General features: G+C 66.3%; 46 protein-coding genes (1 of these 46 running past the window's edge). 32 read left to right on the top strand and 14 right to left on the bottom strand.

From position 1 onward, the window contains the following. A protein-coding gene (gene kbl, locus RUU78_RS06525; protein ID WP_313914885.1) for a glycine C-acetyltransferase crosses the window boundary here: on the top strand, positions 1-171 show its 3' end. It extends 1,023 nt beyond the left edge of the window; 171 of the gene's 1,194 nt are visible here — the last part of the coding sequence; its start codon lies beyond the left edge, outside the window; it ends in the stop codon at positions 169-171. Between the two features lie 9 nt (positions 172-180). Next, positions 181-459: a hypothetical protein gene (locus RUU78_RS06530; protein ID WP_313914887.1), complete on the top strand. Its 279-nt coding sequence runs from the start codon at positions 181-183 to the stop codon at positions 457-459. Positions 460-465: 6 nt separating this feature from the next. Here the strand turns inward: RUU78_RS06530 and RUU78_RS06535 are convergent, their stop codons facing one another. Beyond that, positions 466-1,242 carry a pseudouridine synthase gene (locus tag RUU78_RS06535; protein ID WP_313914889.1) on the bottom strand — a complete coding sequence of 259 codons (777 nt, stop codon included), beginning with the start codon at positions 1,240-1,242 and terminating at the stop codon, positions 466-468. A 102-nt stretch (positions 1,243-1,344) separates the two neighbouring features. Between RUU78_RS06535 and RUU78_RS06540 the strand changes: the two genes are divergently transcribed. After that, positions 1,345-1,794: an OsmC family protein gene (locus RUU78_RS06540; RefSeq protein WP_313914890.1), complete on the top strand. Its 450-nt coding sequence runs from the start codon at positions 1,345-1,347 to the stop codon at positions 1,792-1,794. A 100-nt stretch (positions 1,795-1,894) separates the two neighbouring features. Here the strand turns inward: RUU78_RS06540 and RUU78_RS06545 are convergent, their stop codons facing one another. After that, entirely contained in the window at positions 1,895-3,175 is a 1,281-nt protein-coding gene (locus RUU78_RS06545) for a hypothetical protein (RefSeq protein ID WP_313914892.1), read from the bottom strand. 150 nt (positions 3,176-3,325) lie between these two features. After that, entirely contained in the window at positions 3,326-3,814 is a 489-nt protein-coding gene (locus RUU78_RS06550) for an SET domain-containing protein-lysine N-methyltransferase (RefSeq protein WP_313914894.1), read from the bottom strand. Positions 3,815-4,086: 272 nt separating this feature from the next. Between RUU78_RS06550 and RUU78_RS06555 the strand changes: the two genes are divergently transcribed. From RUU78_RS06555 to RUU78_RS06565, 3 genes are all read left to right on the top strand, one after another. Next, positions 4,087-4,917 carry a hypothetical protein gene (locus RUU78_RS06555; RefSeq protein WP_313914895.1) on the top strand — a complete coding sequence of 277 codons (831 nt, stop codon included), beginning with the start codon at positions 4,087-4,089 and terminating at the stop codon, positions 4,915-4,917. 158 nt (positions 4,918-5,075) lie between these two features. Beyond that, the gene (locus RUU78_RS06560) at positions 5,076-6,521 is read left to right on the top strand and encodes a sensor histidine kinase (protein WP_313914896.1); all 1,446 of its coding nucleotides are present in this window, start codon (positions 5,076-5,078) and stop codon (positions 6,519-6,521) included. Further along, a complete protein-coding gene (locus RUU78_RS06565; protein WP_313914897.1) occupies positions 6,518-7,165 on the top strand; it encodes a response regulator transcription factor in 648 nt (215 codons plus the stop codon). The genes RUU78_RS06560 and RUU78_RS06565 overlap by 4 nt, the downstream gene beginning before the upstream one ends. 63 nt (positions 7,166-7,228) lie before the next feature. Here the strand turns inward: RUU78_RS06565 and RUU78_RS06570 are convergent, their stop codons facing one another. Together RUU78_RS06570 and RUU78_RS06575 are read right to left on the bottom strand one after the other, a co-directional pair. Then, positions 7,229-7,948 carry a phosphatase PAP2 family protein gene (locus RUU78_RS06570; RefSeq protein ID WP_313914898.1) on the bottom strand — a complete coding sequence of 240 codons (720 nt, stop codon included), beginning with the start codon at positions 7,946-7,948 and terminating at the stop codon, positions 7,229-7,231. Between the two features lie 27 nt (positions 7,949-7,975). Continuing rightward, positions 7,976-9,454, bottom strand: coding sequence for a M20 family metallopeptidase (locus RUU78_RS06575; protein ID WP_313914899.1), 1,479 nt, complete (start codon positions 9,452-9,454; stop codon positions 7,976-7,978). A gap of 249 nt (positions 9,455-9,703) precedes the next feature. Here RUU78_RS06575 and RUU78_RS06580 point away from each other — a divergent pair, with 249 nt between their 5' ends. Further along, positions 9,704-10,012 (top strand): ComEA family DNA-binding protein, encoded by a 309-nt coding sequence (locus RUU78_RS06580; protein ID WP_313914901.1) that lies wholly within the window; start codon positions 9,704-9,706, stop codon positions 10,010-10,012. Between the two features lie 137 nt (positions 10,013-10,149). Here the strand turns inward: RUU78_RS06580 and hda are convergent, their stop codons facing one another. From hda to RUU78_RS06600, 4 genes are all read right to left on the bottom strand, one after another. Continuing rightward, entirely contained in the window at positions 10,150-10,866 is a 717-nt protein-coding gene (hda, locus tag RUU78_RS06585; RefSeq protein WP_313914902.1) for a DnaA regulatory inactivator Hda, read from the bottom strand. Position 10,867: 1 nt separating this feature from the next. Then, entirely contained in the window at positions 10,868-12,061 is a 1,194-nt protein-coding gene (locus tag RUU78_RS06590; protein WP_313914904.1) for an AI-2E family transporter, read from the bottom strand. Then, complete coding sequence (locus tag RUU78_RS06595; RefSeq protein WP_313914905.1) at positions 12,058-12,624, bottom strand: CDP-alcohol phosphatidyltransferase family protein; 567 nt, start codon at positions 12,622-12,624, stop codon at positions 12,058-12,060. Before RUU78_RS06595 ends, RUU78_RS06590 begins: the two co-directional genes overlap by 4 nt. Positions 12,625-12,767: 143 nt before the next feature. After that, positions 12,768-13,844 carry a DUF2066 domain-containing protein gene (locus RUU78_RS06600; RefSeq protein WP_313914907.1) on the bottom strand — a complete coding sequence of 359 codons (1,077 nt, stop codon included), beginning with the start codon at positions 13,842-13,844 and terminating at the stop codon, positions 12,768-12,770. 131 nt (positions 13,845-13,975) lie between these two features. Here RUU78_RS06600 and purM point away from each other — a divergent pair, with 131 nt between their 5' ends. The 3 genes from purM to RUU78_RS06615 all read left to right on the top strand — a co-directional run bounded on the left by purM (position 13,976) and on the right by RUU78_RS06615 (position 16,441). Continuing rightward, complete coding sequence (gene purM, locus RUU78_RS06605; RefSeq protein ID WP_313914909.1) at positions 13,976-15,013, top strand: phosphoribosylformylglycinamidine cyclo-ligase; 1,038 nt, start codon at positions 13,976-13,978, stop codon at positions 15,011-15,013. Then, positions 15,013-15,657, top strand: a complete 645-nt coding sequence (gene purN / locus RUU78_RS06610) for a phosphoribosylglycinamide formyltransferase (RefSeq protein ID WP_313914911.1) — start codon at positions 15,013-15,015, stop codon at positions 15,655-15,657. Before purM ends, purN begins: the two co-directional genes overlap by 1 nt. Positions 15,658-15,718: 61 nt before the next feature. Further along, entirely contained in the window at positions 15,719-16,441 is a 723-nt protein-coding gene (locus RUU78_RS06615) for a DUF3108 domain-containing protein (RefSeq protein WP_313914913.1), read from the top strand. A gap of 126 nt (positions 16,442-16,567) precedes the next feature. Here the strand turns inward: RUU78_RS06615 and murA are convergent, their stop codons facing one another. Beyond that, positions 16,568-17,827, bottom strand: coding sequence for a UDP-N-acetylglucosamine 1-carboxyvinyltransferase (gene murA / locus RUU78_RS06620; RefSeq protein WP_313914915.1), 1,260 nt, complete (start codon positions 17,825-17,827; stop codon positions 16,568-16,570). 113 nt (positions 17,828-17,940) lie between these two features. Further along, positions 17,941-18,177, bottom strand: coding sequence for a BolA/IbaG family iron-sulfur metabolism protein (locus RUU78_RS06625; RefSeq protein ID WP_313914917.1), 237 nt, complete (start codon positions 18,175-18,177; stop codon positions 17,941-17,943). Between the two features lie 188 nt (positions 18,178-18,365). On the opposite strand from RUU78_RS06625, the gene RUU78_RS06630 reads away from it, so the two are divergent. From RUU78_RS06630 to mgtE, 21 genes are all read left to right on the top strand, one after another. After that, positions 18,366-19,391 carry a KpsF/GutQ family sugar-phosphate isomerase gene (locus RUU78_RS06630; RefSeq protein ID WP_313914918.1) on the top strand — a complete coding sequence of 342 codons (1,026 nt, stop codon included), beginning with the start codon at positions 18,366-18,368 and terminating at the stop codon, positions 19,389-19,391. A 134-nt stretch (positions 19,392-19,525) separates the two neighbouring features. After that, positions 19,526-20,062: an HAD family hydrolase gene (locus RUU78_RS06635; RefSeq protein ID WP_313914921.1), complete on the top strand. Its 537-nt coding sequence runs from the start codon at positions 19,526-19,528 to the stop codon at positions 20,060-20,062. Next, positions 20,062-20,634 (top strand): LPS export ABC transporter periplasmic protein LptC, encoded by a 573-nt coding sequence (gene lptC / locus RUU78_RS06640; RefSeq protein ID WP_313914923.1) that lies wholly within the window; start codon positions 20,062-20,064, stop codon positions 20,632-20,634. The genes RUU78_RS06635 and lptC overlap by 1 nt, the downstream gene beginning before the upstream one ends. Further along, positions 20,597-21,142, top strand: a complete 546-nt coding sequence (gene lptA, locus RUU78_RS06645) for a lipopolysaccharide transport periplasmic protein LptA (RefSeq protein WP_313914924.1) — start codon at positions 20,597-20,599, stop codon at positions 21,140-21,142. The genes lptC and lptA overlap by 38 nt, the downstream gene beginning before the upstream one ends. Further along, positions 21,142-21,861, top strand: a complete 720-nt coding sequence (gene lptB, locus RUU78_RS06650; protein ID WP_313914926.1) for an LPS export ABC transporter ATP-binding protein — start codon at positions 21,142-21,144, stop codon at positions 21,859-21,861. Before lptA ends, lptB begins: the two co-directional genes overlap by 1 nt. 253 nt (positions 21,862-22,114) lie before the next feature. After that, the gene (locus RUU78_RS06655; protein WP_313914928.1) at positions 22,115-23,575 is read left to right on the top strand and encodes an RNA polymerase factor sigma-54; all 1,461 of its coding nucleotides are present in this window, start codon (positions 22,115-22,117) and stop codon (positions 23,573-23,575) included. 139 nt (positions 23,576-23,714) lie between these two features. Next, the gene (gene raiA, locus RUU78_RS06660) at positions 23,715-24,044 is read left to right on the top strand and encodes a ribosome-associated translation inhibitor RaiA (RefSeq protein WP_313914931.1); all 330 of its coding nucleotides are present in this window, start codon (positions 23,715-23,717) and stop codon (positions 24,042-24,044) included. Between the two features lie 263 nt (positions 24,045-24,307). Continuing rightward, positions 24,308-24,760, top strand: coding sequence for a PTS sugar transporter subunit IIA (locus tag RUU78_RS06665; RefSeq protein ID WP_313914933.1), 453 nt, complete (start codon positions 24,308-24,310; stop codon positions 24,758-24,760). An 8-nt stretch (positions 24,761-24,768) separates the two neighbouring features. After that, entirely contained in the window at positions 24,769-25,719 is a 951-nt protein-coding gene (hprK, locus tag RUU78_RS06670) for an HPr(Ser) kinase/phosphatase (RefSeq protein ID WP_313914934.1), read from the top strand. Continuing rightward, positions 25,716-26,603, top strand: a complete 888-nt coding sequence (gene rapZ, locus RUU78_RS06675; protein WP_313914935.1) for an RNase adapter RapZ — start codon at positions 25,716-25,718, stop codon at positions 26,601-26,603. Before hprK ends, rapZ begins: the two co-directional genes overlap by 4 nt. A 152-nt stretch (positions 26,604-26,755) precedes the next feature. Further along, positions 26,756-27,148 (top strand): PTS fructose IIA subunit family protein, encoded by a 393-nt coding sequence (locus RUU78_RS06680; RefSeq protein WP_313914936.1) that lies wholly within the window; start codon positions 26,756-26,758, stop codon positions 27,146-27,148. Further along, positions 27,141-27,410, top strand: a complete 270-nt coding sequence (locus RUU78_RS06685; protein ID WP_313914938.1) for an HPr family phosphocarrier protein — start codon at positions 27,141-27,143, stop codon at positions 27,408-27,410. Before RUU78_RS06680 ends, RUU78_RS06685 begins: the two co-directional genes overlap by 8 nt. 154 nt (positions 27,411-27,564) lie before the next feature. Continuing rightward, complete coding sequence (gene ptsP, locus RUU78_RS06690) at positions 27,565-29,301, top strand: phosphoenolpyruvate--protein phosphotransferase (RefSeq protein WP_313914966.1); 1,737 nt, start codon at positions 27,565-27,567, stop codon at positions 29,299-29,301. A gap of 196 nt (positions 29,302-29,497) precedes the next feature. Next, positions 29,498-30,421, top strand: coding sequence for a 2OG-Fe(II) oxygenase (locus tag RUU78_RS06695; RefSeq protein ID WP_313914940.1), 924 nt, complete (start codon positions 29,498-29,500; stop codon positions 30,419-30,421). Next, the gene (locus tag RUU78_RS06700) at positions 30,411-32,066 is read left to right on the top strand and encodes a hypothetical protein (RefSeq protein ID WP_313914941.1); all 1,656 of its coding nucleotides are present in this window, start codon (positions 30,411-30,413) and stop codon (positions 32,064-32,066) included. The genes RUU78_RS06695 and RUU78_RS06700 overlap by 11 nt, the downstream gene beginning before the upstream one ends. A 285-nt stretch (positions 32,067-32,351) precedes the next feature. Continuing rightward, positions 32,352-33,530, top strand: coding sequence for a methyltransferase domain-containing protein (locus tag RUU78_RS06705; protein ID WP_313914943.1), 1,179 nt, complete (start codon positions 32,352-32,354; stop codon positions 33,528-33,530). Then, a complete protein-coding gene (locus tag RUU78_RS06710; protein ID WP_313914944.1) occupies positions 33,485-35,746 on the top strand; it encodes a hypothetical protein in 2,262 nt (753 codons plus the stop codon). The genes RUU78_RS06705 and RUU78_RS06710 overlap by 46 nt, the downstream gene beginning before the upstream one ends. A 79-nt stretch (positions 35,747-35,825) precedes the next feature. Further along, complete coding sequence (locus tag RUU78_RS06715; RefSeq protein WP_313914946.1) at positions 35,826-37,229, top strand: MBOAT family O-acyltransferase; 1,404 nt, start codon at positions 35,826-35,828, stop codon at positions 37,227-37,229. An 8-nt stretch (positions 37,230-37,237) separates the two neighbouring features. Further along, positions 37,238-38,392, top strand: a complete 1,155-nt coding sequence (locus RUU78_RS06720; protein ID WP_313914948.1) for a hypothetical protein — start codon at positions 37,238-37,240, stop codon at positions 38,390-38,392. A 100-nt stretch (positions 38,393-38,492) separates the two neighbouring features. Further along, positions 38,493-39,641 carry an acyltransferase gene (locus RUU78_RS06725; RefSeq protein WP_313914950.1) on the top strand — a complete coding sequence of 383 codons (1,149 nt, stop codon included), beginning with the start codon at positions 38,493-38,495 and terminating at the stop codon, positions 39,639-39,641. A gap of 76 nt (positions 39,642-39,717) precedes the next feature. Further along, a complete protein-coding gene (gene mgtE / locus RUU78_RS06730) occupies positions 39,718-41,079 on the top strand; it encodes a magnesium transporter (RefSeq protein ID WP_313914951.1) in 1,362 nt (453 codons plus the stop codon). A gap of 9 nt (positions 41,080-41,088) precedes the next feature. Here the strand turns inward: mgtE and tsaB are convergent, their stop codons facing one another. Together tsaB and creD are read right to left on the bottom strand one after the other, a co-directional pair. Next, positions 41,089-41,775 (bottom strand): tRNA (adenosine(37)-N6)-threonylcarbamoyltransferase complex dimerization subunit type 1 TsaB, encoded by a 687-nt coding sequence (gene tsaB / locus RUU78_RS06735; protein WP_313914953.1) that lies wholly within the window; start codon positions 41,773-41,775, stop codon positions 41,089-41,091. Next, positions 41,772-43,172: a cell envelope integrity protein CreD gene (gene creD / locus RUU78_RS06740; protein WP_313914955.1), complete on the bottom strand. Its 1,401-nt coding sequence runs from the start codon at positions 43,170-43,172 to the stop codon at positions 41,772-41,774. Before creD ends, tsaB begins: the two co-directional genes overlap by 4 nt. 149 nt (positions 43,173-43,321) lie before the next feature. Here creD and RUU78_RS06745 point away from each other — a divergent pair, with 149 nt between their 5' ends. After that, positions 43,322-43,648, top strand: coding sequence for a hypothetical protein (locus tag RUU78_RS06745; protein ID WP_313914957.1), 327 nt, complete (start codon positions 43,322-43,324; stop codon positions 43,646-43,648). Positions 43,649-43,775: 127 nt separating this feature from the next. On the opposite strand, the gene RUU78_RS06750 is transcribed toward RUU78_RS06745, so the two are convergent. Beyond that, the coding region (locus tag RUU78_RS06750) for a choice-of-anchor J domain-containing protein (protein WP_313914959.1) at positions 43,776-45,405 on the bottom strand (1,630 nt) is incomplete at its 5' end.

Below are 45,405 nucleotides of genomic sequence, written 5' to 3' on the forward strand. Positions count from 1 at the left end.
GAGCTGCTGGCCGAAGGCATCTATGTCATCGGGTTCTTCTACCCGGTCGTGCCGCAGGGCCAGGCGCGCATCCGCACGCAGATGAGTGCGGCGCACACGCCGGAGCAGATCGACCAGGCCGTCGCCGCATTTACGCGGGTCGGGCGCAAGCTCGGCGTGCTCAAGAACTAGGCCGAATGCATGTCGATGCCGAAAGCGATACGTCCGAAACTCAGCTACGACCGCATCAGCCTGCGGAACGCAGGCCTGCAAATGGAGATCTCGGCCACGATCGACGGGATGGTCTATCCGCTGCTGCGCATACTCGCCGACGAAGATGACGAGTCGTTCTGGCTGGAGGTACATACCGGCGAGCATCACGTGCAGATCCCGCTGGAGCAGGTGCGCCGGATGATCGAAGATGCGCCGGGCACCGTCTTTTCCGAAGCGCAATTCGACCGCGAGAATCCGGCGGGGTGACGCGGTCTACCCGGCGGGAGGCGCAAGTGCGGATATTTCGTGCGCGGTCAACAAGCGCCACGCGCCCTTGGCCAGCTCGCCGAGGGCGAGCGTGCCAATCGCCACACGCAGCAGCCGCAGCACCTCAACATCGTGCGCCGCGAGCAGGCGCCGGATCTGCCGGTTGCGTCCTTCGTCGAGGACGATCTGCAGCCAGGCGTTTTTCTCGCCTGCGCGCAGCAGGCTCACCGATTTCGCGGCAAGGCGCTCGCCCGCATCGTCCACGCCGTCACGCAATCGTGCGAGCAGTTCGGCGTCCGGCAGCTGACCGATCTGCACATGGTAGGTCTTGTCGACGTGACTCTCCGGCGCCGTGATCCGCGCCGCAGCGGCACTGTCGTTGGTGAACAGCAGCAGGCCTTCGCTGGCCTTGTCGAGCCGTCCCACCGGTGCAAGCCACGGCAGGCCCGCCGCGTCGATCAGCGCGTAGACCGTGTCGCGTCCTCGCTCGTCGCTGGCCGTAGTCACGTAGCCGCGCGGCTTGTTGAGCATGATCCAGGTTGCCGCGGCAGCCGCGGTGATCTCCTTGCCGTCGATGCGGATGCGGTCGTCGGACCGCGTCGGCGCTTCCGGATCACGCTCGGTGCGCTCGTTGAGCTGCACGCGGCCCGCACGCACCAGTTCGGCAGCCTGGCTGCGCGAGCAGTAGCCGCGTTTGGAGATGACGCGCGCCAGCCCGTGGCGTGCGCCGCCGGTCGATGCGGCCGCGCGGCCAGGCGGAGGTTTGCGGAGGGAACGAATCATGCGCACACGCTGCCGTAACACGCCTCTTTCGTCAAAGCCCTCGACCCGGCGATGATGGCGTTTCCGCGGCATTTGCCCGCCTGCACAACGACTGGAGATCTCATGTCCGAGCATCGCACCGCACTCGCCTGGCAACGCGGCGACAGTCCGTTCGAGCGCGGTAACTACCGGCGCGAACATAGCCTGCGTTTCGAGCGGGGCCAGCAGTTGACCAACTCCGCCGCGCCGGGCTATGGCGGAATCGGCGACGCGACCGATCCCGAGGAACTGCTGCTCGCGGCGCTGTCGTCGTGTCACATGCTGACTTTCCTGGCCCTGTGCGCAAACCGTGGCTACACGCTCGACCGCTATGACGACGACGCTGTCGCGACGCTGGACAAGAACGCCGACGGCAAGTTCGCCGTGACCCTCGCCGTGCTCAGCCCACGCCTACTGTTCAGCGGCGACAGGATTCCGGACGCGGCCGAAATCGCCACGCTGCACGAGCGCGCGCACGCGAACTGCTTCATTGCGAATTCGATCCGCTGCGAGGTGCAGATCAGGCCGGAATGAGCAACGAGGAAACAGGGGGAGACGAGGGAGAAATGGGTAGAGGAAAGGCACGCTTTCGCCTTCGCTCATTTGTCGCGCCTCTCCGCTATTTCTTGCTGGCTCAGGATTTGCCGAACGGCCGCTTCAGGCGCGAGAGCAGGCCGCCGCCCTCGCGCTCACTCTTTACTGGCGCACGCAGCGACGCGCGCGTCTCCCACTCGATCAGGCCGATCGCGTGATAGGCGTTGACGACGTCGAACACCTCGGCCATCGGCACATTGGCCGTGGCGGCGATCTCATTGAGGCGCGCGGGCTGCATCATCGCGCGCGCGATGCGCTGATGCTGGTGCACCTCGCGGTCGAGTTCTATCCAGTGCTTTAGTTTGTAGCTGCCGCCCGGATCGAGCTGCGGCGACAGGCGGCCGCCCGAACCGACCAGGGCTTCCAGCCACAGCAGGTTCTGATACGGCTGAGCCGGCTGGGCGTCGCGCACCTGGTTGAATTCCGCTGTGGTCAGCGTGCGCCAGTCGCCCTGCACGAGCGGAGCGCGCACATAAGCTTCGAGCTGGGCCAGGCTACCTTCCGCATGGAAGGTCCGGTTCTTCGGGTCCAGCGTCAGGGCCACCGCGCCATCGAGGCGAATCTGCGACGGACCGGCAAGCAGTTGCCCTTGCAGGTAGTCGCGCATCGGATGCCGGGTGCCGTCGATCGAGAGGCTGCCGCGCTTGACCGGCGGCAAGGTGTTCGGACCCGGCGCGGAGCCCTGATTCGTCAGGCCGTCGGGGCTCTCGAAGGCACGCGCCTCGCTGCGCGCTGTCGGGGCAGACGTGCGTTCCACGCGCGTGTCGTCGTCCAGGGTCACCGGTACGGAGAAACGTGGCCTCTGCGCCGGTTCGTCGCGACGGAACAGGCTGTCGGGATCGACCGGCACGTCGTCGTTGTGCAGGCCCAGCGCGCGCGCGCCGCCCATGCTGTCATCGTCGAACATGCGCGCGATCACGTCAGGCGGGTCGAGTTTGCTGGATGGTGCGCGCGCAAATTCAAGATAGAGATCGTCGCTGCCGGTCTCGAGCTGTGGCATCAGCAGCAGACCGCCGCCGGCACCGTTGAGTACCTCGATGACATTCTGCAGCTTCAGTGGCCGGTGCAGGCTCAACTCCGGGGTCGAACCCGCTTCCTCGTCGGTGATCACCGCAACACGCATGCCCGCGGCGAGTGCGCGCGTGCGGGCCATCTGGCCGGCGAACGCATTCGTATCCACGACGACGAGATCGGCGCCTTCCTCGCTGCCCCAGCGCCAGCGCTGCTGCAGTTGCTCGCCGGCCTTACGTATCAACAGGCGCAGATGCGCCGTATCGTCGTCACTGAGACCTATCACCACCAGATTCTTGTCGATGCGCATCGCCCCGCTCCCAGCGGACTGTTCCAGGATGAATCGAGCCGATCATTGCGCCGGCCACAGGCGCAGCGCGCAACGGGGTCCATAGTACCGACTATTGGCCAACTACAAAGCCCAAGCGCAGTTCTGTGCCGCGCCCCATCGCCGGCCGGATCAACGCTGCCCAGCAGCGGGCTTTCGCTTGGGCTTGAGCATGGTGCCGGTGCAACGCGGTGCACCGCAGCGGCAGGCCCAGATCGCCTTGAGCCGCGGCGTGTGACGTTCCTCGAGCGTGATGCCGTAGTCGTAGCAGAGTTCCTCGCCGGCACGGATGTCGCGCAACGACTCGATCATCACCCGATCCTTGCGCGCGTTGCCGCCAGCGTCTTCTTCCAGGCTCGACTGGCAGTTCGGGTCGCAGCTGTGGTTGATCCAGCGCGCGATGTTGCCGCCGTCGTTTGCATCGAGGACATAGCGATCGTTGAGCGTGAACAGAAAGGTGTGGCCGGTGTCGGCATTGCCCGGATAGCGCTTGTCGGCCTGGGCGTGAGTCAGCAGCGTACCGCGGTATTCGATCAGCGTCGTGCCGGCCGCAATGTCGACGGCAGCGAACACGCCATTGCCATGGATGGGGGAACGGCGGGCGACGATTCGACGCGACATGTGGATTCGATCCGGGCAGGGGACGCGCATTGTGCCGTGTCGCCCGGTTGGCGTGAAGGTTGCGCACCGATGTCCTGACGCCACGCGACGCCCGGACCGAAAGCGGCTACGGCTCAGCGATTGCAGACCATCGCCACGGCGATTTCGTGCCGCCCGTCGGCTGCCGACGAGGCAGGCGAGCCGCATCACGGATCGGCTTTCGATTAGGTCGTTAGCTCTATCGCACTGCAGCAGCGTTGCCCGCGACCCGCAGCCAACCTCCGAGGGATTCCATGACGCCACGACTTCTGTGCCTCGCCGTGCTCGCTGCCGCCTCCGCGTCCGCAACGGCAGCGACCTTCACGATCCGCGACCACGACACGGCCGGGCTGATCGCCGCCATTCGTACCGCCGAGTCCACGCGCGAGCCCGACCGCATCGAACTGGCCACGTCCGGCCTCTACATCGTGCGCGGCGCGAGCGATACCCGGCAGCAGCTCGGCCTTCCGCTGATCCGCAGTTCCATCACCATCGTCGGCAACGGTGCCGAGATCCGCCGCTATTCGGATGAGGAGTTCGCGCTCGTCGGCGTGGCGCACACCGGCAAGCTTGCACTGGAAAATCTGGGCCTCGCCGAAGCCTCGCGCGGGGCCATCATCAATCGCGGCGTGCTGCACCTGGACCACGTGCGCGTGACCGACAGCCTCGCCGACGGCGCCAACGCGATCCTCATCAACTACGGCACGCTGCGTGGCTGGGACAGCGAGATCAGCCATAACGCCGTGCTCTCGGCCAAACGCGACGCTGGCATCGTGCTGAATTTCGGCCGCATGGAACTCAACCGCTCGCGCCTGAGCGGCAACACCGTCACTGGCCGGCGCAGTTCGGTACTGACCGCCTCGGCGCTGCTCAATCTCGGCGAGATCCGGCTCAACGACGTCACCATTGACGGCAACAGCGCCGATGGCAACAGCGCGCTGGCCGAGCCCGGCGACACGTCGACCGCGCACGCCGTGGTCAACCTCGGCAATGGTTCGCTGCACGGCGAACGCGTCACACTGGTCGACAACTGGCCCGAAGAAGCCAACATCCTGCCGGTTGCCGATCCCGACGCGGTGAACTGAGCCCGGCGACCGAAGCGGAGGCGCTGGCGATGACGCCGTCGATGGGCGGGCTATCGCCTCCGCGCAACGGTTTGCATTCCGGCCGCTCGCGCCCATCCGACCCTGGCGAGGCCGCCGCTCAGCCGTCACACTGACCGGCCCTCCGCGGTCGGACCGACATGTCGCACCGTCGCAATGTGCTGCAGGGCCTGACGTTCAAGCTGGCCCTCTTTTATCTGCTGCTTTCCGTGCCGGCGCTGGCACTGATCCAGTGGACCATCGTCAGTTTCGAATTCCACGAACTGTTCGAGGCGGTCGATTCAGGACGCATGGCCTCGATGACCCAGGACGCCGCCAACGCGATCGGCCGTCACTGGAACAGCGAACAGCCGCCGAGCGATATCGAACTCGCCACGCGCGCCGAAGCGCTGGTGCTGCGCATGGAGCGGCCGCAGGACGGGCTCGCGCCGAGTTCCTACGTGATGCTCGAGCTGTCACAAGTGCCGGTGGCTGTCGGCGTCTACGACCTCGCCGGCCGCGCGCTGGCCAATGCACCGGACGGCAGCTGGACCGCGACGCCGCCTCCGCTGACCGATCAGGCCTGGGAAGGGTCAAGCCGGGAACACGCCGTGACGCTCAGCGGCGAGGAATCGCCTGAGCGCGTACGGCGTGTGCTCGCCACGATCCGCGACAGCCACGGCAATCCGCGAGGGTTCCTCCTGGCCGAACTGCGCCTGCCGCTGCCCTGGCAGCGCCTGACCGGCGAAAACAGCTTCGAGTGGCCAATCCTCTTCGTCTATCTCGTGGTGTTCAGCATCGCGACGGCTTTCTTCATGGTGCGCTGGGTCACGCGCCGCCTCAACACCATTGCCGATGCCGCCGAATCGTGGAGCGCCGGCGATTTCTCGACCCTGATTCCGGATGAATCCGGGGACGAACTCGGACGCCTGTCGCGCGACCTGAACCGCATGGCCTGCGAGCTCATGAGTCTCATGCAATCGCGCACAGATCTGGCCAGCCTGCAGGAGCGACAGCGCATCGCCCGGGATCTGCACGACACGGTCAAGCAGAAAGCCTTCGCGCTGAACCTGCAGATCCGCGCGGCGCGGCGCCTGATCGGCACCGACGATGCCGCGGCCGCGACGCGAATGGACGACTCCTTCGAGCTGATCAGCGGCATCCAGCGCCAGCTGGTGCATGTGCTCGACGAACTGCGCACCGAACGTGCGCCGCGCGGCTTTCTCGCGCCGCGCCTGCGCGATCTGGCCGAGCGCTGGGCGCGCATCAGCGGCCTGCAGCGCGAGTTCGACCTGGACGACTCCATCCTCGACGACGCCGTTCTCGGCGAAGCGATGCTGCGCATCGCCGAGGAAGCCCTGGCCAACGTGCTGCGCCACAGCCGCGCGACGCGAGTCGCAATCCGCCTCCATCGCAAGGACGAACAGATTGCGCTGTCCATCGCCGATAATGGCATCGGCGGTGCCGACAGCAGCAGCGGCATGGGCCTGGCGAACATGCGCGGGCGCGCCGAAAGTTTGCCTGGCGGCCATTTCGAACTGATCAGCACGCCAGGTGCCGGCACCGAGGTGCGGGTCCGCTGCAACTACGGAGCACGACCGCAATGAATCAACCGATTCGCGTCATCATCGCCGACGATCACGTGCTGGTGCGCCAGGGCATACGCGCCTTCCTCGATACCTGCGACGACCTCACCATCGTCGGCGAGGCCGACAGCGCAGAGACGGCAGCCGCAGTCTGTCGCGAACTGTCGCCGGACGTGGCGCTGATCGACCTGGTCATGCCCGGGGGCGGCGTCGAGGCGACGCGACTGATCCGCACGTCCTGCCCGTCGACTCAGGTGCTTATCCTGACCAGCTACGAAGACGACGCGCAGATCGTCCACGCGGTGCAGGCTGGCGCCCTGTCCTACCTGCTCAAGGACACGGACGCGGATTCCCTCGCCGATGCGGTGCGTCGCACGGCCCGCGGCGAAGCGATCCTGCATCCGCGCATCGCGACACGTCTGGTCCAGGCCGTACGCGCGCCCGCTGCGGATCCCGCGCCGAGCGCGCTCGACCGCCTCAGCCTGCGCGAACGCGAAGTACTGGAACTGATGGCCGACGGTCTGTCCAATCTGATCATCGCCACGCGCATGGGCATCGGCGAGAAGACCGTCAAGACTCATGTCAGCAACGTGCTCGCCAAGCTCGAGCTGCAGGACCGCACGCAGGCCGCGGTATACGCCTGGCGCGCCGGGGTCAAACGGTAGGGCGAGGAATGAGTGAAGTGGAGTGAGAAACGAGTAAGCGGAAGCGCTTGCTCTCGCTTTTACTCATTCCTCACTCCTCTCACCTCGTTCCTGGTACTCGCTCCTGCCTCTCAGCCGCGGAACCAGCCGCGACAGCAGCACCATCCAGAGCGCGCCGACTGCCCAGCCGGCGAGCACGTCGCTGGGCCAGTGCACGCCGAGATAGATGCGGCTGCAGCCGACGGCGACAGCGACGATCCAGGCCGTCAGCAGCAGATAGTCGCGTACGCGCCGGTCTTTGAAGTCGGCTGCCAGCAGCATCGCGAAAGTGACCCAGGCTACGGTCGCCATCAAGGTATGCCCGCTAGGAAAGCTCGCGCTGTAGATCTCGGCCTCGTGCGAAACCAGGTCCGGACGCGGCCGCGACACCAGCAGCTTTGCGACAGCACTGATGATCTGCGCGCCGATGAGGCTTGATGCGAGAATCGCCACATCACTGCGCCTGCGCTGCAGCCACAGATAGCCGGCAAGTAGCAGACTGGCACCGGCCACGACGCCGATGCCGCCAAGGCCCGTCATGTCGCGCATGACGTCTTCGAACCAGCCCGGGCCGAGCGGATCGTTCAGCGCCTGAGGATCGCGCAGCAGCAGCATGATCTGCCGGTCGAGCGTATGCGCACCGCCGTCGGCGAACAGCGACGAGACCGCCAACGCCAGCAGTGCCAGCGCGGCAATTCCAATCACGAGACGCCGGGACCAGCGTCGCTCGCGCGGCGCCACTGCGGAATCGAACGAACCCGTCATGCATCCACTCCCTCGCGCCGTCGCCGCTCAGCAGCAGCCATGGTCACCGTGGTTGCTGTTCACGTCACTCGCTGCCACGCCCGTCGTGAGCCCGGCCTGGCTCGCTGTGAAGTGATCCGCCATGACCTTGGCCACGCACATGGTCACGCGCTTGCCGGTCGGAATGTGCAGGAATTCGTTCGGGCCATGCGCGTTGGAATGCGGCCCCAGCACGCCGGTGATGAGGAACTGCGCGCCCGGGAACTTCTCGCCGAGCATGCCCATGAACGGAATCGTGCCGCCTTCGCCCATGTAGGCCGGCTCGGGGCCGAAGAACGCGGTGGATGCCTCCGCAACCGACTGTTCGAGCCAGGCCGACAGCTGCGGCGCATTCCAGCCGGTCGAGGCTTTCTCCAGATCAAAGGTCACTTCGCAGCCGTAGGGTGGATCGCGTTCGAGCAGTCCCTTGAGGAACTCACCGGCACTGGCGCCGTCGCGCGTCGGCGGCAGGCGCAGGCTCAGCTTCACCGCCGTGAACGGACGCAGCACGTTGCCGGCGGATTCCAGCGGAGGAAGCCCGGCCACGCCGGTTACCGACAACGCCGGGCGCCAGGTGCGGTTGAGCACGAGCTCGGCGTGATCGCCGTCCATCGGACGCATGCCGTCCACAAACGGAAACTTGGAATACACAGCATCACCGAGAACCTGCGCCGAGCGCTGCGCCTGATCGATGCGCTGCTGCGGAATATCGACGAACAGTTCGGTGGCGCGGATACGGCCGGTGGTTTGGTCCTCGAGGCGATCGAGCAGCTGGCGAAGAATGCGGAAGCTCGACGCGACCACGCCGGACGCATCGCCGGAGTGCACGCCTTCCTCGAGCACCGTTACCGTCAGATTGCCGCCGGTCAGGCCCCGCAGGCTGGTCGTGAGCCAGAGCTGGTCGTAGTTGCCGCAGCCCGAATCGAGGCAGACCACGAGCGAGGGCTTGCCGATGCGCGCGGCGAGATGGTCGACGTAGTACGGCAGGTCGTAGCTGCCGGACTCCTCACACGCTTCGATCATGACGACGCAGCGCGCATGGGGAATGCCCTGCTCCTGCAAAGCGAGGATGGCGGCGAGCGAGCCGAAAATCGCATAGCCATCGTCGGCACCGCCGCGGCCATACAGCTTGTCGCCCTTGATCACCGGCTTCCACGGACCGAGGTCCTCGGCCCAACCGGTCATCTCGGGTTGCTTGTCGAGATGACCGTAGAGCACGACGCAGTCATCGTTGTTGCCGGGGATGTCGATGAAGATCAGCGGCGTGCGGCCCTCGAGCCGCACAACGTCCACCTGCATGCCGGCGATGGGCTGCGCGCGAGCCCAGCCGGCGAGGAGTTCGACCGCCTGGTCCATATGGCCGTGCGCCGCCCAGTCGGCGTCGAACATCGGCGACTTGTTCGGAATGCGGATGTAGTCGACGAGATGCGGAACGATTTCCGCGTCCCATTTGGCCGAGACGAAGTCGCGCAGCTGTTCGGTATTCATTGGATTTCCTGCAGTGGTGCGGCAAAGCACGAATGTTACCCCGGCCGCCCCCGGCTAACGAGTTGCCCGGCCTGATATTTCCGCCGGCCCTAGGTGCCAGTGCGACTTTTCCTAGCGTTGCGGGCGGCGCTTGCGCAGGGTTCCACGCGGCGTTTGCCCGACGAAGCGGCGCGGTCGCGCGCCTATCGTGTCACCTGTCGAGGCCACCCCGGCACGACCCATCCCAACCAAGCAATCAGGAGCAAACCCATGAACAAGTTCATCCAGTCCCTCGCCCTGTCCCTGGCCTTCTGCTTCCCGGCTTTCGCCGCGCAACCGGTCAACATCAACACCGCCGACGCCAGCGCCATTGCCGCCAACCTCAAGGGCGTCGGGCAGAGCAAGGCCGAGGCCATCGTCGCGTATCGCGAAAAGAACGGCTCTTTCAAGAGCATCGACGACCTGGCCAAGGTCAAGGGCATCGGTGAAAAAACGGTCGCCGCCAACCGCGAGTTCATCCTCGTCGAAGGTGGCAGCGTCAAGTCCAAGCCCGCCAGCGCCGATCGTTCGGGCGGCTGAGGGCTACCAACGCGCGGAACCGCGCTGGCGCGGCGGCCCAGGTCGCCGCTGCCGCACCGGTCAGGTGGGAGCGGGTATGCGAAACGGGAATCGCGGCGACGCAAGGATGCTCCGAGGCAGGGATGCCCTCGCGATTCTCACACTTCGCCGCCCGCTCCTGCCTTCTGTTCGCGCAACAATTGGCGCAGGAACGGCACGGTGACGCGGCGCTGGGCCGCGAGCGACGCACGGTCGACCTGATCGAGCAACGCGCCCAGGCTGCCCAGGTCGCGCGCGTAGTGCGTGAACAGGAAGTCCAGCACCGTCTCATCGAGCGCAATGCCGCGCGCTTCGGCGCGTTCGCGCAATACGTCGCGTCGCTGCGCGTCGTCGAGCGGACGCAATGCCGCCTGCGTGCAGGCGGACAGCCGCGACACGAGGTCCGGCAGGTTGATGCCGATCTGTGCCGGCGGTGCCGCCGCCACGAACACCAGCGTGCTGCCTTCGGCCCGGCAACGATTATACAAATCAAAGAGTGCATGCTCAGCCGCAGCGATGCCGGCAATCGCGTCGACGTCGTCGAGCACGAGCAGGTCGCTGCCGCCGAAGCTTCGGATGGCATCGTCCTGGGCAGAAACCAACGAAGCGAGCGGCAGGTACTGCGCACTCAGTCCAGCGGCACTTGCGGCCTGGCAAACCGCCATCAGCAGGTGCGTGCGACCGCTGCCCTCGGGGCCATGCAGGAAAATCCACGCCGCATCCGCACCGCCAGCCACTCGCTGCAGCAGGTCCACGGCAGCGCCATTGACGCCGGTGAAAAACGTCTCGAACCGCTGCTGTGCCGGCCAGCGCCAGCCCAAGGGTAATTGCTCCACGTCAGTCCGCCGACGATTTCGCGGTGCCCGGCAGAATGAACTCGGTTCGGGCCGCGACGACAGGCTCTGCCTCGAACTCACTGGCCGTGACGACGGCGCCGTTCGACACGACCACGACGCCGGACGCTTCCGGCTCCAGTTCGGCCGGCTGGTAGAGATTGCTCTCCGTATACTTTTCGTGCAGATAGCGCAGCACGACCATCGCTACGGCCGCCGCCGGCAGCGCCAGCAGCACGCCGAGGAAGCCAAACAGCTCTCCACCGGCCAGGATCGCGAATATTACTGCGACCGGATGCATGCCGATCTTGTCGCCGACGAGCTTGGGCACGAGCACGTAGCCTTCGATGGTCTGGCCGACGCCGAACACGGCGAAAACCATGAACACGTGCGCCCAGTCCTGGTACTGCACGACGGCGGCGATCAGCGCCATGCCCAGCCCGACGATCGCGCCGAGGTAGGGCACGAAACTGATCAGACCCGCGATCATGCCGATCAGCGGTCCCACGTCGATGCCGACCAGCCACAGGCCGACTGCATACAGCGTTCCGAGCGCCAGCATCACGCTGAGCTGCCCGCGCAGGAAAGCGCCGAGCACTTCGTCGGATTCGCGCGCGAGGCGGCTGATGGTCGGCTCGACCGAGCGCGGCAGCAATACGTTGATACGCGCGACAAGCAGATCCCAGTCGCGCAGCAGATAGAACGTGACGACCGGAATGAGTACGAGCTGCGCGATCCAGCCCAGCACGGTGAGTCCCGACGAGGAAACCTTCGCCAGAATGCGCGTGGCGATGCCACCCGCCTCGCGCCAGTGTTCCTTCACCATCTCGATGAGTTTGTTCGGATCGGCGAAATCCAGCGTCACCCCGAAACGCTGTTCGAGTCGCGGCTGTGCCTCGGCCTGAATCCAGGCCAGCCAGCGCGGTAACTGGTCGAGGAACTTCGCGATTTGCCGCTCCGTGAACGGAATCACCAGCAAAACGATGGTGACGACGGCCACGCCGATCAGCAGGAACACCAGGCAGACCGAGAAATTGCGCGACAACCCCAACCGTTCCAGCCGGTCAACAACCGGGTCCCACAGGTAGGCGAACAGCGCGGCGATCGCGAACGGCGTCAGTGCCGGCGCGAGCAGATAGATCAGGCCACCGCCCACCAGGGCCAGCGCCAGCCACTGCCAGCGTTCCGTCGTCGTCATTGCGGACCATCCCGTTGAGTGTGCGTTTCGCGCCAGGCCTTCAGCGACCAGCGCACCACGTAGTCGATGCCACTGCCCAGCGTTACCAGCGTAACCGCAGCCAGCAGCCCCAGGTTGAACCATCCCGGCCATTCGGCAAAGCGTGACAGGTGCAGCAGCGTGGCCAATACCAGCGCGATCTGCAAGGCTGTCGTCAGCTTGCTCAGCAGGCTGGGTTCGGCCGTCAGCGGTCCGACGAGATTGTGGTACGCGACCGCGCCGGTCACGATGACCACGTCGCGACCGATCACCAACGCTGCCAGCCACCAGGGCAGAGCACCGGCACCTGCCAGGCCGAAGAAGCAGGCGATCAGCAACAGCTTGTCGGCGACCGGATCGATCAGACCGCCAAGTTGGCTTTGCCACGAGAAACGCTTGGCCAGATAGCCGTCGAGTGCGTCAGTGAACGCCGCAAGCAGTGCGATCGCGAGCGACAGGTCATAGCGACCGTCGCGCAGCAGCCAGGCCAACGGCACCGTCAGCAGCATGCGCAGCAGGGTCAAACCATTCGGGATATGGCGCATGCGCTTAGGGCAACTCTGGACGAAACTGCATACTTTTCTGGGAGCCCCTCTTGGTCGAGGGGACAGTCAAACGACCGCGAAGCGAGCGTTGGCTGGATCGTGTGGGGGAAAGAGCGTCTGAATAGTGACTCGTTCCGAACGTCCTACGGAGTCAGCGCCAGGGTCGCCTCCACACCGTCGATCGGTGGCGCCGTGTTGACGACGCGCAGCATGCCGTCGGACGGCAGATAGGCAAGCCAACGGTCCAGGGCCAGATTCAGGGTAAGCCTCATCAGCACGCCATCGCCACGCGCCTGCTCGGGCTGGAACTCGCGCACGAGTTCGTTGCTGCCCAGCATTTCGAAAAGGCGCGCATAGTCCTGTGCCGACTGCAGGCCGCTGATCCAGACTTTCGCCGTCGTGATGCGGCGCTCCTCGACCACGGCCGACGAACGTCCGCGCGTGCGGTCGACCGCTCCTTCGGCACCAGCAGCCAGCGCCGTGGCAAGATCCGCATCGCGCGACTCCCATACCGGCTGCGCCTGCCCGCCCAGAGCGAGTGTCCAGCGCGCCGACCATTCGTTGCCGACGCGGCGCAACTGGCCGACCAGGACCGTATCCGTCTGGTAACGTGCCGCATCGGCACTCAGCGTCATGATGTCGCCTTCCCAGACGATCTGGGCCGTGGTCAACGCCTGATCCGGCGTTTCCACGCGTGGCCAGACCAACGTGATGCCGCGCTGCTCGGCGACCTGCTGCATGGCGCTTCCGGCCGGGTCGGTGTTGTCGAGCAGACGCGGACCGCTGCCTTCGTCCAGTGCAAGCCAGGTCACGACTGGCGCACGCGCGGCAGGCGTCCAGACCCGAAGGCCGCGATCGCGCAGCACGCGGTCCAGCGCGGCGCGGTCGAAACTCGCGACGAGGCTCAGGCGCAGCAGCGGCTGGCCGTCGACGTTGGCGACTTCCTGGCGGTAAGTGTATTGCTGGACATAGCGCTCGGCCGATTCGATCAGCTTGGCCACGGCTTCACCGCTGGCCACGGCGCGATCGCCGGTGAGCTTGACGACGACCTGGGCCAGCGCGTTCTTCAACGCCATCGCACGCTGTTCGTCGGACTGGTCGGGCACCGGTACTTCACCGGTGTACAGCGCGGCCGAAGCCGATTGGGCCGAAGCCAGGCTGCCATACAGAGGCAGGCACAATAGGGAGAGCAGCACAGCGAGCAAGCGGGCGTAACGCACGGACATTCCCTGGTCGGCGATCGGATTCGTGCCCAAGTCTGCCCAAACCCCGCCACGGCGTCCATGCGGCGGCCCGGCGGCCACCGGCCGCGGCTGGTATGATTGCGCCCCTTTTTTCCGCCGGCGCAGCCATGTCCGATCCGAAGACCGCCCTGACCTACCGCGACGCCGGCGTCGACATCGATGCAGGCAACGAAGTGGTCGAACGCATCAAGCCGCTGGTCGCGCGCACGTTCCGCAAGGAAGTGATGGCCGGCCTCGGCGGATTCGGCGCCCTGTTCGAACTCGCCGGACGCTACAAGGAGCCGGTACTGGTCTCCGGCACCGACGGCGTCGGCACCAAGCTCAAGCTGGCGCAGATCCTGAATCGGCACGACACCATCGGCATCGATCTGGTCGGCATGTGCGTCAACGACGTGCTGGTCCAGGGCGCGGAATCCCTGTTCTTTCTGGACTACTTCGCCACCGGCAAGCTCGATGTCGACACCACTGTCGCGGTCGTCGGCGGAATCGCCAAGGGCTGCGAACTGGCCGGTTGCGCGCTGATCGGCGGCGAAACCGCCGAGATGCCGGACATGTACCCGCCCGGCGAATACGACCTCGCCGGGTTCTGCGTCGGCGCAGTGGAGAAGTCAAAGCTCATCGACGGCAGCCAACTGCGCGCCGGCGACGCCATCCTCGGCATCGCGTCCAGCGGCGCGCATTCCAACGGCTATTCGCTGATCCGCCGCATCGTCTCTCGCGCCGGCAGTCCATTCGAACTGGACGTCGGCGGCGTGGCGCTGGCCGATGCGCTGATGGCCCCAACCACCATCTACGTCAAACCGATCCTGCAGCTGCTCGCCGAACAATCGGTCAAGGGTATGGCTCACATCACCGGCGGCGGGCTCAAGGAAAACATCATCCGTGTCGTGCCCGACGCCCTGGGCATTTCACTCGACAGCGCCAGCTGGACCTTGCCACCGCTGTTCGACTGGCTGCAGCGCGAAGGCGCCGTCGCGCAGGAAGAGATGTGGCGGACGTTCAACTGTGGCATCGGATATACGGTGATCGTCGCGCACGAGGCCATCGCCAGCACGCTGGCGGCGCTCGGCAGGCTCGGCCTGCCCGCGTGGCAGATTGGCGAGATCATCGCCTCGCCTGGCGACGATCGCGTGCTGATCCGCTGATGCCTGTACCGCCGCTGCGCGTCGCGGTACTGATCTCCGGCCGCGGTTCGAACCTGCAGGCGCTGATCTCGGCGCAGCGAAGTGGCGAGCTGGCCATCGACATCGTCGTCGTCGCGAGCAACCGGGCCGCCGCCGAAGGCCTGCGCCACGCGGAGGCCGCCGGCATCGCCACGATCACGCTAGATCCCGGCTGCATGCCCGACCGCGCACGCTACGATGCCGAGCTGTTTGCGCGCATCGCCGCATTCTCGCCCGACCTCATCGTCCTGGCCGGCTTCATGCGCGTGCTCGACGCCGCGGTGCTGGCACCCTGGGCCGGCCGCATCATCAATGTCCATCCGTCGCTGCTGCCGAAATATCCGGGGCTGCACACGCATCGCCGTGCGCTGGAAGCCGGCGACCCCATCCATGGCGCGAGCGTGCATTTCGTCGGAGCGGAACTCGATGCCGGCCCGCTGCTCGCGCGCACCGAAATCGCGCTGGAGCCCGGCGACAGCGCCGAGACGCTGGCCGCGCGGCTGCTGCCGCGCGAACACGCGCTGCTGTGCCGCTGCGTGCAGTGGATCGCGCAAGGCCGTGTGCAACTGCGCGGCAGCACGGTGCACTTTGACGGAACGGCGCTGTCCGAGCCCTTGCGCGTCTGAATCCGCGGAGTGCGTTCAGCACTGCGCGGCCACACTGCGCCGTCCATTACCGGAGTCCTTCATGCGTTTTCTCGTCCTGCTCGGCCTTGCCGTCCTGCCGCTGCTTGCCTCCGCTTTCGAGCCGAACTCCCGCAGCCCGCACGATGCGGCTTCTGAGCCGTTGAAACCGTTCGTGGCGAGTTACGACGTCAAGCGCGGCGGCAAGGTCATCGGCGAAGCCACCATGACCCTGAGCGACAACGGCGATCGACAATGGACGCTGGTCACCGAAACGCGCGGCACTGCGGGAATGGCCAGGCTGCTGGGTCTGGATGTCCGCGAGGCGTCGGAATTTGTCGTCGATGGCCAGTCAGCCCTGCAGAGCACGAACTATCGCTATAAGCAGGATGCGACGCTCAAGTCCAAGCAGCGCCGCATCGAATTCGACTGGCAGGCGAACGAAGCCCGGGTCACTGACAAGGACGAATTGTTCCGCTACGCGCTGCAGGCCGGCAGCATCGACCGTCAGGTCGTCGCCGTCGCGCTGGGCCGCAGCCAGCGGCTGGAGAACAACACGTTCCCGGTCGCGGCCAAGGAAGGCATCGAGAATCAGCGTTTCGAGCGGCGCGAAACGCGCTCGCTGAACCTGCCGGCCGGCCGCTATGACGCGACTCGCTTCGAACGCACCGACAAGCCGAACAAGGGCAGTTCCTGGTACGCACCTGGCCTGCTGGCGCCACTGCAGATCGAACAGCTGCAAAAGGACGGCAATACCATCGTGATGGAGCTGAAGGCGATCCGGTAACGCTGCAGACCCTGTGCCGGACCCGCCGGCGCCGTTGCCGGAAACGCATCGCTTCCGCGGCAACGACCGGAATTTCCGATACCGCATGCCGTCATGGCAGCGGCACCTTGCTTTTTGCCTAAGTGGTCAGGACGGCAGCCGGCGGATGCGTGCGCCGAGGCTGCCGAGCTTTTCCTCGATGCACTCGTAGCCGCGGTCGATGTGGTAGACGCGATCGACCGTGGTATCGCCCTCGGCCACCAGCCCGGCCAGAACCAGGCAGGCCGATGCGCGCAGGTCGGTCGCCATGATCGGCGCGCCGGTCATCTTCTTGACGCCCTTGATGATCGCGGTATTGCCTTCGAGACGGATGTCGGCGCCCAGGCGCTGCAGCTCGTGCGCATGCATGAACCGGTTCTCGAACACGGTCTCGGTGATGATGCCCACGCCTTCGGCGACGCAATTGAGCGCGGTGAACTGCGCCTGCATGTCGGTGGGGAATGCCGGATATGGCGCGGTCGTGATATTGACCGCCTTGGGGCGGTTTCCGCGCATGTCGAGCTCGATCCAGTCATCGCCGGTATTGATGTGCGCACCGGCTTCCTCGAGCTTGGCCAGTACCGCGTCCAGCGTCTTGGGCCTGGCCTTCTTGGCCAGCACGCGGCCGCCGGTGATGGCTCCCGCGACGAGAAAGGTGCCAGTCTCGATGCGGTCCGGCAGCACGTCGTAATCCGTTCCGTGCAGGTGCTCCACGCCTTCGATCACGAGCGTTGCCGTGCCCGCTCCCTGTACGTTGGCGCCCATGGCGTTGAGGCAGTTGGCGAGATCCACCACCTCGGGTTCCTGCGCAGCGTTCTCGATGATCGTGGTGCCGTGGGCGAGGGCCGCCGCCATCATGATGTTCTCGGTACCGGTGACCGTGACGATATCCATGTTGATGCGCGCGCCCTTGAGGCGCTTGGCCTTGGCGCGGATGTAACCGTTCTCGACCGTCACGTCGGCACCCAGTGCCTGCAGACCTTTGATATGCAGGTCGACCGGACGCGAACCGATCGCACAGCCGCCCGGCAGGGAGACTTCGGCCTCGCCGTAGCGCGCGACCAGCGGACCGAGCACGAGGATCGACGCGCGCATGGTCTTGACGAGGTCATACGGCGCCGAACAGCTCTTGATGGAGCGCGGGTCGACATGGATCTTCATGCGCTCGTCGAGCACCAGTTGCACGCCCATCTGGCCGAGCAGTTCCATGGTCGTGGTGACGTCGTGCAGGTGAGGCACGTTGCCGATGCTGACGGGGCCATCAGCGAGCAGGGTCGCGGCCAGGATCGGCAGCACCGCGTTCTTGGCGCCGGAAATCCACACGTCGCCGTGCAGCGGTTCACCGCCGGAAATTACGATCTTGGCCATCATTTACTCGGTAAACGGGAATTCGACATCGCGGTATGCAGACCCGCATCGCGGGCTGCAGCGGCTTTGGGGGGTATCACGGCCCGAAGCCGTCAAAGACTCAGGCATTGCGGCTACCGCGTTTCCGCCTCTTCGGGTGTCACCGTCTTGAGAGCCAGTGCATGGATGGCGCCCCCCATCAGATCGCCGAGCGTCGCGTACACGAGACGGTGCCGCGCCAGCGGCAACTTGCCACGGAACGCTTCGGCGATGACCAGGGCATCGAAGTGCACGCCATCGGCTCCGCTGACCTCGGCCGTGGCGCCGGGCAATCCTTGCTCGATCAGATTCTTGATGGTCTGGCTGTCCATTTCGGGCGGGATCCATGGCGGATTCAGGGCAGCGACGGAGCGTCGCGACGAAGTGCAGGTCTGCTCCGTCCCTGCGACAGGGACGACTATCCGGCTACACTATGGGGACGCGCATGTTACCGAAAATCCGCTGGCGCCAAAACGTTGCGTTCGAGCGCCCTGTTTCCCTGCTCCATCCAGCCTTGCTCATGAATGCACAGATCCTGCCCCTGATTTCCTCCAGCGCTGCCCATCCGCCGCTGAACCAGGCTGCCCTGGTGCGCAGTGCACTACAGGTCGTCGAAACCGAAGCCCGGGCCATCGATCTGCTCAAGTCCCGCATCGACGAAAGCTTCCTGCGCGCCTGCCAGCTCATGTTCGACTGCACCGGCCGGATCGTGGTTTCCGGCATGGGCAAGTCCGGCCACATCGCGCGAAAGATCGCCGCGACCCTGGCGTCTACTGGCACACCGGCGTTCTTCGTGCATCCGGGAGAAGCCAGTCACGGCGACCTGGGCATGATCACGCAGAAGGACGTGGTGCTGGCCCTGTCCAACTCGGGCGAGACCGACGAACTCCTGACCATCCTGCCGCTGATCCGGCGCCAGGGCATACCGCTGATCGCGATGAGCGGCAACGACAGCTCCTCGCTCGCGCGCCTGGCCGACGTGCATCTTGATGTCAGCGTGCCGACCGAAGCCTGTCCCCTGGGACTCGCGCCGACCGCCAGCACGACTGCCGCGCTCGTCATGGGCGACGCGCTGGCCGTGGCGCTGCTGGAAGCCCGCGGCTTTACTGCCGACGATTTCGCCCGGTCCCATCCGGCCGGTTCGCTGGGCCGACGCCTGCTGCTGCACATCAGCGACGTCATGCATACGGGCGACCAGATTCCCAAGGTTGGCGAAAATTCGAGCCTTTCCGAAGCACTCGTCGAGATGTCGCGCAAGGGCCTGGGCATGACTGCCGTCGTCGATGCGGAAGACACCCTGCTCGGCGTCTTCACCGATGGCGACCTGCGCCGCGCCCTCGACGACCACGCCGTCGACCTGCGCAGCGCGCCCCTGACGCGCCTGATGACCGCCAAGGCCAAGACAATCACGCCGGACAAGCTCGCCGTCGAAGCAGCCCGACTCATGGAAGACTTCACCATCCATGCCCTGCTCGTCGTGGACCACGACAACAAGCTGGTCGGCGCGCTGAACATTCACGACCTGCTGCGCGCCCGCGTAGTCTGAACGCGAGCCCGGCTCCGCGGGCGGCCGGCATGGACGGCTGCCCCGCGCTTGCCGCAGGATCCCCAGGTTGCCCGGTCGATGCCGGTCCGTTCCGCCCACCCGCGGCCCTGCCGCCCCCTGTCCGATACCTGCGTATGCCCGACCGACTGTCCGACCACCTACGTGACCGCGCCGCCGCCATCCGCCTTGCCGTGTTCGATGTGGACGGCGTGCTCACCGACGGACGACTGTGGTATTCGGAAGATGGCCGCGAGCTCAAGGCCTTTCACGTCCACGACGGGCTTGGCCTCAAGCGACTGCTCGCCAACGGCATCGAAGTGGCCATCATCACCGCGCGCATGAGTCATCTCGTCACCGAACGCATGGCCGAACTCGGTGTCGCCCACGTCTATCAGGGGCAGAAGGACAAGCGCGCCTGCCTGCACCTGCTCTGCGAGGCGCTGCAGTTGCCGCTGCAGCAGGTCTGTTACACCGGCGACGATCTGCCCGACCTGCGCGCCATGCTCGCAACCGGCTTACCCATCGCACCGGCGAATGCACATCCATGGGTGGCCGAACGCGCGCACTGGCAAACCCGGCGCAACGGCGGTGAAGGTGCCGCGCGCGAAGTCTGCGATCTGTTGCTGCACGCGCGTGGCCTGGCCGACGCCGAACTGGCGCATTGGCTCTGATGGGCGAGCGCAGTCTCCACACGATCCTCGCGCTGGCCGTGGCGGCGGCGCTGACCTGGTCGCTGTTCTGGCTGTTCCGGCCGGCCGAAAAAGAGCCAGCCTTCGTCGGCCCGCCACGCTCGAACTACACCCTCGAGGATTTCCAGCTCAACGCACTCGATGAAAACGGCGAGCTGAGTTTCACGGTGGCCGCGCCGGCGCTCGCGCGCCGCAATGACGATGGCTCGCTATGGATCGATGCGCCTGATTTTCTGATCGCAACGGCCAAGGGTGAGCCCTGGAAAGGCAAATCGCAGTCGGCCTTCGTCAACAAGGACGGCACACACATGCTGCTGGCCGGCGCCGTTGAGATGCATCGCGAAGCCAGCGCCGAAGCCGGCGCAGCGCGCGTGGACACGCGCGACGTCGATGCCTATCCGAAGGAGAACCGTCTGCAGACCGCTGCCGCCGCGACGATCACGCAGCCGGGCTCTATACTGCGCGGCACCGGCATGAAGGCCGATCTCAACACGCACCAATTGGAGTTGCTCGCCGATGTCCACGCTTCGTTCGCGCGCAAGCGCAAGCCTTAGTCTTGTTGCGCTGCTGGCGCTGGCGGCACCGGCGGCACAGGCGCTGAAGTCCGACGCCGACCAGCCGCTGGAAGTGGCGGCCAATCATTTCGCCACCAACCAGAACAAGCACCTCACCATCCTCACCGGCGCGGTCAAGCTGACCCGCGGCACGATGAAGGGCGAATCCGACAAAGGTACTGTCTACCAGAACGACGACGATGAGATCAGCCGCGTCGTGCTCGAAGGCAAGCCGGCGCGGATGCAGCAGCAGCTCGATGGCGGCGGCCTGATGCGCGCCACCGCGGCGAACATCGACTACGACACCGACAAGTCCACCGCCATCCTCACCGGCAATGCGGTCGTGATCCAGGAAGGCCGCGGCGAATTTCGCGGCGAACGCATCGTCTACAACACCGAGAGCGGCGAGCTTACCGGCGAAGGTAATTCGGGCGGCGGCATCACGATGAAGATGCAGCCCAAGCCCAAGGCGGAACCCAAGCCGGCCGCCAAGGACAAACCGCAGTAATGCTCAGCGCGACGGGGCTGAAGAAACGCTACAAGCAGCGTGAAGTCGTACGCGATTTCTCCTGCCGCGTGGACCAGGGCGAAGTGGTTGGCCTGCTCGGTCCCAACGGCGCCGGCAAGACGACCTGTTTCTACATGATCGTGGGACTGATCGGTGCGGACGCCGGCAGCATCCGGCTCGACGAGACCGACATCACCGCGCAGCCGATGCATGCGCGCGCGCGTCTGGGCCTGGGCTATCTGCCGCAGGAAGCATCGGTGTTCCGCCGCCTCAGCGTTGCCGACAACATCCTCGCAATCCTTGAACTGCGTCCGAAGCTGGGCGCGGCCGGCCGCGCGGCGGAACTCGAAAAACTGCTCGATGAACTGCAGATCAGCCATATCGCGCAGCAGAAAGGGGCGAGCCTTTCCGGCGGTGAGCGGCGTCGCGTGGAGATCGCGCGCGCGCTGGCCGCGGAACCGCGCTTCATGCTGCTCGATGAACCGTTCGCCGGCGTGGATCCGATCTCGGTCGGCGAGATCCAGCGCATCGTGCGCCATCTCAAGGAACGCGGCATCGGCGTGCTGATCACCGATCACAACGTGCGCGAAACCCTCGGCATCTGCGATCGCGCCTACATCCTCAGCGAAGGCAAGGTGCTGGCCAAGGGCGCGCCGGCCACGATACTCGCGAACGAGCAGGTGCGCGAAGTGTACCTGGGCAAGGAATTCCGCATGTAACGTGCGATCGCGGCGCGGAATCCACAGCGCCACAGATGCACATTGACAAAAGATTCACGCCACCGGGGCGCGTCCGCACACGGCGCGAGGTGGACAAGCTGCCAAATCCTCTCCCAATCCGGCGCCATACGCAAGTTGCTTGCGACCTGCCGCTGCGCGGTTCCCGTCGACCGTTTTCCGCATTAGGATGGCGTCACGGGCCTTTCGCACCGTCGACTGTATTCCTGCGAAACGCGCCGCAACGGGACCCCTGATGAAGCCAGCGTTAAATCTCCGCCTGCACCAGCAACTGGCGTTGACTCCGCAACTGCAGCAGGCGATCCGCCTGCTGCAGCTGAGCAGCATCGAGCTGGAGATGGAGCTGCGTGAAGCGCTCGAATCCAATCCGCTGCTGGAACTCCCCGACGAACCGGGCGAACCCGCACCGGCCGAGGCCGAGGCCGGTGTCGATGCACCGCCAGTGGAATTCCTTGACACCCGCAACACCAGCAGCAGCGAAACCGCAAGCAGCGACAGCGGCGACGCGCGCGAGGCGGACGAGGACCGCTTCGAATCGCTGGACATGAACTTCGACACGCCCGCGCGCAACGCGCCGTCGGACGACGAATTCGAAACCCAGGAGCCGGAAAAGCAGGACCTGCGCGATCACCTGCTTTGGCAGCTGAACCTCACGCCGATGTCCGCGCGCGACCGGGCGATAGCCGTCGCCATCATCGAGGCAATCGACGACGACGGCTATCTGCACGAACCGATCGAGGCCATCCAGCAAGGCCTCGACAGCCTGTATCAGGTCGATGCCGACGAGATCGAAGCGGTGCGCCATCGCGTGCAGCGCTTCGACCCGCTCGGCGTGGCGAGTCGTAACCTGCGTGATTGCCTGCTGGTACAGCTCGACTCGTTCGAGACCGATGTCGAAGGTCTTGCCGTGGCCCGGGCCATTGTCGCCGATCACCTGGAAGTGCTGGCCAAGAACGATCGCGCCCGCCTGAGCCGCAGCCTCAAGGCCGGCAGCGACCAGATCGACCTCGCCGTGCAGCTGATCCGCGCTCTCGATCCCAAACCGGGTTCCAGCGTCTCCAGCGCAGCGCCCGAATACGTGGCGCCCGACGCCTACGCCTTCCGCCATCACGGCCAATGGCAGGTCAGCCTCGCCCCGGGGTGCCAACCGCAGCTGGCGATCAACCGGCACTACGAGTCACTGATCGCCCGTGCCCAGCGCGACGATGCCTCGTACCTGCGCGGCCAGTTGCAGGAGGCGCGCTGGCTGATCAAGAGCCTGAAGACGCGCGCCGATACGATACTCAAGGTCGCCCAGTCCATCGTGAAGGCGCAAAGCGCGTTCCTCGATTTCGGTCCCGAGGCGATGAAACCACTGGTACTCAAGGACGTTGCCGAGGAAATCGGCATGCACGAATCCACGGTATCGCGCGTGACGACGCGCAAGTTCCTCTATACGCCGCGCGGCACCTTCGAGTTCAAGCACTTCTTCTCCAGCGGTGTCTCCACGGTCGACGGCGGCACCGCCTCGGCTACGGCGATCCAGGCCATGATCCGAAAGCTCATCGAGGCTGAGCCGACCGGCAAGCCGCTGTCGGACCAGGGACTGGCCGAGGAACTCAACCGCCGCGGCATCAACGTGGCCCGCCGCACGGTCGCCAAGTACCGCGAGGCGATGAATATCGCCGCCTCCAACGAGCGCTGCCGGCTCAGCTGAGCCGCTTGAACCTGCGGCCGGGAACCCCTATGCAGGACACAGGTCAACGCTAACCACACTCTTTCGCACGAAGCCTAATGCATCGTTTCGTGCCGACCGCGTTCCGCGTCAGGAGCGCTCTACCGTAAGGAGAAGCACCATGCAGATCAATGTCAGCGGCCCCAAGGTTGAAGTGACGCCGGCCCTGCGCAGCTATGTCGAAAGCAAGTTCGAGCGCATCCTGCGCCACTTCGACCACCTCCACGACATCGGCGTGACGCTGAACGTTGAGAAGCTCGTGCATAAGGCGGACGCGACCATCCATGCGGCTGCCGGCAAGATCATTCACGCGGAAGCCAGCGCCGACGACATGTATGCCGCGATCGACGCGCTGGCCGACAAGCTCGACGGCCAGATCCGCAAGCACAAGGAAAAGCTGACCGATCACCACAAGAGCGAGGCGCTGCGCGCCGCCGAGCGGATTGCGTAAGGCGAGTGAAAAGCACAGAGGCGCGAGAAATGAGTGAGTGCTTTACGCATCGCGTCCCGCGGCGAGCCCAGCATCCTCCAACGACCTCCTAACACCTTGAAAATATTGCGTCAGTTCATCGAGAGCCGGGCTTCTGCCCGGCTTTCTCGTTTCTGACTCCTCTAACCTCTTCAATCACATTTCCTCCCTCGACCAATTTCTACCGCACTGCGGCAAAACCCGCGCTATGATCCGCGACCTTCGCGACTACCTGTCCGGGCGGCATGCGCTTCAGCGATCTCCTGACTCCCGACAGTGTCGTCGCCGATCTGCAGGTGCGATCACGTGGCGCGCTGCTGGAAGCGCTGGCCCAACTCATGGCGCCGACCGACCAGGCCCTGTCTGTCCTGGAAGCCCTGACCGAACGCGAAGGTCTCGGCTCCACCGCGCTGGGATCCGGTTTCGCACTTCCGCATGGACGCAGCGCCGTGCTGGCAAAGCCCCGTGCTGCCTTTGTCCGACTGATCCGGCCGGTCGCGTTCGGTGCAGCCGATGGCCGGCCGGTAGATCTGTTCGCGGCCATAGTCACCCCGAACCACTTCACGACCGGGCACCTGGCGCTGCTGGCCGACATCGCCACGCGCGCATCCGATCCGCCGACTCTCGAGCGTCTGCGCCGGGCCGCCGATGCCAGCGCGCTCCATGCCGAACTGGCAGAATGGGGCGAGCTCGCCTGATCGCCTCCATGGATCCACTGACCGCCCGCCAGCTGTTCGACAGCCTCAGCGAACGCCTGTCACTGCGCTGGACCGCGGGAACGCAGGGCAATGGCCGCACGCTCGATCCGGGCGACAATCACGCGCGCCGTCCGTCGATGGTCGGCTATCTCAACGTGATCTACCCGAACAAGGTGCAGATCATCGGTACCGAGGAGCTGAACTACCTCGACGGCCTGGATTCGCGCCAGCGCTGGGAAACCGTGCAGAAAATCATCAACTACCGGCCCACCGCGCTGATCGTGACGAAAGATCAGGCCCTGCCCAGCGACCTGCGCGAGGCCGCCGATGAATCCAACACGCCGCTGTGGTCCAGTCCCAAGCGCGGCCACGAGATCCTGACCTTCCTGCAATATCACCTCGCGCGCCTGTTGGCGCGACGCGTGACGCTGCACGGCGTGTTCATGGAGGTCTATTCCATCGGCGTGCTGATCACCGGCGAATCCGGGTCCGGCAAGAGCGAACTGGCGCTGGAACTGCTGACCCGCGGCCACCGCCTGGTCGCGGACGACGCGCCGGAGTTCACCCAGATCGCGCCGGACGTGGTTGACGGCCATTGCCCCGAACTGCTGCAGGACCTGCTTGAAGTGCGCGGACTGGGCGTGCTCAACGTGCGCGAGATGTTCGGCCATACCGCGGTCAAGCCGTCCAAGTACCTGCGCCTCGTCGTGCACCTGCGTCCGCTCAATCCGCTCGACGACGTCGACGGCATGAAGCGCCTGACCGGCGACGTCGGCTATCGCGAGATCCTCGACACCCGCATTCCGCAGATCGCGATTCCGGTTGCGCCCGGCCGTAACCTTGCCGTGCTCGTCGAGGCCGCCGTGCGCAGCCACATGCTCAAGAGCAAGGGCATAGATCCCGCGCAGACCTTCATCGACCGCCAGGCCCATCAATTGCAGAAGCGGGCACCGTGGTGAGCAGCGAACCCCTGGACATCAACGGCGACGCGGACAAGGTCCACCTCGTCGTGCTGTCGGGCCTGTCCGGTGCCGGCAAGACCGTCGCCCTGCGTACGCTCGAGGATTTCGACTTCTATTGCGTCGACAACCTTCCGGCAGCACTGATGCCATCCCTCGTCGGCGCGGTCAGCCGTGGCGGCCACCGCCGCATCGCGGTCGGCGTAGACGTGCGCAATCGCAGCGAGGACCTGAACCAGCTGCCGCAGGTGCTGGCCGAGCTGGCGCGAACTGGCGTGGAATACCAGCTCATCTTCCTCGACAGCCGCGACGACGTGCTGTCCAAACGCTTTTCCGACACACGCCGGCGGCATCCGCTGTCGGCCGACGGACTGCCGCTGCAGGATGCGATCGCACTCGAACGCAAGCTGCTGCGGCCGCTCTCGGCGATCGCCGACCGGGTCATCGAATCCAGCGATCTCAACGTCCACCAGCTGCGGCGACTCATCGCCACGGAACTCGGCGTGGGCGGCGGCGAGCTGTCGCTGCTGTTCGAGTCCTTCGCCTACCGCCGCGGCCTGCCGATCGACGCGGACTTCGTCTTCGACGCCCGCGTGCTGCCAAATCCGCACTGGGATCCGTCGCTGCGCCCGCTGTCGGGCAAGGATGCGGCGATTCGCGAATGGCTGCAGGGCAAGCCGGAAGTGCAGCGCTTCCTCGACCAGCTGACCAGCTTCCTCGACGAGTGGCTGCCACGCTTCGAAGCCGACAACCGCTCCTACGTGACCATCTGCATCGGCTGCAGCGGCGGCCGTCATCGCTCGGTCTATCTGGCCGAACGCCTGGCTGAACATTTCCGCGCCTCGCGCGAACAGGTCCTGACCTTTCACCGTGAACTCGAGTAAACCCGCCCCCACCTACCAGCGACAGGCAATATTCTTGCAAGTTGCTATCCGCATTACCCTCCTGCAGGCAACCTGATGGCCATTTCCCGCGTCATAGTCACGCAACCAGTACGCCTCCGAGCCGGCACCGCCGGCGATCGGGAGCAGACCTCGTGAGCGTAGGCGTGCTGTTGCTGACCCATGAGGCCATGGGCGATGCGCTGGTCTCGGCCGCGCATCACGTGCTCGGCCAGTTTCCGCTGCCGCTGGAAGTGCTCGAAGTCGGCGCCTGCGCCGACCCCGAAAGCGCATTGGGTGACGCGTCGCGTCGCGCACGCCACCTCGACCAGGGTGACGGCGTGCTGGTACTGTCGGATCTGTACGGTTCGACACCGTGCAACATCGCCCAGCGTCTGTCCGGCCTCGGCTTCCGCACCCACTGCGTGAGCGGCCTGAACCTGCCGATGTTGCTGCGCGTGCTGAACTATCCGAATCAGGATCTCGACCAGCTGGCGCAGACCGCGGCCACTGGCGGGCGCGGCGGAATCTGCATCGACCATGCTTGAACGCGACGTCGTCATCAGCAACAAGCTGGGCCTGCATGCCCGCGCCTCGGCCAAGCTGGTGCAACTGCTGCAGAGCTACTCATCGACAGTGTGGTTGCGCTGCCGCGGTCGCGAAATCAATGCCAAGAGCATCATGGGGGTGATGATGCTCGCGGCAGGTGTCGGCACGCCGGTCACGATCCGCGCCGAAGGCGCGGACGAGGCCGCAGCGCTGGACGCCGTGGTCGATCTGTTCCAACGCAAGTTCGACGAAGGCCAATAGCCGGCGGTTGCCGCCGGACGACGCGCTGGCGCGCACGGTACGGATGGCGCGGCTTTGCCGGTCGATCCGGGCTGCGCCGGACTCGATCCGGGCAGCGAGCGCGGGCTGCGCCGCTGGATTCACCCCACCACAAGGACCCGTCCATCCCGTGAGCATGCGCATCGTCCTCAATGGCATCGGCGCCTCGCGCGGCATGGTCCTGGGACGTGCACGGCTGGTGCAGCCGAGCCAGTTCGTCATCGACGAGACCCTGCTGGAACCGGGCGAGATAGAGAACGAGGCCGAGCGCCTGCAGCTCGCGCTGGAGACCGCACAGACGGAACTGCGCACGATCCGCGACAAGCTCCATGGCGCGCTCGCGCGCGAGATCGGCGAATTCATCGACGCGCACAGCATGCTGTTGAACGACCCGGAGCTGCTGACCGGCCTGTTCGATCTGGTGCGCCGCGGCCGCTACCGCGCCGGCACCGCACTGAAGATGCAGCGCGACCGACTCGCCGCCGTGTTCGAGGCCATGGACGATCCCTACCTGCGCAGCCGCCGCGAGGACATCGACCACGTCATCGGCCGGGTGCAGTCCGCGCTCGCGCGCGAAACCAGTCCGGCAGAGCGCCAGATCGCCGCGCGCGTCGGCACCATCCTGGTCAGCGACCAGATCGCGCCGGCGGAAATGACCCACCTGACCGAGCAGGGCGTGCTCGCCGCAGTGTGCACCGGTTCGAGCGCGCTGTCGCACAGCGCCATCCTCGCGCGCAGCATGCGCCTGCCGATGATCGTCGGCGCGCACGAGGCGCTGGCCGAGGTCCACGACGACGACCTGCTGCTCGTCGACGGCGACCACGGCGAGGTCGTCGTGCATCCGACCGCGCAGGACCTCGCGCGCTACCGCCAGCACCAGCGCGATGCGCAACGCGAAGGCCGCCGCCTGGCCCAGCTGGCGTACGCGCCGACACGCACGCTCGACGATTGCGCGATCCGCCTGTTCGCCAATGCCGAGCTGGCCGGCGACGTGGCCCAGGCCCGCGCCAACGGTGCCGACGGCATCGGCCTGTATCGGACCGAATTCCTGTTCCTGCAGCGCAATCACCTGCCCGACGAGGACGAACAGTTCCACGCCTACCGCGACCTCGTGCTCGGCATGGGCGGGCTGCCGGTGACGATACGCACGCTGGACCTCGGTGCGGACAAGGCCGATACCACGGGCCTGGCACTGACCACGGAGCCCAATCCCGCGCTCGGCATGCGCGGCGTGCGCCTGTCGATCCGCCGGCCGGCGCTGTTCGCGACGCAGATGCGCGCGATCCTGCGCGCCTCGGCCTACGGGCCGATCCGCATCCTCGTGCCGATGGTCACGACCATCATCGAGATGCAGGCCACGCGCAAGCTGATCCAGATCTGCGCGCGCGACCTGCGCAGCGAAGGCCACGAGGTCGCCGACCAGTTCGACCTCGGCGCCATGATCGAGGTGCCGGCGGCGGCCATCGCCCTGCCGAGCCTGATCCGCTATGTCGATTTCGTTGCGATCGGCACCAACGACCTGGTCCAGTACACGCTGGCCGCGGATCGCAACAACGATGCGCTGTCGGAACTCTACGATCCGCTGCACCCGGCCGTGCTGCAACTGCTCGCCGCCACCATGCGCTGCGGCGAGAAGCACAGGAAGCCGGTGAGTCTCTGCGGCGAGATGGCCTCGGACGCACGCTTCACGCCGCTGCTGATCGCGCTGGGCCTCACCGACTTCAGCATGCACACCGGCGCGCTGCTCGAAGTGCGTGACGCTGTGTCGCGCTGCGATCGCGGCCGCCTGCGCCGGCTCGCGCCGCAACTGCTGCGCGCGGAAGATCGGGAAGGGCTGGAGCGCGTCCTGGCGCGGGCAACCGACGCCGCGTAGCGTCCTGTCTCGTCGTTGCGTTGAAGATATTCCGGACGGACTTCGCGGCGAGACCGGGTGCGGCGGCGCCTCGCAACGACGTATCGCGGCATAGACGCCGGAATCGACCAACGGCGACTGCGAGACAGGCCACTGCCCCCGGCCGCGGCGCGCGCTGCTCATGGCATGATCGCGCCTCCGCACCCTACGCCCTCCCATGCTCGCCGCCGATCTCGACTCGCGCATTGCCTCGCTCGCCGCCGCGTTCCAGCGCCGCGAGCCGTTCCGCCATGTCGTGATCGAGCACTTCTTCGACACCGCCAGCGCGACGCAACTGCTGGCCGATTTCCCGGCATTCGAGCGCGGCAACGCGCGCAACGAGGACGGCGGGATCGGCAACAAGTCGACCGTCGAGAAAATCCGCGAACTCGGTCCGGCCTATGCGGCGCTGGACGATCTCGTGCAGTCGCCGGCATTCCTGCAGCGCCTGTCCGCGATCACCGGCATTGCCGACCTGCGCTACGACCCGTGGTATTTCGGCGGCGGCACGCACGAGAACCGCAACGGCCAGGACCTCGACCCGCACGTCGACTTCAACCGCCATCCGGTCGAACCCTGGCACCGCCGACTCAATCTCATCGTGTATCTGAATCCGCAGTGGGAAGACCACTGGGGCGGCCTGCTCGAACTGCATTCGGATCCGCGCGCCGATGACGACCGCATCACGCGCATCGCGCCGCTGTTCAACCGCGGCGTCATCTTCGAGACCACGGAATGGAGCTGGCACGGCTTCGAGCGGATCGCCGTGCCGGCCGGACGCGAGGATGTCACGCGGCGTTCCATCGCCTTGTACTTCTACACAACGGAACGTCCAGCCGAGGAACTGGCACCTACCCATTCGACCATCTACGTCGAGCGGCCGCTGCCCGAGCGCTTCCGCGCCGGAATGACGCTGAGCGAGGACGACGTCGGCGAGCTGCGCAATCTGCTCGCACGCCGCGACCAGCACAACCAGCGCCTTTACCGCGAGCTCAGCGAGCTGAATCAACGCTACGAACAGACCCGCGAAGCACTGGAGCGCGGGCTGATCGGACGGCTGCGCTACTACGCGCGGCGCCTGCTCGCGCGCCGTGTACGCTGAAGCAGCCGCGACAACCGCTGCTGCGCGCACGACGCGCACCGAGTGCCTGCTGCTGTGCGCCGGCGTACTCGCCTTCGGCTGCGCCGCGGCCTGGATGGGCCAGAGCAACAACTGGGATCTGCGCAACTACCACTGGTACGACGGCTGGGCCTGGCTGAGCGGTCGTAGCGCGCAGGATCTCGCTGCGGCGCAGGCGCAGACCTGGTTCAACCCGACGCTGTCGGCACTGCTGTATCTGTTGCTGTCCACCGCGCCGCCTTGGCTCGGCACCTTCGTGCTCGGCGCGGTGCAGGGACTCAACCTGCTGCCCCTCCATCGCATCGCCGTGCAGTTGCTGCCGCCGGCGCTGCTGCAGCGGCGTCGCTGGCTCCCACTGCTGATCGCTCTGGTCGGCGCCACCGGTGCGACCCAGCGCGGTGAACTTGGCGCCGGCTTTGGCGACAACCTCGTGAGCCTGCCGCTGCTGTGCGCACTCGCCCTGCTGCTGCCTCCTCAGTCCGGACGCGGGCGCATCGCGGCGGCCGGCGCGCTGCTCGGGCTGGCAGTGGGACTGAAACTCACGGCTGCGCCGGTCGCGAGCGGGATCGTGCTCGCCGCGCCACTGCTGTTTGCGGCGCGCGGATGCATTCCCGGATTGGCGGCACGCGCAAGGCGTGCCACCGCGTTGCGGCGCTGGCTGCTGCTGGCGGGCTACGCGCTGGCCGGCTTCCTGCTCGTCAACGGCCACTGGATGTGGCAGCTGTGGCGCGAATTCGGCAATCCGCTGTTCCCGCTGTTCGGTTCCGTTTTCGGCGGCGATTTCGTCGCGCCGGCCGAACTGCGCGATACGCGCTGGCTGCCGCGCGGCGCGCTGGAATGGCTGTTCTATCCACTGGTCTGGGCCGACCAGCCGCGACGCGTGTCCGAACTGTGGTTCCTCGATCTGCGTCTGCCACTGCTGTTCCTTGCGCTGCTCGCGCTGCCGCTGTGGCGGTGCCGCGCGCGTGCATCGTTGCCGCAGCCACGGAGGCTGGATTTCGTGCTGCTCGCGGTCGTGCTCGCGTACCTGCTGTGGCTCGCGCTGTTCGGCTACTACCGCTATCTCGTCGTGCTGGAAATGCTCGCGCCGCTGCTGCTGGTCGTCGCGCTGCTCGCCCTGCCCTGGCGCATCGGCCTGGCGACGGCATGCGCGGTGCTGGTCATCGTCGGCTTGGCTACACGGCCGCCGCGCTGGGGCCGGCTGGCGCACTACGGCGATCACTACGTCGAAGTGATGCTGCCGGCGCGCGCACAGGTGGCGAACGCGCTGGTCGTCTTCGGCAGCCGCGAGCCGCTCGCGTTCCTCGCGCCGGCATTTCCCGACAGCACACGGTTCGTGCGCATCGTCGGCAACGCGCTCGGCCCGCCGCTGCCCGAGTGGGCGCTGGACCGCGCCGTGTACGAACGACTGCACCGGCACGACGGGCCATTGCTGCTGCTTGCGAGCGATGTGAACGAAACATCGCTGCAGGAAGCCCTGCGACGGCATCGCCTGACAGCGACAGCGGGCGCCTGCGACCCCGTGGACAGCAACCTGTTCGACGGCGAAATGCGGCCGCAGTTGTGCGAACTGCGCACGCTGCCACCGACACACACGGCGGATACCGTGTCGCCAGCGGCGCAGTGACAGACATCGCGCGATGCATCGGGCTTCGCCACAAGCCGCACGCTGCCACTGCCCCAGGGTGAATAGCACGGCGCTGGAGTACCTCCGGCGCGACGATCTCGCCCGATGTCGGCATCTGCGTGGAATCGACCTGGCCGTGACACGGTCGAGAAGCCGTCGCGACTGGCGGTGCTACACTGCGCGCCCCCTGTTGCTATCTCGTTGATTGTGAAAGAGACGTTATCCCAAACACTCGCTTGGCTGGACCTGCGCCTCGCGCCGCTCGCACGCCATCTGCCCGAAGCAATGAAGGCACCGCTGCGCCGGCTCGCGCGGCCGGCCGTCGCCGCGCCAGTGACCGCGTGCGTCGACACCGCGACACCGGACGCAGACGATCCGGCGATTGCTGCGCCTGCGATCGAAGTCGAGCAACCGCCGGGCGAAACGTGCGAATCCGCGACGCAGGAGCCCACGGCACCACCTTCCGTGCCCGACGCGACCGACGACTACGCCGCGCGTCTGCGCCAGGAACAGGAAATCTTCGCCGGCCAGACCGACGTCAACGAACTGCCGGCCATTTTCCATTATTGGTCGCATACCTATTTGCGACCCAAGCTCGAACACTTCGGCTGCGCCAATCCGGACGAGTTCTTCGCCAATGCGCTGCAGGCAGCGTTGCATGATGCGCCGCAGCGGCCGGCGCGCTTTGTCAGCCTGGGCGCCGGCAACTGCGACACCGAGGTGCGCGTCGCGCAGATCCTCGCGGCGCGCGGCCTGCGCGACTTCGTGCTCGAATGCGTCGACATCAATCCGGTCATGCTCGAACGCGGTGCCGTGCTCGCGCGCGACGCGGGGTTGAGCGAACAGGTCGTGCCGGTAAGCGGCGACTTCAACGACTGGCAGCCGGCGCGACGCTACGACGCGGCCATGGCGAACCAGAGCCTGCATCACGTCGTCAATCTCGAAGGGCTGTTCGATGCCATCGCAGCGAACCTGCCGGCGCATGGACGCTTCGTGATTTCCGACATGGTCGGCCGCAATGGCCACCTGCGCTGGCCCGAAGCACTCGCGATCGTGCGCGAGTTCTGGAGCGAACTGCCGCCGGACTATCGCTACCACCGCCAGCTGCTGTGCCAGTGGGATGAGTTCGTCGACTTCGACTGTTCCGGCGAAGGATTCGAAGGCATCCGCGCGCAGGACATCCTGCCGCTGCTGACCGAACGCTTCGGCTTCGAGAGCTTCCTCGGCTTCGCCAACGTCATCGATCCGTTCATCGATCGCGGCTTCGGCGGTCACTTCGACGCGGAGTCGGCGCGCGACCGCGAACTCATCGATCGCATTCATGCACGGGACGAGGCGGAAATGCGCGCCGGCACGATCAAGCCCACGCACCTGATGGCGGTGATGCGCGGCCTGCCCTATGCCGGCCCGACTCGTGCGTGGCAGCACATGACGCCGCAGCACAGCCTGCGCGTCCCCGGCTGATGCGGGTCGCCGAGGACACCGGCGCGGCAGCCACTCATACGCCCGCCACGCGGATACGCGCGCTGCTCCTGCTGGTCGCCGCGCTGGCGCTCTGCGCGGTCGTCGCCTGGGGACTGATAGTCCCCGGCCCGTTCGGCTGGGCAATAAGCCAGCCGCAGTCCTGGCAAGGCGGCGCCGAAGCCGCGCTGCTGCTTGCGGGATTGGCGCTGCTTCAGCGCGTATCGGCGCGGCGCTGGCGCCTCCTCGGCACGCTGCTGCTCGCCGAGTTCTACCTGCGCCGCCACGCCGTCGACGCGCCGGCCGTACTGTGCCTGCTGTATCTCGAGTTCACGCTCGCGCTCGGCGCCGCGGTCACGCGGCTGTGCGGCGGCGAGCGGCCGCGGGAGGGCGAGGACTATCTGCGCGCTTTCGTACTCGGCATATCGGCGTGGAGCGCCCTGGCATGGCTCGCCTCGGCCCTGGGCTGGGGCACCCCGGTCGCGCTGCGGATCGTCACGCTCGCGCTGCTGCCGCTGGCGTGCTGGGCGCGGGCGTGCCCGCTGAGTCTGCACCTGCTGCAGCGCAGCCGCGCCTGGTCCCTGCGCGACCGCGTGCTGCTCGCACTGCTCGCCGGCTGGGTGCTCGTGCTGTTCGCGCGCGCCAACTATGCTTTCAGCTTCGACGGGCTCTGGTACGGTTTTCGTCCCGAGTACGTGCTGACCGCCGACGGCTCCGTGTTCGCGCCGCTGGGGCTGGTCTCCCCGGTGCATTATTTTCCAAAACTTTATGAAGTATACCTGTTGCCATTGAGCGGACTCGACGACGCCAGCGTCGTCAGCGGCATGACCATACTGCTGCTCGGCCTGACCGCACTGGCCGGCACCCGCCTGCTCGCACGCCTCGGCGTGACCTCGACGACGGCGCAGCTGCTGCTGGCCGCGCTCGTGTTCACGCTGCCGGCCATCGCCAATCCGGCGCTGGAACCCAAGCCCGACATCGCCTGCGCACTGTTTCTGCTGCTCGGGTGGCTGTTCGCCGGCGACTGGCTGCAGTCGCGCCGCTTCGAGCACGCCGCATGGTTCCTCGCGGCCGCCTTGCTGGCCGGGTCGAGCAAGCTGATTGCCGTACCCTACCTCGGCCTGCTCGTGACCGGCATCGCGCTGACCGCTGTCCTTGTGCGTTCAGGACAGCCGGACGTGACGGCCACTCCGGCACGCAACCGTCTCGCCATTGCAGCGCTGCTGCTCGCCACGACGGCGGCCACGTTCGTGATCGCGCGCACGTGGCTGCTCGCCGGCGTCCCGACCATCGGCCCGGACCCGCTCTACAAGATCTGGACGCTGTTTGGCCTGTCACTGCGTGAGCCGGCCGGCACGCTGACCTGGGCCATGCCGCAGGACTGGGCGACGGTGCCGGGCCTGATCGTCGACTGGCTGTTGCGCCCGCAGCGCATGGAACACATCGCAATCAGTTGGACCGGCAATGTCTGGCTGTGGCTGCCGCTCGCGGCGCTGCTGCTGCGCGCGCGCGCGGTCGCGCCCGACGCGTCGACGCAGTCGCATCGCCGGCTCGCGCTGTTCCTGATCCTTGCCGGGATCGTCATCGCCATCGGCTGGAGGCACCACGCGCGCGGCAGCGACGGCAACTACTTCATCGCCGCACTCGTGCCGGCGCTGGTGCTCGGCGTCGCATTCGCCTGGCGCCAGCTGTATCACCAACCGCAGGCACGCCGCGTCTGGTTTGCCGGCGCATTGCTGTTCTGCGGCTTCCAGGCCGCCTACGCCTTCATCAGCGCCAGTTGGACACCCGGCACGCGCGCGTTCGACCTGGTGCTCGACCGTAGTCCGCGCGATACACGCAAGATCGCCGAGGGTCTCCTGAGATACCACGGGCTCTGGGAGATTGGCGAGTATCTGCGCACCCGGCCCGGCGTAGCCCGCGTCGTCGGCTGCGCGCCGTTCGAAGCCGCCGTACGGCTGCCGGCACGGTTCGAGGACTTTCCAGCCATCGCCCTGTCGCGACCGGAATACGTCGCCGACCTCGGCACCGCAGTGCGCTACATGCGGCTTTTTTCCATTGGATATTTGTTGCTTCCGAAGCCGGTTGCCGGCAGCGACGCCTCAAGCCAGCTCATCCATGGCTGCACGCCGCACAATACTCCGCCGCAGGGAACGCGGCTGGTGCTGGAAAACGAGCGCTATCTGCTGGTCGAACCCGTCGTACCCGACAGCGGCTGACGCAGCGCGCAGTCAGCCCCCCGCGGCGTCGATATACTGCGCGCCCTCTGTCGAACCCTGCCGCTGGCCGATCACGACCATGCTGTTCAATTCCCTGCACTTCGTCGTCTTCTTCGTGATCGTGCTCACGCTCAATCAGGGCCTGCGTCCGTGGCCCACGGCGCAGAAGTTCATGCTGCTGGCGGCGAGCTACTATTTCTACGGCCAGTGGAGCTGGATGTATCTCGGCATCATCGTCTACTCCACGCTGCTCGACTATTCGATCGCGTTGGGCATGGTGCGCGTATCACGGCCGCGCTATCTGTTGCTGCTTAGCCTCGTCACCAATCTCGGCCTGCTCGCGTTCTTCAAATACGCCAACTGGCTCATCGACAACTGGAACGCCGCGGGCGATGCGGTCGGATTCGCGCTGCAGATCACGCCGATCGATCTCATACTGCCGGTCGGCATATCCTTCTATACATTCCAGAGCCTGTCCTACACGATAGACGTCTATCGCGGCGTGAGCCGGCCGCGGCGCAACTTGCTCGACTACGCCCTGTTCGTGTCGTTCTTCCCGCAGCTTGCTGCCGGACCCATCGTGCGCGACTACGAGTTCTTCCGCGAGCTCGACGGCGAAAAGCGCGTGGATGCCGCTGACGTGCAGCGCGCACTGGTGCTGATCGCATTCGGCTTCGTCAAGAAAATCGTCTTCGCGGACAATCTCGCGCTGTATGCCGACCCGATCTTCGCCAATCCCTCGCAGCACGGCTTCTGGGATAGCCTGCTCGCCGTCTACGCCTTCAGCTTCCAGATCTACTGCGATTTCTCGGGCTACACCGACATCGCGATCGGTCTCGCGCTGCTGCTCGGTTTCCGCTACCCGCAAAATTTTAACTATCCCTATTTCGCCGACAGCGTGCGGGAATTCTGGCGCCGCTGGCACATGACGCTGTCGCGCTGGCTGCGCGACTATCTGTACATCTCGCTCGGCGGCAATCGCCACGGCAATCTGCATACGTATTTCAACCTCATGCTGACCATGCTGCTCGGCGGCCTGTGGCACGGGGCGAGCTGGAACTTCGTGATCTGGGGCGGGCTGCACGGCGCCTATCTGGCGTTCGAACGCGCGGTCCTGTTCCGCCTGCCGTTCTGGAATGCGGACAACGCGCTCATGCGCAGCCTGCGCTGGCTGCTGACGTTCAACCTGGTCTGCTTCGCGTGGATCTTCTTCCGCGCCAAGACCTTCGGCGACGCCACAACGATGATCGCGAACATCGCCGGCGCGGCCTCGCCGACGTTTGACCCGGCGAACCATCTGCATATGCTGCTGTTGCTGGTCGCGATGCTGGCCGTGCACCTGCTCGGCGGCTGGAAAGGCTTCAAGGAATGGCTCGCGCGCGAGCGCGGACCGGTGTTCGCCGTCACGCTCGCGGCTATCGGCCTGCTGCTGATCTGGTTCACGCCAGCGGCGACCGTGCCGTTCATCTACTTCCAGTTCTGAGTGCGCCGATGAAGACCCTGCTCAAATTCATCGCGCCGCTGCTGTTGCTGATGCTGTGCGAATCGCTGTTCCGGCTCGGCATCTGGGAAGGCATGGTGAAACCCGACAGCCACGCCGGCACCAGCGTGCGCCTCAAACGTGCGTTGAACGATCCGACGATGCGGCAGCTCGATTTCGTGACGCTCGGCAGCTCGCGGCCGGTCTATGGCATCGACCACGAAGCGCTCGCGCGCATCGCGCAGGAACACGGTGCTGTGCATGCGAACCTGAGCATGCCGGGCTCGCACTGGATGACGGTCGACGTGCTGACCAACTGGCTCGCCGCGCACCGCCCCAACCTGCGCGGCGGCGTCATCGCCATGGACCTGACCACGTTCATGTATCCGGGCAACGGCAGTTACGAGCTCGCGATCGTCGCGCCGTTCCGCGGCTTTGCCGACGACGCGGTGATCGCGGCGCACGTGCCCGCCAAACGCGACGAAATGGCAAGCTGGGGCGCACACTCGGCGCTGTATCAATACCGCGAGGACATCCAGGACTACGTCAAGGCGCCACTGCAGCGGCGCGAATCGGTGACGTGGTGGAAAGGTATGCCGGCGGCCGACGTGCTGCTGCGCAACGCCAAGGAAGCGCGCGACATGTGCGAGTTCGGCGTCGATCGCGTCGCTGCCTGCGACAAAGTCGACAGTTCCACCACTGAGGCTGCAAACGGCTTGCGCCATCAGTGCCGCGAACTGCGCGCCACGCTTGCCGGCCGGCCCGATTTCGCTGCGCTGATGCGTCAGCAACCCTTACCGGACTTCCTGCAGCAGGTGCGCGACAACATCCGCTCGCGGCTGCGCGCGCTGAACTGGCCACGTCCGCCCGTGGTGGTGCTGATGCCACTGACCGGCGCCTGGAAAGAAGCCAGTCCACTCGGCCTGCACCAGTGGACACTCAGTGTGCTGCAGCCGCTCGTCGACGAAGGGCATATCCGACTGATCGACGCAACCGATGCGCTGGCCTCGGCGGACAACGGTGGCTGCGGGCAATATTTCGACTTCTTCCACCAGAACGACAGCGGCCGGCAGATGCTCACGGATGCGGTGCTGCCGCAGATCGAGGCCGCGCTGTACGACGATTCGCCGGCGCCCGCCGCGCGCGTTGCAGCGACGGGCGAATGAACGCCATTCCATTTGCAGCACATCCGCCGTCGCTACGCAGCACATCCATTGCCGCGGAGAGCACGAACCAGGCGCCCCACCGTCGCCGGAGCGAAACCTGATGGACGACTTCCACTGGATTCTTCTTGCGCTGGTCATCATCGCCGCGCTGCGGCGCTGGCGACTGCCGGCGGCCGCGCCGACGCCGGCCGACACGCCGGTGCGGCCGCTGCCGTGGCGTACACTGGAACAGGCCATGGCGGCCAAGGGCGACAATCTGCTGCTGTTGCGGCTGATCGCCGCCTCGGCGGTGATCTACGGCCACAGCTACGCGATCAGCGGCATTCCCGGCGCGGCCGACCACCTCACGCGGCAGGGCTGGGGGCTGTATTCGGGCACGATCGCGGTACAGATCTTCTTCGTGGTCAGCGGGTTCCTCGTCACCGGCGCGTGGCTGCGCCGGCCCGATCTCGCCTTCTTCCTGCAATCGCGCGCGCTGCGCATCGTGCCCGCCTATCTCGCCTGCCTGGCCCTCAGCGCCCTGCTGCTCGGCGCCGCGCTGACTGATCTTCCGCTCGCGCAGTACTATGCCGACCCACTGACCTGGCGCTACATCTGGAAAAATCTCACTTTCTCGCCGGAGATGGTATGGACGCTGCCCGGCGTGTTTGCCGGCAACCCGCATCCGAATACCGTCAACGGTTCGCTGTGGACGCTCGTTGTCGAGGTGCGCGTGTATGCCTGGCTCGCGATCTTCGGGCTGCTCGGATTGCTCGACCGGCGCGAACGATTCTTCTACGCGGCGCTGATCCTCGCCTGCGCGCTGTATGCACCCTATGCGCTGCCCATGATGCCGATAGACGAATTCCTGCGCCTTGGCGGCTTTTTCCTCGCCGGCTGCGCGTTCTACCGCTGGCGCGACCTGATTCCGTTTCACGGCGCGCTGGCCGTGGCGCTGTTCGCTCTGGCCGTGCTCGCCCATGGCGGCACGTGGTTTCTGCCACTGTTCGGGCTCGCGCTTTCCTACGGCGTGTTCTGGTTCGCCTATGGCCCGCGTTTTCTGCTCGGCTTCAATCGCTTCGGCGACTACTCCTACGGCGTATACCTGTGGGGTTTTCCCATCCAGCAGGTCGTTGCGTCGCTGTTGCCAGTGCCGACGCCGACGCGCATCACGCTAATCGCGCTGCCCTGCGCCGTCGCGGCCGGCGCACTGTCCTGGCATCTGCTCGAAAAGCCACTGCTGCGGCTGAAGCGCCGACACACGGCGTGACCGCGCGCAGGTAGGCGCAACCTGGCCAGTCCGCGACAATGCGTCCATGAGTCTCCTCGCATAAAACCGGACCCCCATGGCCGAAACCACGCAGCAGGACAAGACCGCCAAACAGCTGCGCCTGCTCGAACAGGCCCTGGACAGCGGCCGGCTCGGGCCGGTCAAGCGGCTCGTGAACACCTTGTCGCCGGCGGAGATCGGCAACCTGCTCGAATCGTTGCCGTCGGCCAAGCGCCAGATCGTCTGGGGTCTGGTCGACGCGGAAGACGACGGCGAGGTGCTGGTGCACGTCGGCGAGGACGTGCGCGAAGACCTGTTGCGTGCGATGGACACCGACGAAATCGTCGCCGCGGCCGAGTCGCTGGACATCGACGATCTGGCCGACCTGTTCGAAGACCTGCCCGACACGGTCATCGACGAAGTGCTCAAGTCGATGGATCGCGAGAATCGCGAACGTCTCGAGCAGATGCTGACCTACGGCGAGGACACCGCCGGGCGCCTCATGAACCCGGACGTGGTCACCGTGCGCGCCGATGTCAGCGTCGACGTGGTGCTGCGCTACCTGCGACTGCGCGGCGAACTGCCTGAGGGCACGCACCATCTCTACGTCGTCAGCCGTCGGCGCCAGTACCAGGGACGCATCTCACTGGCGCAGCTGCTGACCACCGATACCACCGACGCGGTCAACCGCATCATGGATACGGACCAGCCGGCGATCGACGCAGATACCGAGGTCTCGGAAGTCGCCAAGCGCTTCGCGAACCATGACTGGCTCAGCGCGCCGGTGGTCGACGAGAACAACGTGCTGCTCGGCCATATCACCATCGACGACGTGGTCGACATCATCCGCGACCAGGCCGAACACCAGGCTCTCGGCGCAGCCGGTCTCGACGAGGAGGAGGATCTTTTCGCGCCGGTGCCGAGAACCACCAGGCGACGCGCGGTGTGGCTCGGCATCAACCTGCTGACCGCCTTTCTCGCATCGTGGGTCATCGGCAACTTCGAGAACGTGCTCCGGCAAGTCGTCGCGTGCGCCGTGCTCATGCCCATCGTCGCGAGCATGGGCGGCGTGGCCGGCACGCAGGTGCAGACCCTGATGATCCGCGCGATGGCGTTGGGCCAGGTGACCGCATCGAACGCGATGTTCCTGCTGCGTAAGGAAGTACTGGTAGCGCTTGCCAACGGCGTGCTCTGGGCCATCGCGGTCGGCAGCGTCGCGCTGCTGATCTACCGCGACGTCTGGCTAGCCGTGGCCTTCGGCGCGGCGATGGTGCTGAATCTGCTCGCCGCCGCGCTGACCGGCGTGTTCCTGCCGCTGGCCTTGCGCCGCGTCGGCATCGATCCGGCCCTGGCCGGCGGCGTGCTGCTGACGACCGTCACCGACTGCTGCGGTTTCGCCACCTTCCTGGGCCTGTCCACGCTGCTGCTGGTGCGCTGAACGGGCGCCTCAGCGGGCGCGCTGTTCGACCAGGGTCAGGGCGACCTTGTCGCGCAGGTACAAGGGCAAGGCCTGTTCCGGCGGCAGCGCGCGGCCGGCTCGGAATTCGGCCGCGGCGAGCACTGCCACGGCGCGCGCCTGCGGATAGCGTTCGCCGTCGGCCCAGCACGGCTCGGGCAGACGCTCGGCCAGCACGCTTCGGTAGGTCCTCCAGCCGCTGCCGATGACGCTCCAGGCCTGGCTCGCGGGCAGATGCAGGCACTCGGGCGCACAGACACGCTCGTCGTCCAGCGCCTGCAGCGCACCGCTCGCGTCGCGCCGGTAGCACGCGGCATAGATCTCGCCCATGCGGGCGTCGATCATGGCGAGCACGGCCGAACCGTCATCGGGAGCATCGAACGCGAGTGCGGCGAGCGAAGACACCGGGATCACCGGCAAGTCCAGGCCCAGCGCCATGCCCTGGGCGATGGAGACGGCCAGGCGTACGCCGGTGAAGGCACCCGGACCGCGGCCGACGGCGATCGCGTCGAGCTGACGCCGGTGCAGGCCCGCCTGCGCGAGCAGCGCGTCGGCCATGGGCAATACCAGTTCCGCATGCCGGCGCGGCGCCAGCTCGCTGCGTTCGATGGTCGTGCCGGCGTGGTACAGGGCCACCGAACAAGCTTCGGTGGAGGTCTCGATGGCAAGGAGGTTCATGGGTTTCCGTCGATGGCGTTCAGGGGCGGGTCGTAGCCCGGTTCTGGCCGGCGAGTTCCGGCCGCCGCGGTCGGCGCGGCGCGGCTTTCACCGTACCAGTCGACGCGGCGCGTCAGATACATCAGCAATGCGATGACGGCCAGCAGCGCCAATGCCCCTATCAGCAGCGAGTATTGCTCGCTGACCACGAGGCCGTACAGCAGCCCATAGACCAGACCGAGACTGCCGCCGAGCACGAGTCCGGCGCGAGGTGTGGACAGCACGGCCGCCGCATAGCCGCCGACGAGCAGGGCGACCGCGGCAGCAGCCAGCGCATAGGCCGGACCGAAACCGATCTGCTCCGACAGCGCGAGCAGCAGCAGATAGAACGTGCACAGCGCCACACCGATCAGCAGGTACTGCACCGGATGCACGCGTAGTTTTTTCAGGACTTCGAACAGGAAGAACGCAACGAAGCTCAGCGCGATGAACAGCACGCCGTATTTGCCGGCACGCTCGTTCTGCTGGTAGATGCTGGCCGGCTGGTAAAGCGTGGCGCCGAAGGCCGACGCAGCGATGCGCGTCGTATCCAGTTCGCCATCGTCCCAGTGCTGGCCGTAGCCGCGGTTGAGCTCAAGCACCTGCCAGGCGGCTTCGAAGCGCTGTTCGGCAACTTCGTGCCGCACGGGCAGGAACGCGCCGGTGAAACTCGGATCGCCCCAGTCCGCGGCGAGCTTGAGGTTGGTCGTGCGGCCCAGCGGCAGGAACTGGATACTTTCGGTGCCGGCAAGGTCCAGGCTCAGCTCCAGGGTGATCGGCGCCTCCAGCAACTGCGCGTCGAGCACGACTGCGGCGGTGGCGTACCCGGCGGTGATGCTGCCGGGCTGCAGGCGATGGTCCTGGCCGTTGACGCGCACCGCACGGACTTCGCGCAGGCCGCGCACGTCGGACAGCGGCAGGCGCAGTTCGAGCTTGCCAGCGCCCTGTGCGACCACCTCCCGTAGCGCGGCGAGATCGTCGGTCTCGAAGCGCGCATTGAGGTCGATGCCCGCGGTGTACACCGGGGTCGCGTAGATGCCGTAGGCGCGCGTCGCCGTGCGCAGTGTAGCGTCGACGCTCAGCGTCGCCGGCAGCAGCAGCCGCGTGCTGGTGCGTTCGGTCCAGCCCTGGTCGGTCTTCCAGCGCTGCAGATACGGCAGCGCGAGCAGCGGGCCGCCAACCGTCTGCGCCTCGCCCCAGCGGGTCGCGACCTGGGCCACGGCCTGGTTGCGCAGGCCATTGCGCTCGCTGACCAGGCTCTGCACCTGCAGCAGCGGTATCAGCATGAGCAGCGCGAGCGCGCCGATGCCGAGGACTTTCAGAGTGAAGGAATGCGCATTCGGGAACATGGGCAATCGCCGCAGGGGGAATGCTCGCATTGCCGCATCCGCGTCCGGCGCGCCAGCGGCGCGGCGCGGGCGCGACACCGGCGATTGCGGACATTTCGCGGGCGGTCGCCGCTGGCATCAATCCTGCTTGAATGTGCGAGAAATCACAGACTCACCGCCTCCCTTCCCCCGGACCCGCCATGGCCTTGTCGACCCAGGAAATGCTTCTTGCACTGCGTGCGCCGAATGCGCACTGGCTGGCTGCGCTGATCAACGCGCTGGACGAAGCTCTGAAAGATCCGGAATTCGGGATCGAACAACGTGCCGTGCTGCAGCAGCTGCTCGGCGCCGGCATCGTGCCGGCGAGCGTCGCGCGTGCAGCCGAGCACCGTTTCGAGCGGTTCGAAGACAGCTTCGCCGACCTCGTGCCGGGCGATGAGAGTCTGGACTGGACCGCGGCGACGAGCGCCGCCGCGCCGCCGGCGCGTCCAAAATTGACCCTGGTGGGCAGCAACGCCGCCGCCTGAACCGCCGAGTCCGATAGAGCCAGCGCAAACAGAAAAGCCCGGGTTCGTAGCCCGGGCTTTTCTGTTTGCGTGAATCAAAGCAGCGTTGGAGCGTCGCCGGACCCAAAGATCCGGCGACGTTTGAGGCTTACTTCGATCCGCGAGCCGACATCGGAACGCTCTCGGGCGAAATGCCGGCACCGCCGTTCGGCACGCCCGCGCTATTCACGGAACCCGCCGTGATGCTTACCGTGTCGATGCCGATGAAGTCGGAGTTCGCACCGGACGGGCCGCCACTGGTCACCCAGTAGCGGAAGGCGATGCGGCCCTGACCCGACGTCGGCAGACCATTGGCATTGGTGAGCGTGAACTGCGCCCACGCCGACTTCGGATAGCCGTTGGCACCGGTCGGATCATCGTTGAGCGTCAGGGTCGGGTTGATCGTCTTGAGCACGGTCGGGAACGAACTCAGCGCCGTTGCATCCGGGCTGACCGACGTGCACGGTGCCGAAGTGCAGAGGCGCACTTCCAGACGATCCGCGTAGTCGTCGCCATCCAACGGGCTACCACGCGTGTAGAACGAGATCGACGAGGCGCCGTTGAACGTGATCAGCGGAGTGACCAGCCAGTTCGTGATGGTGTTCGCACCGGTCGTGTTGTTGAAGTTTGCACCGATGTACGAGGTCACCGGACCGGCCTGTGCCGGGAACACTGTATCGTTGCCCTGGAACCACGACGTGCTGCCCAACGGAAGGCTGTTGTTGGATGTCAGCCAGCCGATGCCGGCAAGGGTGGTGATGTCGTCGAAGCCCTGGTCGACCGTAACGCTCGGCGGCGCAGTGCCGAAGTTGTCGGCGAAGATACCGTCGCGCGTACCGGAAACGGACAAGGTCAGGCGCTCGGTCGGCAGGGTGTTGTCGCTCGGCGTCAGCACCACGTGGCCGAAGGCCAGCGGAGCCGCACTGGAGCCATAGCCCATGTTGACCGCGATGTTCAGCGCCTGCGTACCACCGCCTACGACCGTGAAGTTGGCCGGGGTGATGGTCACGACGGGTGCGCCGGAGGCCACCATCGGCACGTAGGTCGCAGTCCAGGTCGTACCCGCAGCCACCTTGCTCGTCATCGTGCGCGTGAACGAGCACGAGACATTGCAGGCGGTATCGCGCATCGACGGCAGGTTCAGCGTCTTGGCCGAGATCGACCCACCCGACGGATTCGCCGCGAGGAAGTTCGTGACCGTTTCATTCATGACCAGCGCGGCCTTGATCGCCTTGGTCAGGTCGACGCGGCCGTTGCCGACGTCATCCGGATCCCAGGCCGAGCTGCCGTCGTCGTCATTGCCGACGATCTTCGCGGTCAGCTGCAGCGCGGACTTGACTTCCATCGGAGCCCACGCGGGCTTGGCGGCGCGCACGAGGGCGGCCGAACCGGCGAGATGCGGCGAGGACATCGACGTTCCGCTGATGTAGCCGTATTGCGCCGGATCCGCGACCGCGGCGTAGATCTGCACGCCAGGACCAGTGATGTCCGGCTTTGTGACCGAGGGGAAGCCTGCCGGGACCGGGCCGCGCAGGCTGAAGTCGGCGAGGACGTCACCCTTCTTTTGCGACGGATCGAAGCTGAACGTTGCGGTGGTCGGATTCGCTGCGATGAAATCGCGGATCGCGTCGCCCGGAGTCTGCGTCACGCTGTAGGCCGGCACGGTCGCCGGCGCATCCGTCGTGTTCATCGACAGTGGGCCGACCTGGTTATTGCCGACGAGCACGAAGATCGCGCCG

It is taken from the genome of Tahibacter sp., assembly GCF_032229445.1.
Lineage (GTDB): Bacteria > Pseudomonadota > Gammaproteobacteria > Xanthomonadales > Rhodanobacteraceae > Tahibacter.

What these genes read in the sequence shown, in the direction of transcription:
- RUU78_RS06550 (WP_313914894.1), bottom strand. Translation starts at nt 3,814, where the DNA reads ATGTCGCGTCGAATCGTCGCCCGCCGTTCCCCCATCCATGGCAATGGC.
- RUU78_RS06580 (WP_313914901.1), top strand. Translation starts at nt 9,704, where the DNA reads ATGAACAAGTTCATCCAGTCCCTCGCCCTGTCCCTGGCCTTCTGCTTC.
- RUU78_RS06715 (WP_313914946.1), top strand. Translation starts at nt 35,826, where the DNA reads ATGCTGTTCAATTCCCTGCACTTCGTCGTCTTCTTCGTGATCGTGCTC.
- RUU78_RS06635 (WP_313914921.1), top strand. Translation starts at nt 19,526, where the DNA reads ATGCCCGACCGACTGTCCGACCACCTACGTGACCGCGCCGCCGCCATC.
- RUU78_RS06560 (WP_313914896.1), top strand. Translation starts at nt 5,076, where the DNA reads ATGTCGCACCGTCGCAATGTGCTGCAGGGCCTGACGTTCAAGCTGGCC.
- RUU78_RS06535 (WP_313914889.1), bottom strand. Translation starts at nt 1,242, where the DNA reads ATGATTCGTTCCCTCCGCAAACCTCCGCCTGGCCGCGCGGCCGCATCG.
- RUU78_RS06590 (WP_313914904.1), bottom strand. Translation starts at nt 12,061, where the DNA reads ATGACGACGACGGAACGCTGGCAGTGGCTGGCGCTGGCCCTGGTGGGC.
- RUU78_RS06530 (WP_313914887.1), top strand. Translation starts at nt 181, where the DNA reads ATGTCGATGCCGAAAGCGATACGTCCGAAACTCAGCTACGACCGCATC.
- RUU78_RS06555 (WP_313914895.1), top strand. Translation starts at nt 4,087, where the DNA reads ATGACGCCACGACTTCTGTGCCTCGCCGTGCTCGCTGCCGCCTCCGCG.
- RUU78_RS06570 (WP_313914898.1), bottom strand. Translation starts at nt 7,948, where the DNA reads ATGACGGGTTCGTTCGATTCCGCAGTGGCGCCGCGCGAGCGACGCTGG.
- creD (WP_313914955.1), bottom strand. Translation starts at nt 43,172, where the DNA reads ATGCGAGCATTCCCCCTGCGGCGATTGCCCATGTTCCCGAATGCGCAT.
- RUU78_RS06665 (WP_313914933.1), top strand. Translation starts at nt 24,308, where the DNA reads ATGCGCTTCAGCGATCTCCTGACTCCCGACAGTGTCGTCGCCGATCTG.
- RUU78_RS06575 (WP_313914899.1), bottom strand. Translation starts at nt 9,454, where the DNA reads ATGAATACCGAACAGCTGCGCGACTTCGTCTCGGCCAAATGGGACGCG.
- RUU78_RS06725 (WP_313914950.1), top strand. Translation starts at nt 38,493, where the DNA reads ATGGACGACTTCCACTGGATTCTTCTTGCGCTGGTCATCATCGCCGCG.
- RUU78_RS06615 (WP_313914913.1), top strand. Translation starts at nt 15,719, where the DNA reads ATGCGTTTTCTCGTCCTGCTCGGCCTTGCCGTCCTGCCGCTGCTTGCC.
- RUU78_RS06745 (WP_313914957.1), top strand. Translation starts at nt 43,322, where the DNA reads ATGGCCTTGTCGACCCAGGAAATGCTTCTTGCACTGCGTGCGCCGAAT.
- RUU78_RS06695 (WP_313914940.1), top strand. Translation starts at nt 29,498, where the DNA reads ATGCTCGCCGCCGATCTCGACTCGCGCATTGCCTCGCTCGCCGCCGCG.
- lptA (WP_313914924.1), top strand. Translation starts at nt 20,597, where the DNA reads ATGTCCACGCTTCGTTCGCGCGCAAGCGCAAGCCTTAGTCTTGTTGCG.
- RUU78_RS06545 (WP_313914892.1), bottom strand. Translation starts at nt 3,175, where the DNA reads ATGCGCATCGACAAGAATCTGGTGGTGATAGGTCTCAGTGACGACGAT.
- RUU78_RS06685 (WP_313914938.1), top strand. Translation starts at nt 27,141, where the DNA reads ATGCTTGAACGCGACGTCGTCATCAGCAACAAGCTGGGCCTGCATGCC.
- RUU78_RS06630 (WP_313914918.1), top strand. Translation starts at nt 18,366, where the DNA reads ATGAATGCACAGATCCTGCCCCTGATTTCCTCCAGCGCTGCCCATCCG.
- raiA (WP_313914931.1), top strand. Translation starts at nt 23,715, where the DNA reads ATGCAGATCAATGTCAGCGGCCCCAAGGTTGAAGTGACGCCGGCCCTG.
- purM (WP_313914909.1), top strand. Translation starts at nt 13,976, where the DNA reads ATGTCCGATCCGAAGACCGCCCTGACCTACCGCGACGCCGGCGTCGAC.
- lptC (WP_313914923.1), top strand. Translation starts at nt 20,062, where the DNA reads ATGGGCGAGCGCAGTCTCCACACGATCCTCGCGCTGGCCGTGGCGGCG.
- RUU78_RS06540 (WP_313914890.1), top strand. Translation starts at nt 1,345, where the DNA reads ATGTCCGAGCATCGCACCGCACTCGCCTGGCAACGCGGCGACAGTCCG.
- ptsP (WP_313914966.1), top strand. Translation starts at nt 27,565, where the DNA reads ATGCGCATCGTCCTCAATGGCATCGGCGCCTCGCGCGGCATGGTCCTG.
- RUU78_RS06565 (WP_313914897.1), top strand. Translation starts at nt 6,518, where the DNA reads ATGAATCAACCGATTCGCGTCATCATCGCCGACGATCACGTGCTGGTG.
- murA (WP_313914915.1), bottom strand. Translation starts at nt 17,827, where the DNA reads ATGGCCAAGATCGTAATTTCCGGCGGTGAACCGCTGCACGGCGACGTG.
- RUU78_RS06705 (WP_313914943.1), top strand. Translation starts at nt 32,352, where the DNA reads ATGAAGGCACCGCTGCGCCGGCTCGCGCGGCCGGCCGTCGCCGCGCCA.
- RUU78_RS06595 (WP_313914905.1), bottom strand. Translation starts at nt 12,624, where the DNA reads ATGCGCCATATCCCGAATGGTTTGACCCTGCTGCGCATGCTGCTGACG.
- RUU78_RS06720 (WP_313914948.1), top strand. Translation starts at nt 37,238, where the DNA reads ATGAAGACCCTGCTCAAATTCATCGCGCCGCTGCTGTTGCTGATGCTG.
- tsaB (WP_313914953.1), bottom strand. Translation starts at nt 41,775, where the DNA reads ATGAACCTCCTTGCCATCGAGACCTCCACCGAAGCTTGTTCGGTGGCC.
- mgtE (WP_313914951.1), top strand. Translation starts at nt 39,718, where the DNA reads ATGGCCGAAACCACGCAGCAGGACAAGACCGCCAAACAGCTGCGCCTG.
- RUU78_RS06625 (WP_313914917.1), bottom strand. Translation starts at nt 18,177, where the DNA reads ATGGACAGCCAGACCATCAAGAATCTGATCGAGCAAGGATTGCCCGGC.
- purN (WP_313914911.1), top strand. Translation starts at nt 15,013, where the DNA reads ATGCCTGTACCGCCGCTGCGCGTCGCGGTACTGATCTCCGGCCGCGGT.
- lptB (WP_313914926.1), top strand. Translation starts at nt 21,142, where the DNA reads ATGCTCAGCGCGACGGGGCTGAAGAAACGCTACAAGCAGCGTGAAGTC.
- hprK (WP_313914934.1), top strand. Translation starts at nt 24,769, where the DNA reads ATGGATCCACTGACCGCCCGCCAGCTGTTCGACAGCCTCAGCGAACGC.
- RUU78_RS06655 (WP_313914928.1), top strand. Translation starts at nt 22,115, where the DNA reads ATGAAGCCAGCGTTAAATCTCCGCCTGCACCAGCAACTGGCGTTGACT.